The following is a 55516-nucleotide window of genomic DNA, read 5'->3' on the forward strand; positions in this document are numbered from 1 at the left end:
TTAAAAATTTTCTCTCTTGCAAGCAGGCAAAATCTATGAGTCTGAGGTTTCAACTCGCTTGATCAAGCTACATTGATTAGACACTCAATAAAAAATGACAGGAATATTACCTTTTATTTTAATTAATACAATTTTTTTATGTTTATTGATAAAAAACATAGCCATTTTAAGGCTTAACCATGTGGCTAACATAATGAATTTTATTGCTTTTTACTAAAAGGCTGAAATTGTATAATGAAAATACATGACGAGTGCATTACTTTAGTTTACACTGAGGCCTTGTAAGAAGATCTTACATATCTATCCATCGGACATTTGGAGACTAACATGACGTTTGTATTAAAGGACCTAAGTGAATTAAGAAAACATTTTGATGATACCGTTCAAATTATATTAAAACGTGAACATAAAGGAAAAATTGAAGATCTTACCAACCCTCAAAGAAAATTTGAACTTCAATTCCTCTCTTCAATACTTATTCAAGTAGAAGAACAAGCAAAAGAAAAAGAAAAAAAACCTACTGTAGTTGTAAATCTAACAAATGCTTTTTACGGTGCAATGTTAACAGTAATCCAAGACATCGAAAATAACCGAGGTATGATAGAATCATCTGGTTTACTTAGCGCTCGCCTAAAAGATGCAATAGGCATTAGTGATGATGTCAAAGCAGAAGACAAGCCTGACTTATATCAAATTTCCAAATTCTATACTGCAATAAACGCATTACTAAATCAGGTTTTCATAGGAAATGATTCACGTAATGGATTTGCAAAAAACCATATGTTAACTGCTGTCCCAACAGATAGCTTGGACAAGTTGATTCAAACTTCCTATAAACTTGAAAAAGAAGCCCAGAAAGCAATTGTTGCTTCTTTTACTACGGATGGAACACCTGTTGAACTCGGTAAATTCAAATCAAATAAAAGCTCCCCTGCTTCTGCAACCGATCGATTTGGTGGTTGGGATAAACTCAATGCAGCGCTTGATGAATTAATCAAAGATGAACTTGCTGATAAAAATGTTTCCAAGATTGAAAAGTTAAAATCACCAGAGCGTATTGCCCAGCTGCATTTTCTGAACGCAATAAGAGAAGCACTGAAAACTCAAGAAATCGATGAAGCTGAAAAAGTTGCAATTCTCGCTGGATCCATGCATTTGGTTCGTAAACAAATCGATAATGAGTATGCCTCTTCATACCTTTCAAGATCAGAAAAGTCTGTTATTTTCAAGGGATTAAATAAAATTCTTGCTGTAGATGAAGTAACCCCACAAGATGTTGAATCTTTGGTTACATCAGCAACTCAGTTTATGCAATTTATGACAGTAGCTCCGAAAAATAATGGCAAAAAAGCAATTCGTGATAGCCATATTTTCTCAGCAATTACAGACTTTAATTTAAAAGCTTCTTTTAATTTACTTATTGACATGATCTATGATTGCCGCATCGCATCATTGAGAAGTGTTGTCGATGAATTCAAAAAAGAAACCAAAAAAGAAACCAAAAAATCTGATAAAGAGTCTAAAGGTTACTTAGGCAGCTTCTCTTCTGCACTCAATAAAACCTTCTTTGGAGGCAAAGTCGCAGATGAAGAAGAGGAGGATGAAGAAGAAGATCTGGAACATACCTCGCCTGTGATTGGCAAAAATGGCTAGTTTTAATCTTTAAGCTTTTTTACCTTTATCCTAAAAATAAGGTGGCTAAATTATTTACATTTTACCACCTTATCTTCTTAATATTTTTGTAACCACCCCATAACAGATAAGCCATTTAGGCAAATTTTTTGTTACAATGTCATTTTTCCCTATTTGTTTGTACCTTGCACTAATGAAAATTAAATTAATTATTAAAGATATATCGTTTATTCTCATGGTTTTAATAGCGGCTCAAAACATCAGTTTTGCATTTGGACACCGCGTTTCTAAAGACAGCGCTAATAACGTTAGTAATATTTTAGATTCCGACAATCAATCTCAAGAGCCTCACGATATCAAAAAAGCGTCTCTTAAGCGATTATCTGTTACCCACAAAAAAACAGTATCCATCACCATTGATGATTTACCTTTTGTTGGTGAATATCGAAACTTTCATTTGAATATGATGATCGATACCATGACCAAGGAGCAAGTTCCTGCTACTGGATTTATTATTGCCAGTGAAGTACGCAAGAATAACTGGGAAATACTGCATAAATTTCGTGATGCTGGTTTTGGGTTAGGTAACCACACCCTTACCCATGCGAATTTAAATAAAATGGATACCAAAGAATACATTCAGGAAATTCGAGGTGCAGACAACATTTTACACCCTGTTTTAACGAAACCTAAATATTTTCGTTATCCTTATTTGGCGATGAGTTCCGGACAAAAAAAAGAAGACATACTCTGTTATCTTGCGCGAAAAAATTATCATGTTGCCCCTATTACAATAGACTCTAAAGATTTTGTCTTTAACCAACGTTTGCTATCCGTTCCTGAAATAAGCAGACGCAGCTATCTTGACGAGTTAAAACCTTTTTATCTTGATTTTATTTGGCAACAAACCCTACGTGCTGAGGAACACAATGAATTTCATCAAAATACCGAGCAAGCACAAATTTTATTAATTCATGCTAATTTACTTAATGCTTATGTTTTGCCAGATATCATCAATTTGTATAAAAATAATGGTTATGAATTTGTTAATTTAGAAGATGCATTAAAAACTTTTAAAAATCGAATTCAATGTAATAGGCCTCATGTTCTTGCGCAGAACAAAAAAAGACCTCAGCAATACAAGATTGCAAGCAATGCAGATATTGAGAAATTTATCGAATGGGATTAGAGTCTTTTGACATTTCATTTAATTCTGCCTTCTTCTAGCGCTTTATGCGCGATTCCGTGCATAAAGCGCGGAACGAAGGCTAATGAAGCAATTGTCAACAGTCCCTAGAAAAATGCCCAAAGGGCAAAGCGATCTAGTATTTCTGGTGTCAACAAGGATGCAAAAAACGAATCAAATACGAAGAAAAGGATTCACTTTAATTGAATTGATGATAGCCATATTTATTATGGCTATCCTGGCTGCAATAGCCTACCCATGCTATGTTCATTTCTTGCTAAAAGTACATCGGTCCGATGCTATGGCGACATTAGCCCAAACTCAAATCACTCTGGAACGATGTTATGCCCAAAATTTTTCATATAATGCCCCCTGTAATGCATTACCTTCATTTCCGCAAACATCGACTCAAGGTTTTTACAGTATTAGCTTGGCTCATTTAGGAACCACTACTTATACACTGAAAGCCACCCCCATAGGTAGTCAAACCAAAGATGCGACTTGTGCCAGTATGTATCTTGATCAATCAAACGCGAAGACAGCCATAGACTCATCAGGAGTCGCACAAACCATTTGTTGGAATCCCACATAAATTGAAATGTGTATTTATCTAAATTAAAACGTTATTCTTCCAAATCCATGCAATCTCAGTAAAAAATTTACTTTACAAACAAAAACCTATTCTCTACTATGCCGTTTAACGGATAGTCCAACTTAAAAATGAAATGGAAATTTTTTGCTTTTTCACAGGCATACTCTACCTCTATACGTTGAATCGCTCTATACCTCTAACTTGCTTACTCATCTTTTTCCTCAGTCCAAAGTATTCCCTGATTCTATTTTTTATTCTAGGTGTTTTACTGGCTTATCTGCATCAATCACTTGGTTTACCCAAAGGAATACCCAATATTGCCGTGATCCCCAAAGCAACAATTCAAGGAACAATTGCATCGATTCCTAACCATGATTTTTCCAAAACACAATTCTTATTTTCCCTGGAGCAATATGATAGTCATCCAGCCCAAGGATTAATCCAATTAGCTTGGTATAACAATGCCCCCGAATTACATGCAGGACAACGATGGCAGTTCACCGTAAAATTAAAAAAACCACGGAACTATCTTAACCCAGGAAGCGCCGATTATGTGGGTACACTCAATACACGACATATTCATTGGACTGGTTATATTCTCCCTCATAACAATCACTTATTATCAGAATCTCACTCACATTTTAGTTGGCTTCAAGTTCGTGAACGTCTAGGCAATAAACTCAGCCAATTAGCACCCGATCAATTCACAGCCGGGGTTGTTGAAGCACTAACTTTAAATTTGACAAACCATATTAGCCAACAAAACTGGGATTTATTTAGACGCACGGGCACTACCCATCTATTTGGGATTTCAGGAGAACATATTGCGTTGATATCAGGAATGATTTATTGGCTGATTCGTTGGCTATGGTCTAAAAGCGCCCTATGCTGTTTGTATATTCCAGCGCCCTATGTTGCCAGTGTCAGCGGACTCTTGGCCGCCTTATTTTATGCCTTTTTAGCAGGATTTGCTCCACCAGTACAAAGAGCGTTAATTGGCTGTTTCTTGTATACGTTCTATCGTCTGGGAAAACAACGTTTTTCCGCCTGGCAAATCTGGCGTTATGCCCTTTTTGGCGTTTTATGTATCGAACCACATGCCGTATTCATGCAAGGTTTTTATTTTTCTTTTCTAGCAGTAGCGTGTTTGCTTTTAACCCAACAACGTTGGAGACTAAAAGGATATAAAGGAAGTTTAGCCTTACAATTAAGCTGCTTAATTGGGCTCATGCCTTTAACCCTATACTGGTATTCTTATGGTTCAATTAATGGATTTATTGCGAATTTATTTGCTATTCCTCTCGTTGGCTTTTTGATTGTCCCCACGGCATTAGTAACGATGACACTCTGTTCATGGGGTATTGCCGGTTTCTTAATGAAACCCTTAGCGTTGCTAGTTGACCTGTTATTTAAAGGATTAAGCCTCATTGAACATTTAGAAATCATGAATATCAGCTGGTCTATTCATAGTATTGAACTGGTGATGGTCTTAATGGGTGCTTTGCTGATGTGGATTTTATTGCCAATTAAACCCTTTCAATGGATTGCACTACTTTGGATACTACTTCCATTTTTTCCATCCCATATTGTACTAGCACCAGGAGAAGCAGTAATTGACATTTTAGATGTTGGGCAAGGTTTGGCAGTTGCGATAAGAAGCCAACATCATGTCATGATCTATGATACCGGGGATCGATTTTTCCAAGGAAATGATCTTGGAAACATGGTAATTTTGCCTTATCTAAAAACCTTGGGAATAAAAAAAATTGATGCCGTCGTCATTAGTCATCCCGATAAAGATCACCGTGGTGGGCTTAACTCTCTTGAGAAAGGAATACACGTAGAACAACTATTAGTCAATGAGCCTCGTTACTATAATCATGGTGTATCATGTCATGATTATCCTCAGTGGAAGTGGGATGGCGTCCATTTTCGTTTCTTACCAATCACCGTTCATTTTAAAAATAAAAACAATAATTCGTGTATTCTGCAAGTAAGCACTAAAACCGGAACAGTTTTATTAACTGGTGACATTGAAAAAATAGCCGAAGATTATCTAATAACAACGTATGGAGAACAACTTGCATCCGATGTTTTAATTGTGCCTCATCATGGTAGTAAAACCTCTTCTTCTTATCGATTCTTGCTTGAAGTTGCACCACGCTATGCTATAGCGTCATTAGGCTTTGATAATCGTTTTCATTTTCCTCATGCTAAAACGTTGGCAAGCATGAACTCGTTGGATATTCTCTTTTATAGAACAGATCGCTGCGGCATGGTACGAATTAATTTACCTGCTCAGGGAAAAATAGAAAAACCTATTTGTTTTAGCGACCTCAATAATACCTAGTCCAATATCAAGAACCCGGAGACGTTAGGCTCTACCAGAGCTATAAATTGTTCTTAAATTCGATGCCTGAATTTCGGTCGCACTTTTTTTTAAAAAAGCTATAGTAACTAGTGAAACAACTGATTTGAGCAATTCATGTTAACTGATACAGCAAAAAAAGAATATTACCAGGCCTTACTTGCTAAAGACTCCAAATATGAAGGCCTATTTTATGTTGGAGTGAAATCGACTGGAATATTTTGTCGACCCACCTGCCCTGCAAAAAAACCAAAGTTTGAAAACTGTGAATTTTTTCAAACAGTTCAAGAGGCACTCCTTGCTTCATATAGACCCTGTATGCGCTGCCAGCCAATGTCTTATCCTAATCAGGCTTCTAATTTAATAAAAAAATTAGTTGCAGCGGTAGAAGCCAATCCTGAAAAGAGATGGAAAGACAGGGATTTTGCTGCATTAGGAGTTGATACATCAACGGCACGCAGGCAATTTAAAAAGCGCTTTGGCATGACTTTTGTTGCTTATGCACGCGCAAGAAGAATGGGTATAGCCATGAAACAAATTCGTGAGGGTACAATAGTGACTGAAACACAACTAAATATGGGATATGAATCCAGTAGCGGTTTTCGCGATGCTTTTTCTAAAATAATGGGAGCATCTCCTTCTCAATTAGCAAAACATCCTACTGTTTTAAAGGCCTCTTGGTTCGACTCCCCTCTTGGACCAATGCTTGCAGTAGCTGATGAACACGCTTTATACCTTTTGGAATTCGTAGATCGAAGAGGCTTGGAGCGTGAGGTAGACCGGCTAAGAAATAAAATGAAAGCAGCCATTATCCCAGGAGATACCTCACCAATTCGTTCAATTGAAAAAGAGCTCAAAGCATATTTTGCAGGAACTTTAAAAAAATTTAATACTCCCATACAGATGCTAGGCACCCCTTTTCAAAAAATGGCATGGCATGCTTTGACACTAATTCCTTATGGAGAAACGAGAAGTTATGCCGAACAAGCCCACGCGCTGGGGAAACCTACCGCATACAGAGCAGTTGCCAACGCTAATGGCGCAAACTCGCTTTCGATTATTATTCCCTGTCACCGAATTATTAACTCCAGTGGAAACATAGGAGGTTATGGTGGAGGAATTTCTCGTAAGAAATGGCTCATTGAGCATGAGCAGAAAAATAAATAAACGAATATAACCTCGCAATGTATGAGCCTTTGATACCACATATATAAGTTAATTTGAATATATAGCTATCAAAATGCTTTTTTATTTTCCAAAAAAAACAAGCATAATTTTTAGCCAAGTTAATTTCAGCATATCAAGGTGCAAAACATGCGAGACAAATTTGAATTATTTTATAAAATGCCTCCAGAAATCCAAAACAAAATAGTCCAAGATTTTTCAAACCATGATTTGGGAAGCCTTACCATGGTCTCTAAAACACATGGGACTTTATTTAAACCCCAGTTGGATATACGTCAATTCTTGCACGCAAAAATGCGATTTAGCTGCTCTACAGGTGTTATATAAAGGCAGAACAACGGAATTTAAAAATCTCAAATCGCGACTTGAGAAACAGAAGACTGCGGATAACCAATTCTGTTTTCAAGACTTATTAATCGGATTATGGGTTGATCAAAATGCCCGGCAGCAAAAGCTGCCGAGCACCTATATCGTGTACTTTCCTACCTCACACGTTCGATTTGATTCGAAATGCTTTCCTATAAAAAGCAGCCCTATTTCTTTAAACACTTGTAACTATTATTTACACTTTCTTAACCATTTACTCAGTCGTCTAAAGACACTATGGATTCCACCGAGCCATCACTAAGGGCACATAATGAACTTCTTTTTATTTCAAAAATCCGATATAAATTCAGCGGTAATAATAACGAATGCAAAATAAAAATCGGGTAAAGAGTACTACCAAGCGCATACATTATAAATGCTACATTGGAGCAAATAGCGATAAGACGTAATGTCAAAATCCTTTTAACATAGAAAGTCGCTAAAACCAGGCAACAGGCAACATAGCCAATAATTTCGATCGTTGATTCCATTTCAACTCCCAACTTACAATCCATTCCTATTCAACATACACCTAGTATGCATGACTCGCAAGTGGGCATGATATTGTAATTTAGATAAAACGAAGTGAAATTTGTTTAGCAAATAATCAAAAATGAATAATCTGGATTTCGCTTCGTTTTCTCTGGACTATAGAGGCAATGGAGTTGTAGATGAGGGGAGCGTCGGCATATAAATTCGTTCATTAATAAAAGTAATTGCTTCTCGTTCAAATGTTATTTTAATTGCAGAGAGCACTTCATCACGTACGGTGGCCAGATCGCTTTTTGACCAATACAATACTTTAAGTTCAACACCGCCTCTATCAATCATCTGCGATAATAAAATTTGGGTTTTGGGTGTTGGTAAAATATGACTGCACTCCTCACAAATCTTATGAAGTAATGATTTAATATGATTTACATCATGTACCGCATCAATTCGAAGTATTATCTCATCACGTTTTTGGGGATAAATACTTAAATTGGTAATTTCTGACTTAATTAACCCTTCGTTAGGAATGCGAATCAAACGATTATCATTGGTTTTGATTTTGGTTGATAACCAGTCAATTGTTTCTACCGTTCCCTTAATATCCTTAATGGAAATCACATCTCCTACTTTAAAAGGGCGCTCAAATAATAGAAATACCCCACTAATAAGATTTGATGCGGCCGTTTGCGAAGCGAAACTTAAAGCTACAGTAAATAGACCTGCTGTACCTAGCAATAAGGTTAGTTTAAACCCCAACTCATGCAATGCTGAAATCGAAAACAGCAAAAACAAACCGTAATAAATAACTCGACTGGATAACATTGCAAGGTGTTTTGAAAATCGATTTTCAATTATTTTTTCAACCCAATGGCTGATTTTTTTGGCCAAAAAATAACCAAAAATGAGTAGAAGTAGCGCAAAAGCAATATGTTCCCAATTTATATGCTTCAGATATTCTAATGTGTAATTCATAAGAGACTCATGTAAAATGCAGAAAACAATCAAAAATGGTATCAATATTCACCAATAGATACTATAGGCTTTTTATCAATCCGAAGAATATCTCATGAAACCCAAAACCATTGCATAATGGTTTTTTAAAATAAAAACCCACTCAATGTATGTGTGGGTTAAAAAATGAAATCACTATTTATGGTTTTAGTAACAAGACTCTTGTAACCAACAATGTCCATATCTATTACATACGCGAACAGTTTGACATGAGGGATAGTAATAATCGTTATAGTAAGGAACTCCAATAACAACTCCAGTACCCCAACCACCATAACCACCCCAGCCACCATAACCACCGTGCCAACCGCTATGATAGTAACCACCGTGCCAGCCCCCACCATGCCAGCCTCCGCCATGCCAGCCTCCACCGCCATGCCAACCCCCATGTGCGGAGCACGCTCCAGCAGTAAATAGGCCTAGAGCAAAAACTGCAATGCATATGATTTTACTCATACTATTTCTGCTCATGATCATTCCTCGATTCTAATATCCATAAGTTTAATTATAGCTCAAGCACGCCTTAATAATAGTTTCTCTGTCAATTTTTTGTTACTTAAAAAGTGAATTTGAAATATATCTAATCAAAAAAAACAATAAGTGTCTATTTTCTATTTAGGGTGATTAATGAAGTCGCAATAAAATAATCAAATTTGGTACTAATTTAAAGTTGTATTTAAAATGAAACATAAGTATCATTATTCTAATTTAGATCAGCAGATAGTGACATGACTGAGCTGAATAAAACACATATTGAAAAGCTCGTGACCCATTTTTACCAAAAAGTGCAAAAAGATGAGGTCCTTGGTCCTATCTTTAATGATGTGGCACAAGTTGATTGGGATGAACATATCCCCCTTCTGTGTCAATTTTGGAATAGTATCATGTTGAAAACCAATGAATATCACGGCAATGCTTATCAAAAACATGTCCTATTAAAAAAAATCGCCCATATTGAAGAAGCACATTTTGTCCGTTGGCTGGATTTATTTCAGAAAGAAGCGGAATATCATTTACCTGTGAAAATTGCAGAGGAAATAGTTCAAAAAGCCTCATTGATTGCAGAGTCTCTAAAATATGGAATGCTGTGTCGAGAAAAGAGAGTTAAAGAACATGCTTAAACCACTTACCCGTGATATTCTAGTAACCTTAATCATTAAGTTTAGCTTGTTGATTTTATTATGGATAATTTGCTTTAAAGACGTGGAAAAACCACATCTGAGCAATGAGCAGTGGCTGTTAGGAACGATTCAAGCAAAAGAATATTTTCCTTCTAAAGAAAAATAAACAAGGGAAATCCTTAGCATTTTCCAAGATAAACATTGGAATTTAAGGGTTTTATCAATACAGTACATGACATGAGAGGTGAGTAATGATTCCTGGTAGTGACCTGGTCGATCTTTCCCGTTTACAGTTTGCTCTAACTGCGCTTTATCATTTTCTTTTTGTCCCACTCACGTTGGGTTTGTCGTTACTTTTAGCTGTCATGGAAACAATCTATGTAATGACTGGCCGTGATATTTGGCGACAAATGGTCAAATATTGGGGCGTTCTCTTCGGTATTAATTTTGTTTTAGGTGTAGCTACCGGATTGACCATGGAGTTCCAGTTTGGAACAAATTGGGCCTACTATTCCCATTATGTTGGTGATGTTTTTGGTGCTCCACTGGCTATTGAAGGACTTATGGCTTTCTTTTTAGAGGCCACTTTTGTCGGCTTGTTCTTTTTCGGCTGGGATAGATTAAGTCGCGTGCAGCATATGTGTTGTACCTGGTTGCTCGCTTTAGGCACAAATCTTTCAGCATTATGGATTTTGATTGCCAATGGCTGGATGCAAAACCCTGTCGGGGCGGAATTTAATTTCCATACCATGCGCATGGAAGTCACTGATTTTGTTGCCGTGATGTTTAATCCGGTTGCCCAAGCCAAATTCGTTCATACTATTAGTGCTGGCTACGTTACTGGTTCAATCTTTGTCTTATCCATTAGCGCCTACTTTTTATTACGCGGCAGAAACATCAACTTTGCCAAACGGTCAATAACCGTGGCAGCAAGCTTTGGACTTGCATCTGCTTTAGCCGTAGTTGTATTGGGCGATGAAAGCGGTCATCTTGACAATGAAAATCAAAAAATGAAATTCGCAGCAATCGAAGCCATGTGGCATACGGAAAAAGCTCCTGCTGGCCTAACAGTTTTCGGCATTCCTAATGAAGAAACAATGACAACTGATTATGCCTTGAATATCCCTTATGTTTTGGGATTAATTGCAACACGTACGTTCACGCAACCATTACAAGGTATTGCTGAGTTAATCGATCAAGGAAAAGAACGCATCAAAGAAGGAATGCTTGCTTATGAAGCATTAACCCGATTACAAAAAAATCCTAATGACGAACAAGCAAAAGCAGATTTTACCGCTCACAATAAATATTTGGGTTACGGCCTGCTTTTGAAGAAATATACTGAGAAGGTAGTTGATGCAACTGAAGATCAAATTAACCAAGCAGCACATGATCTGAAACCTCGTGTCACTCCTTTATTTTTCTCGTTTCGTATTATGGTCGCTTGCGGATTCTTCTTCATTCTCTTATTTGCAATAGGCTTCTACTTGTCTATGAGACGTAAATTACATACTACCCGCTGGTATTTGCGCATGGCATTTTTCTCATTGCCATTACCTTGGATTGCTGCAGAGCTAGGTTGGGTCGTTGCAGAATATGGACGCCAACCTTGGGTAGTCCAGGATATCCTACCTACTGCTATGGGTACATCTACTTTAAGTACTACTCAAGTATTAACCTCAATAACGGGTTTTATCCTCTTTTATTCAGTTCTTGCCGTGGTTGAAATTTTCTTGATGGTTAAGTACATCCGTCTTGGCCCTGATAATATGGCTCACTAGGAGATTCATTATGCCTTTGGATTATGAAACATTACGAATTATATGGTGGATTCTACTCGGTTTATTACTGATTGGTTTTGCGATCATGGATGGTTTTGACCTGGGTGTTGCCATGTGGCTACCGTGGCTTGCAAAAACAGATACAGAACGGCGCATATTAATTAATAGCATTGGGCCGACTTGGGAAGGAAACCAAGTCTGGTTTATTCTGGGTGGAGGTGCAATCTTTGCTGCCTGGCCAGCCTTATATGCCCTCTCCTTCTCAGGTTTTTATTTGGCGATGCTGGTAGTATTGTTGGCTCTAATTTTGCGTCCTGTTGGATTTAAATACCGTTCAAAACTAACCAATCCTCAATGGCGCTCATTTTGGGATTATGCATTATTTGTCGGCGGCTTTGTACCTGCGCTGATATTTGGGGTTGCCGTTGGCAATGTATTACAAGGCGTTCCTTTTTATTTTGATGAATACTTACGACCATTCTATACTGGCAGCTTCTTTGGCCTATTAAATCCTTTTGCCCTATTGTGTGGATTACTGTCCGTGTTGATGCTCGCCATGCATGGTGCTTTTTTTCTTAACTTGAGGACAGAGGGTCATATACAACAACGAGCCCGAAGTGCAGCAAAGATATCTGCGCTACTTGCCTTATTACTTTTTATCAGTGCGGGAATTTGGCTTCATTACGGTATTGATGGCTATAGTCTAACGAGTAATTTAGCCCATGATGGCCCATCAAACCCCCATTACAAGACGGCTATTCGGCAAGCAGATGCTTGGTTTTCCAACTACCGTAGTCTGCCCATAACCTTATTTGCTCCGGGGATTGGAATTATTGCAGCCTTACTTGCGCTTATTGCTGCAAAACATATTAAAACTGCTTTTATTTGCAGTGCTCTTTCTGTTGCTGGGATTATCTCCACCGTGGGTGTTAGTATGTTTCCATTTATACTGCCCTCATCATCTAATCCTGAGCAAAGCTTGCTTGTATGGGATAGCTCTTCAAGCCAGTTAACTTTGTTTATTATGCTAGTAGCTACTGTTATTTTCTTACCTATAGTTTTGGCCTATACCGCCTGGGTTTATCGCGTATTAAGAGGAAAAATAACAGAACAAACAATTATTAAAAATCAAGATACGGCCTATTAGGAGGTTATTATGTGGTATTTTTCTTGGATTTTGGGTACTGGTCTGGCCTGCTGTTTTGCCATCTTAAATGCAATGTGGCTTGAACTCGATGACTCAAAGGATGAGCCCAAATAAACCTAAGCCATAACCCGAGAAATGATATTTCTCGGGTTTCTGCTATTCATGCAATAAGCTATAACCCCACCCAACGAATAAACTCATTGTGCGCATTTAAATTAACTGAAGGGCCGCCCTCAAAATAAACTGTAAAACTATTCGCAAGCTCATTTGTTCTGGATAAACCACCATTAATTTTGACCTCTTTGATTTTGCCTAAATTGACAATCTGCATTTGCGTTTCATAATAACCACCCCGCACTATTTTTAAAACAGGTATTACAAAATGAATGGCATTTATGCCGTCGTCTTGGCTTGCAGTACTATCCCTCGTGTTATTTTTAGCCAAATAATAAAGTTCTGATGCGTTCAGTGCAATGTACTCTGCATTATTGATCTGGCGTCGTAGCATCCGTGTCAATGGTGCTGTAGTATGAAATACACGTTCGTAAGTATCTGCGGAAATGACTGCAACAGGTTTACTTTCAGCATTCTTACTGCCTTTATAGCCACTACCCACGAATAAAATAGCATCACGATGTTCATCAGGAGCAGAGACCGGTACTTGGATTGTAGGATCATTCGTATGTTGAGCCGCGGTAGTTTTATCACAATTTAAAAATTTTGATTTGGCAAACCACGCATCGCTAGGATAATAAATGACCAATAAGGATTTATCCTTTATCGTATTAATAATTCCTTGGGAAGTCGCTAAAGGAAGCGCAGGACATCCCCAACTTCGTCCGGGTCGTCCATATCTTTTAATGAAACCTTCTTCTACATACCAACCAGAATGCATCACAACAGACCGACTTGATGCATTATCGTTAAAATTACGATCCAAACCATCCAAACGTAATGAAAGACCATCACGGCCATAATAAGCTTGTTGGGTTTGATAAACTCCAATACTGCTTGCTTTACTGTTAAATTTATTAGAAAAGAAATTAGTCAATAAAGCCCCAGATTTAATACCGTGCGAAACATAGGTATAAAACAATAATTTTCTTGCTTTTAAATCAAAAACCCAGAAACGCTTCTCATTGGAAGGTAAAGAGTAATCAATAATGGTTAAAATATTATTATGTTCCACATTATAATTTGTAGCACACTTGAGGGTAGTAAGTACTTTGTTAATCACAAGCGGATTTAAATTAGGCGCTTCATGTGCCAACAATGACTTAATATCATTTAAGTAAAGATCGTTAATTTGCTCGAGCCCCGGAAAAGGTGCTATTTCACTGATGAAACGAGCATCATCCTTCATAGTTCGAGCCTGAGGGAGCTCCAAAGGAAGTTGCGGAAAATAGCTTATGGTTGCTGCTAAAAATAATAGCAGAAGAGCGCTCATGATTTGTCCTTATTTTTATTTGTTCAAATCCTGTATTTTTAATATAGCTCAAATTTTTCATTGCAACTGATATTTTATGAAACGCCAAGTGATTTATTTTTAAGCAATTTGAATTCATTGAGGAGGTTGAGCGCTCACGCTCAACCTAAATCGATTACATGGTTTTTGCAGGGGTTTCTGAGGTATTTTCTTCATTGGGTTCATATCTGTAACAAATACTCGTTACTGCGTTGGTCATATGCAAAAAAGCATTTCCTAAGCTCACTGGAAGCGAATTTGAAGTGCAACCTGATGTAGCTCCTGCATAAACAGTACCCAAACTTGTAAAATTAAGAGCGGCATTTCCTATACTAGACAAAGCATTATCATTGCTACTAAAGGTAACTACATTAAGCGCAAGCATAGCTATCTCAAAACCATTTTCCCAAACCGTTTCCGGATTAGAAAATAGATTATAAGCAGCCATTGTTAGAGCAAGACCATTTGCAACTTGCATCGTTGCACGCCATCTATTTTCCTTATTAAAAAAACTTATCACGTTTATCCTCCTTAATGCAGTTAAATCTGATCGAACTTTAAACATTAAGTTTTTAAAAATCAAGCACTTTATGGGATTGTTTGCAAGAGTAACCTATGTGAAAGGCTCCAGCTATTGAAAGCAAAATGAAGAGTTATATCCACCAGATAAGGACTCCATTTTTTCTTCAATTTGGCGAGCTACTTTTAAATAATGATCCTGGTTTTGGCTATCAAACAGTTGATCCATAAGCTGCTGGCCTTCCTTGCTATTAATAAAGTCACGCTGTTCTGCTGTTATGACCTTGACGGTACAATTGTTCATTACCCAGTTGTATGAGTTAATTGGTGTGGATTTTTTAAAAAAATTCGCTTTAAATTGCATCTAATTTCTCTTAGAAAAAAACTAAGTGAGGCATAATAATTAGGGATGCTTAAAAAAGCGATATTTTACTTATCAATATTAAAATTAACCTCTAAATGCATTATTATTGTTTTGATTTGTACCTCTTATATCGATATATCAATTCTAAATAAGCTAAACCAGGTCTTCATGGCCTCTTCATAAAATGCACTTCAATTCAAGTAAACATCTTCGGCTATCTACAATACGAAGACAATGATAGATTGATCCTTTATTGTTTATGCATTATGTTTTGTCCTTTTTTAACATTACCGATACTTCATAATGACTCATTCTTCGACATCTGAACGATCTTATTTCAAAAAGTCTCTGCACTTGCTGTCTGATTATTTTTTAAATTCAAATGATAAATGGAAGGCATGGGCGTTATTTTTGGGTTGTGTTTTAAGTACATTAACAATGATTGGTCTTAGTTTTGTTTTAGGATGGTGGTGCTTTCCATATATTTTTGCCGCATTTATAGTTAAAGATACTGCTATTTTGTTAATGGGATTAGGGGCTGGTCTTTTAATTGCTGGTGCGATGGCTGGTTTTAATTATTTGACCAATTTTTTAAAAAATGAATTGTACATTAATTGGCGGTGCTGGTTAACTAAAAAAATAATCAATAAGTACTTGAATAACAATACAAATTATCTGGAAATTTCCCGAATTTATAATGACATTGATAACCCGGAACAACGTATTCAAGAAGACATAGATAAAGTTGTTGATTCATTTCTGAACTTATCTTTAGGGTTTATCGATAACCTTTCAAATCTGGTCATTTATACTGTACTTTTAAGTTTAGCAGGCGGCTCATTATCCATTATGCTTTTTGGGGGAACTATAATAATCCCAGGATTTTTAGTATTGGTGGCACTGGGAGTAGGTATTGGAACTTCGCTCATCGGTTATTTTATAAATAGGTCTTTGCGCGAATCAACTAATGAAGAGACAATTGCTCAATCCAATTTACGCTCTGATTTGCAACATATTAAAACGTTCTCTGAAGAAATCGCAATTGAACATGCGGAGAAATACTACCAAAACCGATTGGAGAAAGAGGTAGATGTATTAAATATAAAAACCAGAAAACGATTGTCCATTCAAAATGAAACCGCCTCATTTAATTTATTTAATGGGATACTCCAGGCAATTATCCCAGTCATCGCGGCAGCACCTTTATATTTCACTGATCTTATTACTTTGGATGTATTTTATTCTGCAGGATATTATTTTTCCATGATAACACGCTCTTTAAACTGGTTTATCAACTCTTTTGAAACGATTAATAAATTCCAAACGAGCTTAGGACGTATTGTAACGTTACAACAAACTTTGGATCAAAATAATGATGAATCCACCAAGAACATCATTCGCACTATAGGGCTTCAAAATAGAAACCTTATGGTACGAAATTTAGACCTTCACTTACACGGGAGTAATGAATTAGTCATTAAAGGTCTTAATTTACAATTTAAACCGGGAATTCATACTCTGATTCAAGCCCCTTCAGGAACAGGAAAAAGCAGTCTTTTTAAAGCAATAGCAGGAACATGGTTATCCGGCGAGGGAGAAATTCTTATCCCCAATAGCCTGGAATCTGTTTATTTTTTACCACAAAAGCCCACTCTTCCAAATGACACTCTGAGGGCGGTACTCGCTTACCCTGATGCAAACTGTTCTTATTCTGATAGTGAATTGATTTCAGCTTTAAAAGCCGTAAATCTGGAATCACTTGCAGACAAATTGGATGAGCAAATTGGTTTTAAATCATTAGGTGAGCAACAACGAATTGCCTTTGCACGTGTATTACTCAGAAAACCCGACTGGATATTCCTGGATGAGGCCACCGCTTCTTTAGATGAACATGTGGAGGAGCACGTATATTGTCGACTCAAGGAACTTCTGCCAAATACTACAATCATTAGTATCGCGCATCGCTCTACAGTGAGACATCATCATGATAATGTTTTATTTTTTAATGTGAACACTAAGAAAGAAGTCAAGGTTGAAGAAAAGCAAGCGGTATTAGGTGTCATATAGAATAACCACCAAGATCGTGTTCATTATTTTCGCGCGAAAGAGCCATAATTATATCCGGCAGCTAAATCCTGATACAGATTGACAATAGTAATTAATTGCTCCAGCTTGTGTTGGTTTACTTCAATAGCGAGTTGATCTAATTTGACTTTTTCTTCAATCAAAACAAGATGGCTGATAATTCCTCTTTGATATAAATTCTGATTTAATCGATAAGCATTCCTTAGTTCGCGCTCTGCCCTCATTACATCATTAAGTCGCTTTGTATACAGTTCATGCGCGGATAAATCATTTGTTACATCTCTAAGTACTTTGCGTAAGGTATCAGTGTAACGGTAATAGGACGCTTTATTTAAGCCTTTGGCTTTTTGTAATTGGCCTATAGCAGATGCCCTTAAAAAAGGGACTTCAAGAATGGCCTGATTAAAATGAATCGCCTGGCCTAATTGCCCCCCATTGGCAACTTTAGCTATTTCACCACGTGCCATAGCTAAATTGATGGTGGGCAAGAAATGAGAAAAAGCGATACCAATTCCCGAATTGGCGGCACATAACTCTTGTGTTGCTTGCATCATGTCAGGGCGATTTTCAATAATAGTTAAGGGAAGAGCACCAATAATCATTTGTTGGCTATTTAAGTCTCTAAAGTGCCGTTGCATCGGAAATCCCCCTGGATTTTCATTCAGTAAATAATGCAAAGCATTTTCGCTAACCACGATATTTTGTTGCACTATTCGTTCTTTAGCCTGGATTAATGAACGCTCTGTTTTGGCAAGTTCTAATTGAGTTCGTGCAAATAACCCACCTTGATACATCGCTTGAGTAATAGTAATTAATTGAGACAGATCATTCGCCAAAGAATGTAACAAACTTAATTGTTCCATTTGGCTTTGATAATTAAAGTAAGTGCTGGCAATCTGATTTATCACAGCCAGTCGAACGCCATAATACATTGCTTTTGTTGCTTTTAATTCATATTTGGCTCTCTGTTGTTCTTTAATCTGTTTAAAGATATTAATGGTATAAGATGGAACAACTGTAAGTAGAACGCCAGGAAAACCTAAATAAGGGAAGGAAGAATAACCTGCATTCCCCGTGGCTTCAGGAATCCAATTCAGTTGTACGCGCTTTAATTCACCTTGCGCTGCTTGAATATGAGCCATAGCGACTTTCACATCGTTATTATTGACCAGGCCTTTGTCAATTAGTGAATTTAAATTAGGGTCTTTAAATTGTTTCCACCATGGAAAACAAGGCAGGTTTTCATCGGAATTTATGAATTTAGAATCTTTGACAGTCCATTGATTAGGAGTAAGTAACGGCTTAGAGGTATGCTGAGTACAGGAATTCAACATGAAACCTAAAATCAGTAAGCCAATCATCCTAATCAATTTATTCTCCAATATATTTAATTCTTTGGCTTTGATTTATCCGAGTAAGTTGTTCCAGTATTGTCCGCGTTTCTATTTTTAGTACTTCATTCCTATGCGCTCCTAAAACAAATAGCCTTCGGATGTTATGATATGCTTGTTGGACTACAGAGCCAAAAGAGTCCAATTCATTTGCAAAATTCACATCTAAATCACGCTCATGTTTCGCTGCATCAACAAAAGCATATAAATCCAACATACTGGTGTTCAGTACAATACTTTCTTTTAAATAATGACTATCTCGTAATGGTTTTTGAGTTACTATATCAAAGAGTTTATTCAAATGAGTAATAATTCTTTTTTGTAAATCAATATAAAATTTTCTCGATAATTGGCTATTGTGAAATACCAATGTTTCAAATAGATAACAAAGTAAAAATGCGACAATTGTCGATAATAAATAGTCAAAAAAGAAATTAGGAACAGCATAATTATTTCTACCATAATAATCTGAGCCTAATGAAGTTAAAGTCACAGTGAAAATAGTAGGAAATGCATAACGTTTTCCTAAAGAAAAGTAAGCCATGAATACAATAAAAGGAATAATAATCAGGATAAAACGAAAATCAATTTGCCCTATAACCCATAAAATATAAGACAAAAGTAATCCAAACACCGCCCCCCAAAAACGATGGATCGTGCGTTGCAAACTTGCACCTCTATCAAATCCCGCGTAAATCATCATTACAGCAAAACCAATCCATCCAGCATGTGAATATCCTAAAAGACTTTGAATTGCCAATGCAGTTGAGAAAACGAGACAAATTTGTAATGCTCTTGTTTTTCGATAATCTACAATTTTAAACATAGATAATTCCAAGAAGATATAAGCTTATTTAAAATGCTCCACGGCGTTTGTACCAACTCACACGGTTGTTCTTTTTCAATCGCACGTTTAAAAATATGAAGCTTTTCTATAAATAAATTGATTTTTTCACGTTCCAATACGATAGTTTCTGACTCAATAACACAAACTATTAAATGCAATTGATTAATAAGTAAATTAATTTTCCAGATGGAGCGAAGAGGAAACGTTTTAGGTAGCATCGCGGCATAACGTACTAAATGGGTTGTGTGGCCTCTAACTGGATTAAAAATGATATTCTTACGTACAACCATTAAGGATAAATGCTCAATAATCTGGGAAATCAGTAATATCAAAGCCCTTAACCATAAGCGATAATAATAACTCCTGGGAAAAAAAGCTAATGCAGCAAAAACGATTGCCATTGCTATAAAGGTATTCAAACAATTATTTAAAATTGCATAAAAACTGGTATTTATATCTTTATACAGCAGAGAATAGGCTCCCAAACTTAAGGCAACCGGTGCAATTACAATCGTATGCAACCTGCTCTTAATAGCCACCATATACAAAAAGAAAGAATAGAAAAAAGCAAAAACAGGAAAAAAAGGTGTAATTGACAAAATATCAAAAAGAAAAGCGCTAATAACAGCCCACCAAATACAATAAAAAAGCAGCAAATTTTTTCTCTTTATCGTATCACCTACTACCTTCAGCAGCCATAGCTGTAATCGGAATGTAAAAATAATAAAAATAGGGATTAGGAATGGAAAAAATAAAATTAACTGCAAAAAGAATAAGCAAAACATAAGTAACTTTCACTCCATTAACGCGATGATTTCCATAGGGATCGTAGTCTTCAATGATGCGAATTAGTTTCGATATAAACATAAGCACTCGCACCAGGATGTAATGGATATTTAGGATCTGGATCAATAATCTCTATTTGAATTGGAAAGCGTTGTGGCTCCAATAACCATTGATTGTTGCTGCTAACCATTTGCTGTTGTGTTCGTGGATCCGTGATTTGTCGGTCTGCTGCCCATATCGTGTTGACTACCCTGCCATGGAAAATTTTATTGAAATAATACATCCGAAGCATGATATAAACTTTATCCCCAGGTCTTACTTTACGCAGATCAGTTTCATATAAATTGGCTTGTATCCACCATTTTGATGGTATCGATAAAGGAAAATAATGGTTTGTGTATTTTTACAGGTGTCCCTGGCCCAATATAAAGATTATCGACTACTCCATCTGTAGGTGCTCTGACAATAGTCAAATCAAGATTTACTTTAGCATTGTGCTTTTCTGCTTTGAGGGCTTTAATTAATTTTCTTTGTTGGATTATTTGCTGATCTTCAATCGCAATTTGCTTTTTAAGTGAATCCATTTTGTTTTGAATTGAATGTAAATCATAATCAAGCTTCCGTACTTCAAGTTTTGATAGAGCTTCGCGTACACTAGGTGCTTTTTTTAATTGATATTCAAATCGAGATTTTTCATACTCAAATTTGGCTGCATCCAATAATGTTTCTGTTTTTTGTGTTTGCCGCTCAATTACTTTTATACGCTCTAGCGCTTCTTCATATCTTGCTTTCGCCGAATCATAAGCTAAAAGGTATGGTTTCCGATAGACTTCGAATAAGGGTTGATCTTTTTTTACAGCACTTCCATTTTGAACATAGATTTTTGTAATAAAACCGGAAACATCTGCAGCAATTGGCGTAACATTAGTAACTACAAAGGCATGACTTGTAAAAGGAATTAAATAGGAAAGGATATGGTAAATACCAATTAAGATGCTCAATACAATTACAATAACGGGTAAATTAATCTCCTTTTTTGAGACTTTAAATATCCTTTTCATGAGTTCCTTTATTCATCGATTAATTTTGTTTTACTGAATATTTTATTATGACTAACCTACAATATATTGAATTTTTCTCAAAATTGTAAAAAATGAATCAGAGCTACAAGTGTAGCGAAATCTTTCTCCATCTTTCAACAGATTTAGTTGAGTTTAAGGATACTAAAGGGGCGTGTGGGATATTAATATTTCCTACAATACCATATGATAATAAGATTCAACTTGAGAAGTTGTCATGGAGAATCAAGAATGAACGAGAAACTTGATATTGCAACGGTCGAAGTTACCGTGGTACGAATTTACACTTTGGAACGAGCTGATAATGTCCCTATCATTCTAAATTACTTACAAAATGAGGCTAAAATTCGGGGAATTAGTGTTTTTCGTGCTATAAGTGGTTTTAGTGGGGAAACAGGCATCCATAACGATTCATTTTTGGATGTATCGTTCTCTCTACCGCTCATTATCGAGTTTTTTGATCATCCAGAAAAAATTACTGCGGCTTTAGAATTCTTAATTACTATAATAAAAAAAGAACATTTGATTTTCTTCCCCGCCCGAGCAAATGCCTAATATCATGTTTCCTATGGAATATTATTTATCTTAGGTTATGGGGATGAGCATCGATTATGTTTGGATATCTACAACAAATCGTTACCTAAAACAGATATCTCGTGCCCATGTTCTTTTCTGTTCTTTGGCTCTCTAAGTGGTTGCTGTTTTGCAGCAAATAAATTCGATAATTCCTTCATTAATAAACGTACTTCACGCTTGTTCGGCTGTTTGTGATTTTGTTTTTCTTGGCTTATCTCATATTCTTCAGCCTTAAATTGATTTTTTATATGAATTTTAACACGTGTATCCAGAGAGGATATACGGTCAATTTGACCTATTCCCTGATTTACAAGCTCTCGATACTCACCTACAAGTCCGTCGACTTTAATTTTCAAATTAGCAGCATCATCTATCATTTTTGCTGTCTCGGTTTTAAAACAAGTAAAGAACCGAGCTAGAAAATTGCTAATTTTCACAAAATAACCGTTATGAATTCTAATAAATTCACTCAAGAATTGACTCTTTTGTTGAACTTCATGGAGGAACATTGAATTTTCTTTTACTTTAGCAAGTAACTTATAACTGGCTTGTACCGCTTGCTTCATTTCATCATTTGCTTTTTGAAAAGCAGCGAGTAGTTCCAAATTTTCATTCGCGATGAACGATTTTAATCCTTCATCTTGATTAAAAAAACGATTATTTATAATAGCAATTTGCTGTTCTTTTTTCTTTAATTTGCTTTCTAAATCCAACAAACATAATTTTGTCATCTCTTTAAATTCTGTCTTGCACAAACTATCCAAGGTAGCGGGAAGAGAGGTTTCAATCATGTTTTGCAATTTTTGTGGGGTGGCTGTTCGATAAACCAATTTTATTGGTGTAGCCGCCCAACTGACACCTTGCATCACTTCTGAAGACAGATCGGGAGATTCGTCCATATCTTTTAATTGTTTTATGTTTTCAATTAATTTTTGTTTTCGATGTTCCTCTGAGTTTTCTAAAAGTACGTTCAATGACTGTTCTTTTTTTTCAATAAACTCTAAAAAATATTGTCTTCCAGTGATTTTCAGATCATTTTCTTCCGCAGCTACAAGAAGTGCCCTCACTACCTCTATTTTTTCTTCAAGTTCTGCTTTTTTACTTCTAAGTTCGATCAAGTTAAAAATACCTGCAGAAACTTTTTCCATATCTGCTTCAAGTGCAGAAAGACTCTCAAGAATGTTTCGTCCTGAAGTTTGTAATTTAGGGCTTGTTGGAGCAAATCGCATAAAGTCATATGGGGCATTTTTTCTTTGCAGTTTTGCATTAATTACAGGGTTAACGCCGATAACCTTAAGATATCGTTTGGCAAAGAGCTCTTTCGCGGGTTTTAAAGGATCGGGAGCGATACTTTGAGCTGCATTTAATAATTGTTCTGGCTGTGTTAATTGCGCCATTCGCTCTTCTATTTTTAGCAAAAAAAGATCTATCTTGGGCTTGATTTTGTTAAGATCTATAACTACAAAAAGCACTTTCGCCGCCCAACTACTTTCTATTTCGGCAATTGCGAGTTTAATGATGTGGAATAACATACCTGCAGAAAGAAGAAACGTTTTATATTGATTCTTATCCGTAAAAGGAACACTGTTTAAAGCGAATAATTTTTCAATATTTCCAATTAAAGCGAAGATATTTTCCTTAGTATTCGTTTTCCAATTCTCATATAAGGTGGATATGATTTCACTGGACTGAGTCAGCAAAGCTTTTTCTTTTGCAGCTGTTTCTGGTAGTTGTGCAATTGCTTCATCGATAAATAGCTTGACAAAAACCGCGATTCCCCATGAGCGTTTACCATATTGATCAAATTCCTTATATTTTGTCTGCACACTTGCTTTGATGGCGTCAAGATTATCTACTGAGTTCACGTAATCAAATATAAGCAACGCTGATTCCAGGATATTCTGCTCAGCATCCGATTTGCTCCCACGCCATTCTTTAAAACGTTCAATTTTACTCAGCATAGTCACTCAATGAGTTAATTAATCAATTACTGAAAATTCATTCTACAAAAACACAGATCAAAATAAAACCATGATATCTATCAATTATTCAAATAATAAATCTCCAAAATGAGTACAAAGAAAAAAATGCAAGTTTATTTAAAATCAGCTATCCTAAATTCATATACTTATGGAGAAAAAAATGCCATCAAAAAAAGGAATCTATCTCTTTGCCCTAATTGGCTTACTCCTTGGTTTTACTCTTGACGGATTAATCCGCAATGAAATTACAAAAGTATTCAATTATGCCTTGATCGGCCTTTTTGCCCTTTTATATGCACTGGCATATAATGAAAAAAACTGCTTCCGTTTAATTACAAGTAGCTTCATTGTCGCTCTTTTTTTATCTTTACCCCTGCTCCCCTTGGAAGCGCACTTTACATCGATACATCTTGAACACTGGTTTACATTTCTTTGCGCCTTCCCACTCTTTGCCTATGTGGGGCATTCGTTCCACTATGCGTACCATCATGATAATACATGGCGTATCAGTTATAACAGTTTATTTGCTGCTGTATGGAATACCATTCCCCTGCTTTTTGTGGCTTCTTTGTTTTCAGCTTTAGCCAATCTGCTGATTCTATTAGGCGCCTTTATTTTCTACACGGTAGGTAATGATTTCTTATGGAATTTATATTCTGAAAATTTACATTTTCAATTGATTTCCCACACCACTTTGTTTTTTATAGGATTAGGAGTTGGCCAGCAAAATATCAAAATTATCTATAACTTACGCTTTTTACTGTTAAGAATGATGTACTACCTACTCCCTTTCTTAGCATTGATTAGTACTGTGTATTTTATTCTTTATTTGAGCCACTCCATAGGTGGTGGTGAAGAATACATCAATCCATTATTTATTTTAATACCACTCACTGCTTTGGGAATTATATTTTTTAATGCCTACTTCCAAGATGGGAGTATAGAGTCAGGGGCTCCATCCTGGCTTAAATTGTTATTACGTATTTATCGTGTGATTTTGTTCCTTTTAGTTTTAATGATGACTTATAAAGTTTTCCAATCTTATTCGGTGGACGTTAATGTGGTCATTTGCATCATCACTGGAATCTTATTCAGCTTAACTTATGCGATTACAGCCTGGTTTCCTGAAACTATGGAACAAAAATGGGTACGGATAGGCAACATTAGTTCTGCATTGTACTTCATAATTATTCTCTTTTTGCTCAACATTCCATATATGCCTATAGTCTTTCAGGTAGGTGCTCAACCCAGTCTAATAACAATAATCGCTCCGTAGAAAAAGAACCTCGCATGGATGAAACCTTATTCGCTTATCTGCCATTTTATTGCACATCAGGAATGGGCCTGATATTTCCAAATCGAGAATTTTCCTCAACCATCTGATTGACAAAGGTATTCCCATAACCAATCCAACACCCTTTTTTAATTGTCGTTCCTGGACCAATAGTTGTAGCCATGCCTATAAAGACATTATCTTCAATGATTACAGGAGCTAGAAAAAGTAAGTTACCTACGTCGGAGTGACAGCTAATTGAAACCTGGCTCCCAAGAGTGACATTTTTTCCTATGGTAATTAATGGACAATCAACAAAATCTATATCAAAAGAATTTACAATTTGAAAGGAAACTTTGGCTCCCAGCGCACGCCAATAAAAAAACTTGGTAATGTTAAATGTTTGCAATAAAGGGGTCAAACCAACCACTTTAGCAGAACGAGCCAAAGCAAAATGACAAAACCAAGCAACAGTCATTCGATTCATTTCTCGTTTATAACGGCCGGGCTTTAAACGAGGTAAACACAATCTAATTGCTGCAATAATAGCGATAAAAGAAGCAAATAATATAAAGGGGGCTAAAGGAAGAACCAACCAGGTGTATTCATAACCATGATAAATAAATAAGCCCGTTAAACTAAAAGCGGCAACAGCGGGCATCAAACTAAATAAGAGTGATACTATATCAATAATGATGAGCATCGATGATGTCAATTCAGTCTTTACTGGGGTCTTTTTTGACTTGGTTTTATTCTTCTCAGTCATAATATGATGTTCCTCTTTGATAACAGCCTGGTCGAAGGCGAAACGATAACAAAACTATTGAGCGCTATGCGGAACCAATGTAATTCATTTTTCAGTAATTACTTGCTGAGAAATGAGCTTTGGTTTGGTCTGAGCATGACTATCTTCTAATAATTCATCTTTTGGCAGTTGGAATAAAACCATAGGCAGCACCTCTTTAGTAATCACACCATGAGCATACGGTTCATTAATTTGCATTAAACGTTCATGCATTTTTGTTACTATGGGATCCCCTATTTGAGTTGCATCATCAGTAACTAAAACAATTCTATTCCCTAAGCTATTACGGGCAAAATACCAGTGAGATTCCATTTCAAATGAAATATCGTGCAACATTTCCTGCAATTCTTGACTCGTAATAGAACAGCTTTCTAATTTCAGCATTTGTGTTTTATAACAAAATTCAAGTCTTGGTGCTTTATTTAAAAAGCCGGTACATTTGACTACATCCTTTAACCGATAGCGAACAAAGCCCATCGCTGTTGTTAAAAATACCTCATAATTTTTGCCCTGTTCTAATTCCCAGGATTGCAAAAGATTTTCCTTTTCAATACTTTTACCCTCCTCAATAAACTCGGTAATATGGGCGCCAGGATGCAAAAATCCACCGGGCTGATTGTCTATCGGAACAGTAAGCCATCCCTCCGTAGCTGAAAAAGTGCCATCAACAATATCAACTCCTGATCCTAATAATTTTTTCAATTGTTGTGCAGGATATTCACAAAGAGCAGAAATCCAGCAGCCAACTACACTCAATGACGGCCAAAACTCCTTGAATGATCTTGGCTCTTGCTGTGCTAATTGACGCAAATACTCCCGTCGTTTCCTCGTAATTTGAATCGGTGGCAAAAATTCCGGAACTGCTTTATCACCTAATAAATAGGGTAAAAAGTGCCTAAAATTTTTAAGACAACGCTCAAAAAGAGCATCAATCACCATGGGAGTTACCGCAAATATTGCGCTAAGATCGGAGGCTAAAGCATACAAAGCAGACCATTGTATATAGACTTCTGTATTATCAAATAATTCATCAGGCAGAGCATAAAAACGCTTAATAAAAGAAGGTAAATTACGATAATTAAAATTGCTAATCCAACCCGAAGGAACGCCAGCTGGAGATGTTCGATGAGCATCTACTGCCGCCAGATAAAGTATTTTTTCTTGAAATAACCCAGGAAAATGCTGAGTCAGAGTATAAATATATGGCGGCATCGTACGTTGAAACTGGGTTTGGAACGAAGTAGTAATTGGGAAAAATTTTCGAACACCTGCTGTTCCTGATGTCTCTGACCAAAAAATCAATTTCTCCCCATTAAAGGGCTGAATAAGACTATATTGTGCAGCCAAGAGGTCTTCTTCATAATCTTCATACGTTGTGATTGGAAAATCACTCAGGTTTAAAGTATGGATACTTTTTAATGCAGCACTCCAATAAGAAGACCTTTTTAATAAAGGTATAATCTCTTGATTCCACAACTTTTCACGTGAACGCTGAGGATATTTCGTATCCTCAATAAAAGCCTGATATTTTTTTCGAGTAATTGCTGCGATTAATAATCTTTTCCAATTCATTCTTATTGCTGACCTAAATGAATACAATACACAATAATAACTGCAAAAGCTAAAGTTAGCGAGGCACTTTAATCCGGTATTTTTATTGGGACCACAGAGAACATTTTATTTTGTTCATCAAACAAGGCTAAATGCTCCGCCATAGACTCTTGCAATCTATTATCAACATTTGAGTGCGTATTTAATCTATTAAGAATGAGTTGAATTGCCAAATTGATCCACTCAACTCCTCCTAGTTCCTGAGCCATTAATTTCTGATTGTAATGCCAAAAATGAATACAAGAACTTGCTGCAAAAATCCAACAATACTGCTCTGCCAGACGAAAAGCAGTCAAACTGCGCGGATCAAATTGTTTTTGCTCTTGCAAGTCAATTACATTCTGATCCAATCGTTTGAGTTCAATACGAACCGCATTAATTAATGAGCTGATTTGCGGTGATTCTAATGTGGATAAACCAGCCAAAATATCGTCTTCAGTATGGGTAAAAAGACCTAAACGATCCATAGACAATTTTGGACAAATGCAGTTGAGATTGAAAATATCCTCCAAGTGTTGTGACTGATTTGGAGAACTTCCCCTCATTCCTGCTTGTGGCAATAAACTACCAGCAATCACGGATAAATTAACTTGACTACTCCCATCAAATAAACCGACTACCGGGATATCACGTCTGATTTTTTGAAACATAGCCCACTCTGTTGTGCGTAAATAAGCGCGAGCTCCCATCACTATACTACACTGTTCGACAATTTCTTCGGTTATTTTGGGAATAAGGAATTTAATGATGGCAGACCAAAATGATAATTTCTCAGGCATCACAGAGCAAGCCCGGGCTACTGCTAATGCCGTACAATCGGCAATAAGTAACTGCGTAAAAAGCTCACCAAGGCGTTGTTTTACTACAGGAATTTGATATGCGGTTTTGCCATATAATTGCCTTTGCTGACTAAAAGAAAGTGCTAATCGCAAAGCAGTATCTGCTGCACCCACAGAAAAAGAAGCACATAAAGTTCGGGAAACCTGTAAGGTTTTATAGATGATTTCCAATCCGCGTTTTTCATCCCCAACCAATGCATCTTGCGGCAAAAAAACGTTCTCCAAAGAAAACCCACTGATGTCTAATCCTCTAACTCCAAGTGTAGGAAGTTTGGGCGTTGGCATAAATCCAGATTGAATTATCGATTTATCCAGGAAAAAAACCGAGAAGCCTAATGGCCCTCCTTGAGAATGAGTACGAGAAAGAAGCGTCACACTGTGTCCTAAGGTAGCAAAATTAATACACCACTTTCTACCGGATAATTCCCATCCATTCTTACAAGGATGAGCAAATACTTCATTTGCCATAATATCAGAACCATGCGCCTCCTCAGTCAAGGCACAGGCAGTGATTTCCCCTCGCCGAAGAGATGCGGCCAAATTTTTTTTCTGATTTTCGCTTCCTGCGATCCACAGAGGTAATGCACCCAAAAATGGAAGACCCAAAGCGATGCCAATAGTTACATCTCGTCTGCATATTGATTTCGCTAGAAAATATCCGACGTCGAGTGAAACAAATTTCCCTCCAAGGCTTTGAGGGATTAGATATTCCATATATCCCCACTGCTGGATCAATCTAATTTGTGACCAGGCAAGTTCTTCTTGCTCATCATATTGCAAGCTGTCTTGAAAATTGAGAGGCGTCTCCTGCTTTGCAGGATTTCCCAAGTAGGCTTCAAATGAATTTATTAATTGCTGTAAATCAAGGCAAGTCATAATGATCCTTACTTAATTGCAATGGTGCTTCTCTAAGAAAACCTCCCTCACCCCTACCCCCCATTGGGGAGAAGGGGCCGCAGGATGGATGAGGGGTAAGTTTTCTTCCACCTCGAACACTCATTAAGAAAACGTCTACACAATAGAATGTCGTGCCATTGGCAAATGGTCCATCTTGCGATATACATATTCCAAATGTTGGCTTAATCTCCCACGTATTTGCTGAGGAGTAATAATTTCGTCGATTAATCCAGACACAAAAGCATCTTCTAAAGAAGGATCAAGATGCCGCATGTCAGTAACACAATGCTTCGTCTCAGTAGACACTTGTCCATCAGTATTTTGAACCCTTTTCGTAGTCTCTTTACTCATTACACCAAGAGTTGCTGTCTCCAAAGACAAGACCAGATCTCCTTGTTGAGATGCAGTTTGCATCATCAGAAATGCTGCAGCTCCATAGCATTTACGCACAATCACACTCATTCTAGGAACTCGAGTTTGCATCGCAGCACATAGCCTCGCTCCGTGTTGTAACAATCCCTTTTGTTCTTCGCGTTTTCCAGGCATAAATCCGGGAACATCAATTAAAGTAAGCACTGGAATCCGATAGGCATCACATATCCGAATAAATTTAGCTGCTTTTTGCGCTGCATCTGAATCAATTGCACCACTAAAACGAGTACTCTGATTAGCAACGATACCTACTACATACCCATGAATACGTACAAAAGCACAAATCATGGCTTGTCCATAGGCGCTTTTGTATTGCCATATTTCAGAATTATCGACAATTGCCTGAATCAATTCGAGCATATTAAATGGCACTCGCGGATCAGCTGGAATATTGGGTAAAGCATGAACAGGCTCTTGCACCGAATGGATAGGAGGACATTCTCCACCATGTGATGGAAAAATGTTGAGCATGGCTTTTACATGATTTATTTGCGCACTGATACTGTCATCGACAAAATCAGCAATACCTGTAGTACCTGCATGCATTGCTGTACCACCTAATTCACTCATACTGACTTTTTCGCCTATAGCTTGCTGAACTACCATCGGACTCGTTACCATTAGGTAACTGCGATGCTTGTTGAAAAAAAGCAGGTCCATTAGTACTGCAGAATAAGCGGGTGCCCCGAGAGTTGGAGCAACAAGCACCGCAAATTGTGGAATCACACCGGATAAGTTGATGTTACGTGCGATAATTTGTGTATATTCATCACCACTTAATAAATTTTCTTCTAAAGAAATTCCCGGAGAGGCTAAAAAAGCAATAATCGGGATACGTAAATCTTTGGCCCTATCCATAAGACGCACAATTTTTTTTGCGCCCTGGCTCGTAATATACCCTCGGTTAACTGAATTATCATGGGCATATATTGCAACGGGACGGTGGTTTATTTTAGCCAACCCCGTAATCACTTCAGCACCAAATTGTAAATGGGTTTGATTATTAGGAATATAATCAGCAAGTAATGGAAGAAAACTATGTTCGTCAATAAGATTTTCTATCCATTTCATCGTGGTTTTACCAACGGACGACGAGGACATATCATGCTCAGTTAAAATAAATTTTATATAAAATATACACTTCGTAATTACAAGGGTCAATTTTTCCTAAAAAACAGCTATAATTTAGGCACATTGACTTCCTATAATTTATAGTACGCGCTAAAAAAAGCAAACTAAAGAACATAATAAAAGGTTATTTATGGAAATTTTGCATCCTAACATTCGTTTTGATATTACAGCCGCATCTCGCGTCCTTCCTGACTCCCCCTCTATTACCAATCTGGAAATTTTACAAAACTTTCCAAGAACCTCAGAGCATTCTTTAGCTTTTTTAGAGAAATTTGCTGAAAAAATTGGCGAGGAGTTTGGTTTTTATTCCCGTTATTGGTGTCATAAACCTTGGGAATCTTTAGATAAGTCTCGAGAATTGACATCTGAATCCTTAGCGACTGAGGCGGTACAAAAATTGTTTGCGAACTATACCCCCTCAAAAATACATGCCTTTTTACTGGGCTCTACTACCAATAAACGATTTACAGGCTCTCAAGCTGCTGCAGTTCTTGGGAACTTAGGAATAGATGCCCCTGCTTATGATTTAAAAACTGGCTGTTCAACTTCTCTATCTACGCTTCATCTTGCCTACGCCTTAATGGCCTTAGGGTACCCTAATGTGATGGTGAGTTGTGCTGAAACCTTATCTAAAGTAATCGATCCTGAAAATGAAAAAACATGGATAGGATTAGGTGATGGTGCAGCCGCCTTGCTCATGGAAAAAAAAGAAACTGGTGCATTCACCGTTGAGAAAACCTTTTTTTCTACGGAAGGAAAATATGTAGAAGCATTTACCACCCATGGTGTTTTTCCCCCCTCCAAAGAACAAATCGATACTGTAGGCTATCACTTAATTGGTGATGAGTCGCTAATGAAAGAACTCGCTTATACTAAATACAAGCAGATGCTAGCCCATTTATTACCTACAGAAGAGGATAGAAACGCTATTACCTGGATTATCCCTCATCAAGTAAATCGCAAATTAATTACCGAACTGCTCCAAGAAAACCAAATGATGAACAAAGCAATTATTTGGGACTCCGATACGATTGGTAATATTGGTGGTGCATCCATTCTCTATTCTCTGGCTAGAGCAATTGAAGAAAATATTTTTGATCGATCTGGAAAAATACTTATGATGAGTGTCGGAGGTGGCCTCTCCTATGCAGGACAAGTTCTCCGATTTCACCAGTCATAAGGGCCGATGATGAATAAAGAGATTTTTAGCTGTGAATCACTAGTTGATGCAATTCGATCCAGAGCTCTTCATACCCCAGAGAAAATAAGCTGCACTTTTCTAAACAGAAACTTAGAAGAAAAAATGACTTTTTTTGAATTGGATGAACGGGCAAGAGCCATTGCAGCACAATTACAAGCCCAAGGAGTAAAACCTGGAGATAGAATCTTATTATTATTTTCTCCAGGACTACCCTTGATTCAGGCTTTTTTTGGTTGTCTTTACGCGGGATGTATTGCTGTACCCATTTATCCTCCTGCCCAAGCAAAATTATTGGATAAAGCACATCGCATCATTCATAATGCACAACCAGTATGTGTGCTTATGACAGCCGATCATTTGGTTAAATTTGCCACACTGGATTGTAAAGGAAAACCACATCTTGATGAAGTGCCATGCTTTGCTATAGACAGCATGGAATTACCAATGAGTTTTTTTTGGCACCCCCCCCTTATTCGCGGACAAGACATTGCATTTCTGCAGTACACATCAGGATCAACGATGCATCCTAAAGGGGTCATGGTCACCCACTGCAATTTATTGGATAATATTCACAAAATATATGCTGCATTTCAGTTAAATGAGGAAACTATTTCATTCAGTTGGCTTCCGCCCCATCATGATATGGGGTTAATAGGTTATATTTTAACTCCGATTTATGCGGGGGTACCTACCTATCTGATGTCTCCATTTTCTTTTTTACAAAATCCTCTTTCCTGGTTACAAAACATTAGTAAATATCGAGCGACCATAAGCGGTAGCCCTAATTTCGCTTACGATTATTGTGTAAAACGCATTAAGGAAGAAAAAAAACAGGGGCTCGATTTAAGCTGCTGGCAAATTGCATCGAATGGGGCCGAACCCATTCGAAAAGAAACATTAGAACATTTTTATCATGCATTTAAAGATTATGGATTTCACAAAGAAGCCTTCTATCCTTGTTATGGTTTGGCTGAAGCAACCTTGTTAGTTACAGGAAATACCCCAGGCACTCCCTATCGTACACTCACTTTGGCTAAAGAACAGTATCAGGATCATCGTGTCCATTTTGCTACAGAAGAAAGCCCTCATAGCCATAGTTTAATTAGTTGCGGCCGCTTTATGCAAACAGTAAAAATTGTAGATCCGGAAACACTCGCCCTCTGCAGTAATGACCAAATTGGTGAAATTTGGGTGCACAGTGCCAGCGTAGCCCAGGGATACTGGCAACAAAATGAAGAAACACAACATACGTTTCACGGTAAAATTTCTGGTGATGTAAGTAATCAATTGTATTTAAGAACTGGCGATTTAGGGTTTGTACATGAAGAGGAATTATATGTGACGGGTCGGATTAAAGATTTGATTATCCTTTATGGTAAAAATCATTACCCGCAAGATATCGAGTACTCTATTCTCCATGCCCCAGTACATCACTCTCTGGGCAAATGTGCTGCGTTTGTTATTCAAAGAGAACAAGAATATGAACTGACCGTCATGTGTGAGGTAAAAAACCGTTTTATGTCGCCTGAGGAGCAAGATAATTTATTCAATACAGTGTTTGAACTGATCTATCAGACACATCAACTCGAAATTCATAATATTATTCTTATTCCACTCAAAGCGATGCCGCATACAACCAGTGGGAAAATTCGTCGAAATTTCTGTCGCAAACATTTATTAGACAAAACATTACCTATAATCGCTACCTGGCGATTAAATAAGGTGGAGGGTTAAGATCATGCAATTTCTATCTCAAGAATCTCCAAATAGAATTGCATTAAGCTTCGAGGATCAGAAATTTAGTTTTGCTGAACTAGAAACCGCTATCCAAAAAATGTCGCCCCAGTTGAAAAAACTACCGCCAGGAATATTGGTTTTACACGCCATACCCCAGTCTTCATTTGTGATTCAATTGTTAGCTGCTTTAAACATCGGAAAACCTGTTGCACTCTTTGCTCCTCAAGAATTGGGGCAGGAAAAACGCCATCTTTTAGGTACGAATATGACGGTGTGTGAGCAGGGTAAGCTCATCGACATCCAGGAAAACAATCATATCAAACATCACCCGGAACTTGCTTTAGTACTATTTACCTCCGGTAGTACAGGACAAATGAAAGCGGTACAACTGTCTCTAAAAAATATTACAGCAAATTGCAAGGCAGTGATTAATGCACTTGAATTTTCCAGAATAGACGATCAATTATTATTTTTACCCCTGTCATACTCTTTTGGCCTCCTTGGTCAATTACTTCCTGGATTAATCGCTGGAATAAAAACACAACTGATTACGCAATTTACGGATATTAAAACACTATTAGAGACGCATGCTGTTCCTCAAATGTGGAGCGGTGTTCCCTCTCATTGGGTCGCGATTCATAAAATGGCGAGTCTTTTTCCGGAAAGTGCAGCAAAAATAAAAGCGATCGTCTCCGCTGGAGCACCCTTGAGCATTACATTGCGTCATCGTTTGATACAGACCTTCCCCAATGCAATAATTTATAATAATTATGGTTTAACAGAAGCGGCCCCACGAGTATTGACTTATTCCAACAAAGATCCATTATTTCTTGAGGATTTTGCTGGCTATCCAGTAGGTGATTGGCAGATACGTTTGTCAGAAGAAAATGAGTTGCTCATTAAAGGGAGCCAGCTCATGTTGGGCTACTTGGGAGAGGAAAAACAAACTCGAATGCACAATGGTTGGTTTTTTACTGGGGATTTAGCAGAAAAACTACCCTCCGGGTTGGTGGCAATTAAAGGACGCCTGGATCATATCGTCAATATAGGCGGTGAGAAAGTCAATTTAATTGATATAGAACATAAAATTTGCCAAATTGAAGGAATTAAGGAAGTCATTGTTATCCCTTTAGATGATGAATTATATGGTGTCCGTTTACTTGCATGTTTGGAACAAGACAATTTCAGCGCCACAACCACAGAACACATGCTTTCCGAACAATTAAAACAACATTTTTTACCCAAAAAACTTCCAATTACGGTGCATTTATTGAAAAAATTGCCACGTAACCAACACGGCAAGCTTGATAGAAAAGCGCTACTTTTAAGTCAGAAGGAAAAAATCCATGCTCACTGAACGAATTCGCAATACATTAGTAAAGATTGGACTAGGAAATCTTCCTAAAGATTCATCTGCCTCATTGGAACAAGGAGGCTTAGATAGCCTAATGTTAGCCTTACTCATCATCGAGTTGGAACGAGAATTCAAAATTAAGATTCCGGTTATCCCCTTAATAAAAGAACACTATGAATCAATAGACAGTATAGAAAAACATTTAGTTGAGCTGGGGGCAAAATGAATATTTTGATCACAGGCGGCTCATCGGATATCGCTCAAGCTATAGCTAAACGACGGTTGCAATTAGGTGATAAAATCATCATCACCAGCTCAAGTAAGGAAAGTCTAAACAAAACATTAGAGCATTATAAACAACAAGACATGCAGGTCAGAGGCTTGGTATATAATTTTTCCAATCCAGAAGCCAGTAAGGATGAACTGCAAAATTTGCTGCAGGAGCCTTTAGATGGGATCATTCTTAATGCGTTTACGCGTGTCAGCCAACTACGTAAATTGCATGCATTATCCTATCCTGCATTACGCACCTACATCGATGAAAATTTGCATGGTAATATTTGGTTAATTCATCAATTATTACCCGCTTTATTGGCCAATAAATTTGGGCGATTAATTCTAATTTCCAGCCTTTCTGCAATTACTGGTACCAGCCGCTATGGTGCTTATTGTGCGACCAAAGCCGCACTCGAAGGATTGTTTTTAAATCTTGCCGTAGATTACAGCGCCAATAATATTTTATCCAATGTTGTGCGTGTCGGTTTAATTAAGACCTCAAGAACCGAGCAATTTTGGAAAAGACCTGCCTATCAAGAAAAGATGGCACAAATTATTCCTCAAGGAACGATGGGAGAAGCAGCACAAATTGCAGAGGCAACAGATCCTCTATTGTCCAGAACCTCATTTATAACAGGTTCTGTGATTACAGTAAGTGGAGGTTTACCACTCATGCGTTCTGAAGGAATATTATCATCATGAATTTATTACGCGCTGAAAAAAATATATACATAAAAGGACCATTTACAGCATTACCCGAGAAGGTTATGAGTAATCAAGAAGTACTTAAATGGATGAATAGCACACAAAGTCCAACATTGGTTAGCTTCTCGACAGGAATTAGAAATAGACGTTGGGCCAATGAAGATCAGGCATGTAGTGATTTGGCGGTCCTGGCAGCAGAACAATTATTCACCGCGAAGCCTGGAGAAAAAGATAAAATCAACCAAATTATTTTGGCAACCATATCAGGAGATTACCTTGCTCCGCCGACCAGCCCCCTGGTGCAGCACCGACTTGGATTACCCAATACAGGTGCTTTTGATATTGGGGCAGCCTGTGCAGGTTTTGTAGTTGGTTTGCATACAAGTGCTGCCATTACTCAGGCAACCATGGGCTCCATCTTATTAATAGCCAGTGAAATCCGTTCTAAATTTTTAAATAAAAATAATTTTGCTACAAGTGTTCTTTTTGGCGATGGAGCAGCTGCTTGTATCGTATCCACAGATAAGGAAAATGCAGAGTTTCGTTTTCTTGCCTCTGCTTTATTTGCTGATGGAGAAGTCAGCGATACGGTATCCACTCCTGCAGGAGGTTCACGGTTGCCCGCAGCGAATTGCACGAACCCCGAATTGTTTTACATCACAATTAAAGAAAATACTGCACTATTTATTAAAGCGGTGCATGGTATGGTTGATGGCGCAGAAGAGTTCCTGAAGGCATTAAACCTTACTACTGCAGATATTCAATGGTTGGTTCCCCATCAAGGAAATAAAAATTTAGTTTTATCTGTTGCTAAACAATTAGGTTTTCCCGAAGACCGTATCGTCAAGACCGTAGAAGAAACAGGTAATACTTCGGGTTCAAGTGTAGGCATTGCTCTGGATTATCTCCGCGAACATGCACACATCAAAGTAAAAGATAAGGTATTATTAGTTGCAGCAGGTGGAGGTGGTATTGCTGCTTGTGCTCTTTTAGAAGTTATCTAATGTAATTTACATTGTAGCCTGGGTGCAACGCAGCAAAACCCGGGTTATGACTTCGCCTTTACCCTACCCTTTAAAAGTCTAGCTTCGAATCAAACCAGAATTCGGCCAGTGGTGTTCCTTTATAATGCGCCAAATGAAAATTAAAAAACTCTTTTGCTGCCTTTTTTTTCTTGTTTTGTAATAAGCAAAGCAAATAAGTCTGCGCAATGATTTCTGACTGAGCGTCACTGCCTCCGATTTCTGTGCGTCTGGAGATACAAGGAGCCATCCAATGATAAGCAGATTGAAAGTCATTATTCACAAACGCATGAATCCCTTTACTTAAAGGCAGAATAACGGAAAGCCAAAGCGATTGGTTATAGCCATTAGACAGGTTTTTAGCATATGTTTCAATCGATATTAGAGATTTATGAATTGCATCTTCCTGACCTAAACGAGCAAGACAATATACGTAATGAACTGTATTAAAACCGGTGTAATGTGTAAAAGGATTTTCATCAAGATAATTTGCAATAACTTTAAATTGCTCGATCTGCGGCAATCCTGCAATATCCAGACGCCATAATAGTGAAATAGCATCTATTTGCTCGGTAACAATTTCCGGAGAGATACCAAAAATAACAGGATATAAGTTCATTACCTTATCTACTTGTCGTAATGCAAGGTAAAATAATGCCAAATGCCAACTGTTATGTCCGCGAAGAAGTGTTGAGATCTGCTCCCAGCTCCCTCGAAACGTTTCTAAAGCCGCTATCCCTTTCGCACTATTCTTTGTGTTGAGATAGATATGAGCCAGGGTATGGTGCGCCCAAGGTGTGAGTGGTTCGATGGTCAAAGCCTTTTCCGCCAAACGTTGCGCGTCCGATATATGGCCAGATAATTCCGCTGCAAAAGAATGCATGGCTAAAAAATGGGATTCATCTTGATTATGTGGTGCTATCTGCTCACAAAATTTCAAATAGTGATGACCGTTGTAAGCTTGTCCCGAACAATAAAATAACCATTCAGCAAACTTTGCTGCTAAAGTATCGCGCGGATATAAAGCCGTTAAAGCCGCTAAAATAGTTAAAGCAGTTTCATACTCCAAATTCATCCAGGCTTTAACGGCTTGATACGTTAGATTTTCTCTTAAATTAACTGAATACAATAATTTTTCAGCTTGCGCTAAATGTGCTTTTGCTAGAGATGTAGCTGCATCAGTTTGGCCATAAAGATAGAACGCTGCAGTATAAACCTGAAGGAGCAAATTATCGGGATTATTTTTGACCGCATCTAAAATAAAATGAGGGTCCTTGCCCGCTCCCAAAATTTGTTGATGGAAATGATTGATGCTTTCTATAACTTGCAATGATTGAGTCGTTACGGATAAACCACGATTTGTTTCCATATTATTCCCGACGAAGATCAGCTCCCTTTTTTTATTATATATCTCTTTAAGGTAAATAAGATCAAACATAATTTATTGCGTCAATAAAAGTCATCAGATAATCTATCCGCCCAAAATTCAGAATGGAAGAATTATGAAAAATCAAAAAGAATTGTTCGAGTTTTTGTGTCAGTTAATTGATATTCAAATTAAAAAATACGTTGCTTTGCCCAAAATAGGAATAGGTCCAGATGCGCGTCTTAATGGACAACTTGTTTTTCAAGAAGTAAATGAGTTGCTCGAATTTGCAGATCAACTAATGGATGAAATGGAACATGTAAGCAACGGTAAAGCTGTTTCTCTCGAACTCTTTTCTTCAATATTCGAACAAATTAAATTTTATCTTGAACAAGAACATCTCAGAGGATATGCAGGTTGGCTTCTTGATGAAAACAACATCCATACCCCACTGATGGCACGAGTAAATGAGCAAATCAAACAATTAAAAAAGATCGCTGACTCAGCAAATATTGCATATTCTTCTTCCTCAAAACCTATAACAGAAACACAGCGACAAACGGAATATGATAGTGTTGCAATTGCCTTTTATATTCTAGACCTCGCTATAAAATTAGCTGAAAATCCTTCGATAGAATTGGAAGAAAAAAGTTTAAAACATGCTCTCCCAATACTAAAACGTAATGCGAGTACCCGATATTGCAAAGAGGAGTTTGCACAACCTATCCGTGAGTTGCATCAAAAATGTGGTGAGTTTTTACAACAATCCGAAGATCAAAAAAGCAATACATTACTGGATAAAGCGGATGCTTGCATCTATGAAAAAAAACACCGAGAACAATGGAGCAATTTACTTAAACGTTATCAAGAAATTGAGCCAAACTTCTAAATTATTCGCCCCTGAACATGAGTGGTATAAAATTGGTAAATTAACTGAAGAAAAAGCAAAACCAAAATCAGCATATTCTACTCAGAATTTTACATTGTTTAACGGGATGGCCCTTGGCATAGTAGTTGTTGGCATGCTACTTATCTATTTTATGAAGCAGCAGGATAATGAAAATCCCCTAAATTCAATTTTGAATCCCTAAATGAAACCTGAGTCAAGGGACAACGGCACCCCTATTGCTATTTTTCTGTCATTCCCGCGAAGGCGGGAATCGATACTTAAATTAGCGTTGCACCTCTCTCTCGAAAACGGGTCCCCATCTTAGCCGGAACGACGGCTTTTCCCTTAACATAATGGCAGTGAGTATAACCCAGTTAGTAAGACATCATCAGAGAAAATAAAATGGTCACATCCATAAGAATGGAAATACAAATATAAAACAGATTACGCCTGAGTAAACTCAAATAAATCTTTATAAGTATGAAAATTCATCGCATCTTCTTCAGTCACAGTTAAATTATATTCTTCACTAAGAATGGCCAGTAACTCTACTATTTTCAATGAGTCTAAATGCAAGTCTTCTATTAATGCAGTATCATCATGAATTTCTTCTGCTTTAGCGCCTGATAATTTGGATATAATATTTTTTAATTCTGTTTCAGTAATTTTCATAAACAATACCTCTTAATGCTCTTGTGAAGCCAGATAATACCATGAAGCAAAAGAACCTAAGCCTAAAATAAGTAAAATTATCGCTAATGAGAATTGGCCATACCATTCACCCAGAGCGATAATCCCGCTGGACAACGCAGCACTTAAGTCTTGCATGCATGCATATAAGGCACCGACTGTTCCCGCCATATGAGGAAATGGGTGAAAAGCCCCGGCAAACGCATTGATAAAAGTAAATCCCACTCCCATGCTAAACAACGACACAGGGATCATTATGGAAAGCACGTTCTGCAATCCTATGAGTGACAAAAATAACATGGTAAATCCACCTATTATCATAAAGACAATTCCGATAAACACCATGTAGGATACGCCTTTTTTCATCACCATTTGACTGTTAATTATTCCGCTCACACAAATTGCACCGGCAATAAAAATTGTCAATTGGCCAAACTCTATAGGGCTAAGCCCTAATGTATCCTGAAAAAGAAACGGTGCGATCGCGAGATAACCTATCAAACCAGCGGAAGCAAGACAGGCACATAACGCATAACCTAAAAAAACTTTGGATTTTAATAAGGCAAAATAATTGTCGCGCATTACTCTTAATTTAGTTGCATCAGGATTAAGGTTTTTATTTGTTTCAGGAAGAGTACATAAAGCTAAAATCCATATAACAAAACCAAATACCAACAAAAATAAAAAATTAATACGCCATCCAAAATGTTCCTGGATGTAGCCTCCGAGAACTGGAGAGGCAACCATAATAAAAACACTCACAATACCTACATAAGAACCAATTTTGGATAAGACTCTATCGGTAAAGAGATCACGAACTAGAGAACGGCCTACAGAACCACAACATCCTATACCAAATCCCTGAATAAAACGGCCAATAATCAAGACCAAAACTGAAGGCGCAAGAAAACAACATAAGCTGCCTAAAATACTGAGACCAACACCAAACATAAGCGGGGGTTTACGACCAATTTTATCGGATAAAGGCCCATAAAACACATGAGAAATGCTCAAGCCAAGCATGAAAAGTGATAACGTTAATTGAATAGAGGCTTCACTGCTGTTAAAAATCTTGGTAATTGCAGGTAATGAAGGAATATACTGATCAGTAGTCATCTGCATCAATATCATGAGCATTAAAACAACAAAAACCAGTAAAGGATGTAACGAAACTTGCTGAACATCATTTTTTTTCTGCATCAAAAAACCCTTTTTAACCTTCTTAATTAATGGCACCTACCCGAATGAGGCCCATAGTATAACAAAATCACACCATGCATAGGCCCAAAATAATCAAGCAACAAATATAGCCAATAAACCATGTGAGTGATCTTAACGAAGCCATATCCATTAAATAAAAATAACAATAAATAACTCGGGAGATAATGTAAATAATCGCCAAAATTTGAATTGTTATACCGATATGATTTGTCACCATTGCGGTTAATGTAGCAGTCGCAAATACGAGTAACGATTCAAAACTGTTTTGATGGGCGGCAACAGCTCGTGCTCCCATTCCCTGTAATCTCGCCTGTTGAGTTCTTGGATAATGATTATCGTATTTCCCTTCTTTTTGCATAAAATTGGCTACAACAATCTTGAGAAGATAAGGCAATAATATCGCAATGAACAAACAAAGAATTAAGGTAGTCATAAAGTAGTGTTTCCTAACAATATTCGTTTCACATTAAAATCAAAAAATTGTAGCCTGGGTATCGCAAAGCGAAACTCGCTAGCATAGCCTAGCGTTATTTGTGAGTAATTTATAAAAACGAACCATAATAACGAGAATATTTACCCAGTACAATGACTCGGGTTTTCCTATTCGATAAGGAAAATAGTACTTTCTACCAATTAATTTCTTCTGTTATGATAAATTTATCGAGTAGTTATCATTTAAAGGATTAGTACTATGGTTCAAGATGAGTCCAAAAAAAAATCTAAAGGACATATTGTTTTATCGTCACATCCATCCGGGCATACTGCTGCACCATTAAAAATTAAATGGGGCGCTGAAAACCCTAAAGAACGAGGTCCGGTAATAGCCTCCCTCACTAATATAAAAAATCGTAATGCGGTTGGCACCCACTCTGGATCCTATTCAGTTTATCGAGCACTTGCCGTCGCTGCTGGAGTATTGGACCCAGAACATGTACCTGATCTTACGGATACGACGCCTCCAGTTACCATAGGCCCTCATCCTCAATGGAGTGACAGTCAGAAGATCATCTCTCTTGATCCTTGGGGACATCTAGTAGCCAATGTTTTCGCTGAAGAAATTCAAGCAGGATATGACATTCGCCCTACTATAGCAGTTACCAAAGCGCATATTAATATTCCTGAATTGCATACGGCTATTCAAAGAGGTCGCCTCAAGCCCGATGGAAAAATATTAAAAGAATCAGGAGATGTAGCAGTTACTAAAGTGGCGTTAGAACCAGTTTGGTATCTACCCGGAATCGCCGAACGCTTTAAAATCTCAGAATCACATTTGCGTCGAACCTTATTTGAGCAAACAGCAGGAATGTTCCCTGAACTGGTAACACGCTCCGACTTCGATGTATTTCTTCCTCCGATAGGCGGGATGACTGCCTATTTTTTTGGTGATGTAACCACCATCCACGATCCCCAAATTGAGCTTACATGTCGTATTCATGATGAATGCAATGGCTCTGATGTGTTTGGTTCAGATATTTGTACCTGCAGACCCTATTTGGTACATGGAATCGAATTGTCTATTGAGTCGGCACAAAAAGGCGGGGCTGGTTTGATTGTATATAATCGAAAAGAAGGAAGAGCTCTCGGTGAGGTAACCAAATTTTTAGTTTATAACGCTCGCAAAAGACAAAAAGGTGGCGATACGGCTGCTAAATACTTTGAAAGAACAGAGTGTGTTGCGGGAGTTCAAGACATGCGTTTTCAAGAATTAATGTCAGATGTCTTGCATTGGCTTGGTATTACCAAAATCCATCGTTTCGTCTCCATGTCCAATATGAAATATGATGCATTACTCAAATCTGGAATTCAGGTTGTAGAACGAGTAACCATTCCCGATGAACTCGTTCCTCCTGACGCACAAGTAGAAATGAATGCCAAACGTGCGGCCGGTTATTATTCACCCGATCGAATCGTAGACATTAATGAATTAGCAAGAACTAAAGGACGTGACCTTAATGAGTAATGAACAAGAAACTGCCCAAGTGTTAGCCACATTAAAGGATCCTCGGACTATACGTGTGCGCTCACAAGCTATTTTAGAACGAGTTAAACAAGATAAGTCAGCTTATTTCTCCCTAGATCCGGAAAAAATGACCAGCACTGCTTCTTTTGTTATTGAAGTCATTCAGGATAATTATCCAAATCTTGATATTCCTTATCACAGTCGTTGGCGTCATTTTGAAGCCGGAGGTATTGATCGAATTAAAAAAATGCAGGCACAATTGAATACCTTTTCTGCAGCGGAACAGGGAAAAATCCTTTATGAACTGGTTATCATCAGTGTATTTCTAGATGCCGGTGCCGGGCAATATTGGCACTACAAGGAGCCTGAGACAGGGGCAGAATATTCCCGATCAGAAGGTCTTGCCTTAGCAAGTTTATCTCTTTATCAAAAAGGTGTTTTCAGTGCCATCCCAACTGAACCGTTGAGAGTAGATGCCGAGCGTTTATTGACTTTTAATGAAGATGAGTTACGTCATGGATTCCAAGTAACTACCGAGAATCCACTAGATGGCCTTTCCGGGAGAGTTGCTCTGCTCAATCGACTTGGCGCATTAATACAACACGATGAACATCATTTTGGAAAAGAAAACCGCTTAGGTAACTTTTATACTTATATAAGCTCCTTGGCAGCAAATAACAGACTTACAGCACCGCAGATTTTTCATGAAGTACTCAATACATTTAATGAAATATGGCCAGCCAGACTTTCATTTCATGGAGTTCCTCTTGGAGATGTGTGGCAATATAATGCTCTAAAAACAAATGATCCTGGATCGGAATACATTCCCTTTCATAAATTATCCCAGTGGCTTACATACTCCTTGATTGAGCCATTAGAACAAGCGGGAATTACAGTAACTCATTTAGAAGAACTCACGGGTTTACCAGAGTATCGAAATGGTGGTTTACTCATCGATTGTGGTGTACTGAAAATTAAAAATAAGGAAGCTCTGGAAAAAGCCCTGCCACCTGATGCAGAAATGATTGTGGAGTGGCGTGCATTGACCATTACACTCTTGGATGAATTAGCTGCATTGATCAGAAAAAAATTGCAAAAAAATGCCATTGAACTCCCTTTGGCTAAAATTTTGCAAGGAGGCACCTGGGAGGCCGGACGACGAATTGCGAAACAAAAACGCCCCCAAGGCACCCCACCTGTCCAGATTATTAGTGATGGTACCGTTTTTTAAATTAAGACAATTTTCGCTTGGATATATTGCAGCCAAAGTGAAGGCGCATGCCGTAGCCCGGTTTCCTAGTAAAGATGTCCCGGGTTCCGCGTCGCTACCAAGCTACAATTTTTCACCTAAAACCGCAGTTTGGAGTTAAAATGAACAATCAACATGTTGTTGTAGTGAACCACCCATTAATTCAGCATAAATTAACAATTATGCGCCGAAAAGATACCAGTACTGTCAAATTTCGTAATTTGATGCATGAAATTAGCATGTTACTCGCTTATGAAATCACTCGTGATTTAGAAATCGAATATGAAGAAATCGAAACACCCCTAGCCATGATGCAATCACCTGTTTTAAAAGGTAAAAAATTGGTTTTTGTTTCAATTTTGCGAGCAGGTAATGGTTTAGTCGATGGCATGTTGCAACTTGTACCTACAGCACGAATTGGTCACATCGGTTTGTATCGTGATCCTAAAACACTAGAAGCTATTGAATATTATATTAAACTTCCAGAGCATACTCGAGATCGCGATGTCATTGTAGTTGATCCTATGTTAGCAACTGGAAATTCAGCAATTGCCGCAGTTAAGGAAATTAAAGCCATCAGTCCCAAATCAATTAAATTTCTCTGTCTGCTTGCCTCGCCAGAAGGAATTGCAGCATTTCATGAAGAACATCCAGAAATTCCCATTTACACGGCCGCAATAGATCAACAACTCAATGAAAAAGGATATATTATTCCAGGATTAGGGGATGCCGGGGATCGACTTTATGGTACCAAATTGGAATATTAGTCCCTAAAACCAAGTAAATATTTATGGAACATTCTGTCAACATAAGAGGCCATTGTTGAAATTTTGGCTTCGAAGTGTTAATATTGAACACCGTGCTCGGTATTACATAAAGGATGTTTTAATGTCATCAAATGAAACTGCAGGAATACTTTCACCTTTAGCTACAAGTAAAAAGTATTCATGGACAAAACAGGATACCGTCTGGATGCTAAGTCTTTACGGTACCGCTGTAGGTGCTGGAACTCTGTTCCTTCCAATTGATGCCGGACTTAATGGGATCTGGCCCTTAATAATAATGACCATACTTGCCTTTCCCATGACTTACTTCTCACATCGTGCACTATGTCGTTTTGTTTTATCAGGCTCTTCTACTCAAAATGACATTACCGAGGTGGTTGAAGAGCACTTCGGTACTTTTGCAGGAAGAATACTGACTGGTTTGTATTTTTTTGCGATTTATCCCATTTTATTAATGTATAGTGTGGCTATTACCAATACCACTGAAAGTTTTCTTGTGAATCAGTTAGGTATATCTGCTCCTCCAAGAGCACTTTTAGCCATAATACTAATTCTTGCTCTTATGGCGATTGTCCGCTTCGGTCAGGAAATAATTGTCAAATCAATGTCCGTAATGGTTTATCCTTTTGCAACTATATTATTATTTTTGTCTATTTATTTGATTCCCAACTGGAATAACGCCATTTTACAACAAGACAACTCGTTACATGCCAACGGTGGTCATGGATTGTTAATGACTCTATGGCTAGTCATTCCAGTCATGGTATTTTCCTTTAATCATTCGCCAATTATTTCATCTTTCGCAGTGAATCAAAAAAAACAACATGGTATTGATGCAGATAGCCATAGTACCGCGATCATGCGCTATAGCCATTTGCTTATGGTTTTTTCAGTGATGTTCTTTGTATTTAGTTGTGTTTTTAGCCTCTCACCGCAGGATCTTTTACAAGCGAAACAACAAAACATTTCGATTTTATCTTATCTTGCAAATCATTTTAAAACGCCGCTGATTGCGACCATCGCTCCTATTATTGCCTTTATTGCAATTTCCAAATCGTTTCTTGGTCATTATTTAGGGGCTAAAGAAGGTCTTAGCAGTATTATTGTCAATTTGCTCAAACCAACTGGAAAAAAAATAAGCTCATGCAAGTTGCAACGCATCATAGAAATTTTTATGGTACTGACCTGCTGGATTGTAGCTACAATCAATCCCAACATCTTAAAAATGATAGAAACTTTGGGTGGACCAGTTATTGCTATGCTGCTCTTTATTATGCCTATGTATGCAACTGCCAAAATTCCAGCAATGGAAAAATATCGTACACATGTTGCAAGCAATGCATTTACAACAATCATGGGCATCATCTCTATTTCAGCCATAGTATATGGCTTGCTATAAAATGGTTCGTAGTCTGCGTGCAACTTAATAGAACAAAGGCTACGTTGCGCACAGCTCCTATTTTCATTCCTACGAAAATATGAAACAATTTATATCAATCTCATTCAATACCATTTTCGATGCACGTTGAATTTCACCACGTACCTATAGAAAACATTCAGGCGGGACAATATCAGCCTAGACAAGATTTTAATGACATCGCATTAAAAGAACTCGCCCAATCGATTGTCTCCCAGGGTTTGATTGAACCCTTAATCGTAAGATCAATAGCAAAACAACGTTATGAAATTATTGCTGGAGAGAGGCGATGGCGTGCTGCAAAAATAGCTGGCTTGCAAACAGTGCCTTGCCTAATAGGAAATTATAGTGACAAACAAGCATGCGCTCTCACTCTAATTGAAAATATCCAACGAGAAGATTTAAATTTGATTGAAGAAGCAAGCGCTTATCGGCGATTGATTGATGAATTTAATTATCACCAAGATGAAATAGCTACTTTAGTTGGAAAGTCACGTAGTCATATTGCCAATATTATTCGTCTACTTGGTTTAAGTGAAAAAATAAAAAATTTAATTAGGGATAAAACGTTATCTTTGGGGCATGCGCGAGTCCTTGTAGGGCTAAGTCCTGCGCAACAAGAATATTTAGCCCAGCAAACTATAGAGCAACAATGGTCAGTGAGGCAGTTAGAACATGCGGTTAAAACGCAAAAAAACAAAGAATCTTCTCCTCTCCAAAATGCTAAAAAAGATCGAGACATTGAGCGATTGCAAACGGTATTGGCAGAGCAAGTGGGCGCACCTGTACAAATAATAAACGACAATGGTGATGGAGGATGGTTACAAGTTAAATTTTTTGATAATGACACCCTTGCAGGACTTTTGGAGCGATTGGGCTTGAGATATGATTAGACCATGTTTATCAACCCTCGCATCAGCATATGGCAAAGCAAAAGGAACGACCTCGATGAAAAGGATCTTAACTGGCACGTTTTTATTGGCATTATCAGCACTATCACATGGTGCCAGTATCCAAAGCGAAGTAGATAAGTTAATTAACCGCATTAATCCGAATGTTAACCTCGGAATTGTCGTTCTTGACCTAACCTCTGGTCAAACTCTATATCGCCGCAATGCAGAACGGTTGTATATCCCTGCAAGTAACATGAAACTTTTTTCGGAAGCAGCCGCTTTAATGGTGCTTGGGCCAGATTATCGTTTTAAAAATCAATTAAATGTGAGTGCTGGTAACGTACAACAGGGCGTGCTCCAAGGAAACGTTTATGTGCAACTAAGCGGAGACCCTTCATTTAGCCGCAATGATTTAAACACGCTACTTTCTTCCTTGAAAGAATGGAATATCAATACCATCCAGGGTAATGTATACATCGATAGCAGTTTTGCTGGAGTCGATCCCTATCCACCAGGTTGGCTAACAACGGATTTATCCTACAGCTATGGTGCCCCCAATGCCCCAGTTATGGTTGATTCTAATCGTTTGACTGTTACCGTAAACCCTGGTGCTCAGGCTGGAGATCCTGCAATCGTTGAAGCAGACGATGGTGGTGGCGCCATCACATTAAATAACCTGGCTACAACTAAAGCCAACGCCAAAGGGTGTGGTGTAGGTTTTAGTTTAGATCAAAACAATCATTTAACTGTTCGAGGTTGCGTTGGAGTAGGACAGTGGGCAGTACAACAACGTTTGGCTATAAAAAACCCTTTAATGTATGCTCAAGCGATGATCAAAAACCAATTGATAAAAGCCAATATCCAACTCAATGGTCAAGTACAATTAGGTAAAACTCCAGCGGGTTCTTTATTAATTGCGACCCAATACTCTAAACCTGTATCGCAATTGATGGCAGATACGTTAAAACCCTCTGATAATCTCTACGCAGACAGCCTTTATTTACATGCTGCTGAAAAACTCAAGGGAGCTCCCGTCAACTGGCGAAGTGCTGAGCCCTTGATCAAAAACTTTTTACAATCACAAACAGGAATCGATTTTTCTAATGCGATTTTTACTGATGGGTCAGGCCTGTCACGCTACAGCTTGGTAACCCCTGAGCAAACCATATCACTATTAAAATTTTTATATCAACGTTTTCCATTATCTTATGAATATATAGCCGCACTACCTATTTCCGGACGTGATGGAACCTTGCAAAAAAGATTCCGTATTCCAATACAACAAGGTTTTGTGCGTGCTAAAACCGGTACTATGACCGGGATAAACAGTCTTTCAGGATATTTATATACGGCCAATGGCCATACATTGGCTTTCGCAATGTATGTCAACAGACAACCAGGAAAAGCCTCTGGACCCGGACGCCCAGTACTGGATGCAATTATTACTTATTTTCTACAGAAAAACCCAGAAAGCAGTCGTTTAAGTCGAGTTTTCTCACCCCATCAACGCATTAGTTTCCAATTGAATCCTACTCAAGCTGAAAAACAAAAAGTACATCAAGCTCGATGGAGACGTTTGGAGTCTGCAATACGAACTGCGCTGAGTGGACAATCTGTTAACATAATATATCGAGGCAATGAGCTTATCGTACATGATAACCAAGCGGATCCTGGAAAAGTATGGTCATCATTGCAATCCGTAGTAAAAAAATATCCTTTTGCAGTAATGCTGTCCTCCAAGACGCTACCGATTAATCCTTCTGGAAGCCCTGCCCTACTCTGGATACAGGCACCCGATACATCCAATCAAACCCAAAGAATATGGAGTATTCGCGAAGCAGCCTAGGAATACGTCATTGCCACAGGCAACGAAACTTGGAAAGAGTACAAAATTTCTGAGTTTCGTTACCCTCACCCAACATAAATGATTTAATATACCCCATATCCCTGAATAAATTACAATGGAGACTCAATTGAACGCACTAGTTCAAATTATTCTACTGTTTTTTTGTTTCTTTCATTCTGTATACGCTGCACCCACCTTTTTAACCCTTAGTGATATTCATTACGGCAGTAATAATCTATCTCGTGACGGAGAAGATACTGGCACAGAATTCTTGAAAATTACTATGAGGGAATATGCAAAACTGAGCAATAAAGTAGATTTCATTCTTTGCTTGGGTGATTTACCCACTCATTCTTTATTTAATACAACTAAAAAGGGAGAGTTTGAAAAAACTGTATTTGACGAATTATATAAAAACGATAAGAAACTGAAACCTATTTTTTATATTGCAGGCAACAATGATTCGTTACTTGGCAATTACCAACCTTTCGAATCAAATGGCGTATCCCCGTTAAATTTTGCTACGGATTGGGATGGAGCTTGTGCTCATTGTAAAGGCTTAATTATTGATGACAGTCACATGTATCAAGATGGATATTATTCCAGTTATGTAATACCCGGGAACAAAAATATTATTTTGATTGCCTTAAATGCAACTCAATGGACAAAAACTCCTATCCTTTCACAGTATCCTAATCAGGAACATGATGCGTTAATCCAACTTTCTTGGCTGAATCAACAATTAAAAAATCATCATGCCAAACAATTGTTAATTGCCATGCATGAACCACCCGGAAACTCATATCGCGGAGAACCCATTTGGCATAAACCCTACATGCAGGAATTTATAAAAATATTAAACAACAACAAAAAATCATATGGAGAAATTACCCTGATCACATCCCACACCCACATGGATGAGCTCAGAAAAATCCATCTAAAGGGCGGCAGTAATATATATGCTTATTCTACCCCGTCTATCAGCCGCATCCATCATAATTACCCAAGTATGAAAATATTTAGCATGAGCAATAATCTAAAAATAAAAAATTTTACTACTTATTATACAAGTGACCTAATCAGTTGGAAAAACGAGCAATATCAGGCGCTAAACTCCCCTGGTGCTATTTTTCCACATTGTCACCAAACACTATCTCAATGTCTCAATAAGTTAAATACCGAACAAGTATGCAATTATTTAGATAATGGTTTGTTTTATGGAGTAAAAAGTCCGAAGGTACCCAATCATGAATGCAATAAAATATATAAAGTTTCCTAATTGACAAATTCATAAATCAACTCTAAGTTTAACCCGTGATCATTAAAGGACTAAATTATGAAAGCACTTTATACAGCAACAGCACGTACGCACGGTGGCCGAAATGGTCATATAGAAACCTCAGACGGATTACTAAGACTGGATCTCGCCAAACCCAAGGAATTAGGAGGCCAAGGCGGTGGCACAAATCCAGAAGAATTATTTGCTGCAGGTTATGGCGCATGCTTTGAAAGTGCCTTGCGCCATGTTGCCAGTTTACAGAAAATTTCTCTGCAAGATGTCTCAATTCTTTCTCAGGTCTCTTTGTACCCCACACCAGAAAAAGGATACAAGCTTGGAGTTGAAATGCATACTCACATTACAGGTTTAAACCAAAAAGAGGCAGAAGAATTAGTAGCTAAAGCTCATGAAATTTGTCCTTATTCTAATGCAATTCGTGGCAATATTGATGTGGAATTTAAGATCAGCACAGAATAAAGCATCATGCCTGGATGAAGCAAAGCTTAACAGCGATTTAAGATTATACAAGTCCTAAAACCCGGGTTTCGTTGTGCGTGCCCGGGCCAAAATTTATAGTTTAATCATATTGCAGGATGCTTATGACACTAGAGATCTTGCCAAGGGCAACCAACCCGCATGCGATATAGCATGACCTCCACTATCATGCAAAGATTGGGCTTGTCATAAATGCTATGCCGTTGCATGATCTCCCTCAGCTTTGACCAAAGCTCGTCATTGAGCATAAATCGAAACATTGCAAAGTCATTCTATACTAGCTATCAGAACCGTTATATTATGAGTTTGGAAATTTTATATTGGTTGGTTGGACGGTTCCTGATAATATAAACTTATTTGTTAAAAATTCTCTATGAAAAACAAACAATTTGATCTTATCGTACTCGGTGGGGGCAGTGGCGGTATCGCGAGTGCGGTGCGAGCCGCCAAATATGGTGCCAAGGTAGCTGTAGTAGAACCAAGCTATTTGGGTGGTACCTGTGTCAATTTAGGTTGTGTCCCCAAAAAAATTATGTTCAATGCGTCCATGATTAATGAAATGATACATCATGCACCTGAATATGGTTTTACTCTTACAACAACATCTCTTGATTGGAACAGTCTGGTTAATAAACGTAATGCCTATATAAAACGACTCAGGGAAAACTATGCAAAACGTTTTACCCAATTTAACATCACTTTAATTCAGGGTGCTGGTGCTTTTCATGACGCACACTCAATCCAGGTAAATGACGTGCTGTACCAGGCACATCATATCATCATTGCGACAGGCGGCAAACCATCTCTACCAATGATTCATGGAATTCAACATGCAATCGATTCGGATGGTTTCTTTGCCTTGACCAAACAACCTGAAAAAGTAGCAATCATTGGTAGTGGGTACATCGGAGTGGAGCTGGCAGGAGTATTAAACAATCTAGGAAGTGAAACACATCTCTTAATGAGAGGCACACGACCTTTATCCCGATTTGATCATGTCCTAGGTGATACCTTGATGGAAGTCATGCAACAACAAGGTATTCATCTCCACACAAATCATAAAGCAAAAGAAATAAACTTACATAGTGATGGCAGAAAATCTATAGTATGTGCCAGCGGTTCAATTATTCAGGATATAGACGTCATTATTGCCGCTGTAGGAAGAAAACCCCGAACGTCTGGGTTGAACCTGGAGAAAGTAAAAGTTGCCATTGATGAGCAAGGTTTGGTTTTGGTCGATGCTTTTCAAAACACCAGTACTCAAGGGATCTATGCCTTAGGTGATGTAACCAATGCACCAGCTCTTACTCCTGTAGCAATAGCTGCAGGCCGTCGTTTAGCAGATCGTTTGTTTGGAAAACAACCCGAAGCGTGTCTAAATTATGAGAATATAAGCACTGTAATCTTTAGTCACCCCCCAATAGGAACAGTTGGTCTCAGTGAACAGGAGGCTATTGAACAATACGGTAAAGAGCAAATTAAAATCTATCAAACTCGTTTTAATCCAATGTTTGAAGCATTCGCTGAAGAAAAAACACCTACCGTGATGAAATTAGTTACCCTGGGCAAAGAAGAAAAAATTATTGGTTTGCATGTTATTGGAATGGCCGCTGATGAAATGCTGCAAGGCTTTGGTGTGGCAATAAAGATGGGTGCCTGTAAAAAAGATTTTGATAATACAGTTGCTATTCACCCTACAAGTGCAGAAGAATTTGTAACGATGGTTTAATAATATGAATGATGCTATTCGCAGTTTTCAAGGTAAATCGCCTTCATTAGGCCAAAGAGTATACATCGATCCTAAATCAGTAGTCATTGGCGATGTATCCCTGGGTGACGATGTATCCGTTTGGCCCATGGCTGTTTTACGTGGGGATGTGAACTCGATTAAAATAGGCAAAGCATGCAGTATTCAAGATGGGGCTATTTTGCATGTTACCCATGATGGCCCCTATACATCAGGGGGACAGCCATTAATTTTAGGCCAGGGAATTACAATTGGACATCAAGCAGTATTACATGGTTGTATTATTGATGATTTTTGTCTCATTGGTATGGGAGCATTAATTTTGGATGCTGTACACATATCCCATCATGTAATGGTCGGAGCAGGATCTTTAGTCGCTCCTGGAAAGGTACTGGAAAGTGGTTACCTATATCTTGGAAATCCAGCTAAAGCAATTAGAAAATTAACCGATCAAGAACTTGAGATGTTAGAGTATTCAGCACAACATTATGTGCGTCTCAAGGATAAGCATTTGGCATCATTATAGTATTGTAACTTGATAATGCAAAATGGACTCCTTAATCAGTTTATTATACTCAGAGGTGTTATATAAATTTTCACACATAATTTAGGAAAATAGTCAGATCTATTCATTGATATTCGTCCTATCTTCCTAAAATTAATAGCGCGGTTTAATTCAAATTCATGGAGTAGGAGGCGTCGGTGGCATAGGGTGTTCAGATACTACTTGCTTTGGTTGATTCATGAGGCCATGTGTACTAAGCAATATTCCATTATTCACTTTTGTTGACTCTTTTAAATCGATAGCCTGCTCAGCTTGTTCCAGTTCTTGTTCCATTTTTTGTATAAGAAACTGCAAGCGAGCATTTTGCTCCGCCAATTCTGATTGTATTGACTTAACATCTGCAATTCCATTTTCTAGAGCAATGAGTCGTTCTTTAATTTTCATTTATATTCCCTACAAATCATTTTTAATTATTAAACTATTCATGGACTTAGTATCCTATCTAAAGGCCGGTGAATAATAACAATTAATTAACCATAACTCGAGTTACTCCAGAAATTTTCATGACTAAATTTTCTGTATATGCACTTGAGGGGGTTTGAAAACCAATTGGAGCATTTCCTGATAGAACATTTTGGATAATCATTACTGTAGATAAAGCAGTCAGTGTATAACCATTTGGCGTAGTCATTAAAGCTGCAATTTTTTCTCCTGAATCATTAACTACTTCGCCATAAATTTTTACAACTGAATTCGTTCTTTGTTCCTCAGTAGGCCCAGCAGGCAACTGATTGATTTTATGTGTTATATACTTTTTAATTAGAGGCCAACTTAAAAGCCATTTAAATGAATTAATAACGTTTTTAAATTTCATTACTTTTCTTGGTAAAGCCATATAAGTTTCAATATGTGGGATTTGTGTAGACCACCATGCTGACGCCAAATCTCCCCATGAAATCGTGGCACATAACAAATTCTTTGTAGTACCAAAATCAAAAGAATGGGTCTTCCAGCTAAAAGAAACTTTTTTTAAAGCACCATTATCTCGAATTAGAGTTCCTTCAGGAATATCTTCTATCATTGTTTTAGCAGTGCCATGAGAGATACTTAAACCTGAATTTTCATTAAATGTTGCGATAGCAAGTAATAGTCGGCTTGCGTCAGGCAAACAACATTTCAAATAAGCAGCCAAACAATCACTAGGAACCACATCAAATCCAGAACCAGGAAGCAACATAATCCCTTCCATGAGTGCACGTTCATTCATTGCCATGAGCCCTTCTATTACCATGACCTCGCCAGTAATATCCAAATAATGTGTTTTTACTGCAAGACAAGCCAAGGCCATGTTTTTATAGGTATACTTGAATGGACCAGCACAATGAATTACTGCAATGAGATCGCGCAGCGCTTTTTTAGTTTGTTCCAGATCATTCACATCAAATACTCTGTATTCCAAATTCAAAGCATTGGCTTGTACCTTTAATTTTTCTTCATCTCTACCTGCTAATATCGGCTTTAATCCTTGCTGTACACTTAATTGAGCGATCAAGTTACCGGTATATCCATAAGAGCCATAAATTAGGAAATTTTTCTTTGTCATAAGATGCCTGAATATATTTTTATCCAGTGTATCTCGAGAATTGTCATTTATCGAGGTCCAAGTATCTGAAAAACTAATAGAGAATAAAAAATTTTGGAAACGAATTAAGTAGTTAGAGTTAAATCGCTAGAAATCATAGCAAATTGGTTGAAATAGCGAATTAGATGATAAAAAAGCAGAATTCGGAAGAATATTTAATAAGTCATAATTAAAAAAAAAGCGACCGTAAAGCCGCTTTTCAAGAATAAAACCCTGGCGATGACCTACTTTCACATGAGGAGACCTCACACTATCATTGGCGCGGGCTCGTTTC

Annotated in this window: 56 protein-coding genes and 1 pseudogene; 32 read left to right on the plus strand and 25 right to left on the minus strand. The window is 37.7% G+C overall.

Annotated elements, in window-relative coordinates:
* The first annotated feature begins 327 nt into the window (after positions 1–327).
* The 6 genes from DGG96_RS13585 (at position 328) to DGG96_RS13610 (ending at position 7290) form a co-directional block, all read left to right on the plus strand.
* On the plus strand, positions 328–1653 hold the full coding sequence (locus DGG96_RS13585) for a hypothetical protein (protein WP_110143193.1): 1326 nt from the start codon (positions 328–330) through the stop codon (positions 1651–1653).
* 172 nt (positions 1654–1825) lie between these two features.
* Positions 1826–2821, plus strand: a complete 996-nt coding sequence (locus tag DGG96_RS13590) for a polysaccharide deacetylase family protein (protein WP_110143242.1) — start codon at positions 1826–1828, stop codon at positions 2819–2821.
* Between the two features lie 157 nt (positions 2822–2978).
* Complete coding sequence (locus DGG96_RS13595) at positions 2979–3410, plus strand: type IV pilin protein (RefSeq protein WP_110143194.1); 432 nt, start codon at positions 2979–2981, stop codon at positions 3408–3410.
* Positions 3411–3543: 133 nt separating this feature from the next.
* Positions 3544–5760 carry a DNA internalization-related competence protein ComEC/Rec2 gene (locus DGG96_RS13600; RefSeq protein WP_110143195.1) on the plus strand — a complete coding sequence of 739 codons (2217 nt, stop codon included), beginning with the start codon at positions 3544–3546 and terminating at the stop codon, positions 5758–5760.
* Positions 5761–5895: 135 nt separating this feature from the next.
* The gene (locus DGG96_RS13605; RefSeq protein WP_110143196.1) at positions 5896–6945 is read left to right on the plus strand and encodes a bifunctional transcriptional activator/DNA repair enzyme AdaA; all 1050 of its coding nucleotides are present in this window, start codon (positions 5896–5898) and stop codon (positions 6943–6945) included.
* 147 nt (positions 6946–7092) lie between these two features.
* A complete protein-coding gene (locus DGG96_RS13610) occupies positions 7093–7290 on the plus strand; it encodes a hypothetical protein (protein WP_110143197.1) in 198 nt (65 codons plus the stop codon).
* A 257-nt stretch (positions 7291–7547) separates the two neighbouring features.
* Here DGG96_RS13610 and DGG96_RS13615 read toward each other — a convergent pair whose 3' ends face one another.
* The 3 genes from DGG96_RS13615 to DGG96_RS13625 form a co-directional block, all read right to left on the minus strand.
* Positions 7548–7820, minus strand: a complete 273-nt coding sequence (locus DGG96_RS13615) for a hypothetical protein (protein ID WP_110143243.1) — start codon at positions 7818–7820, stop codon at positions 7548–7550.
* Positions 7821–7977: 157 nt separating this feature from the next.
* Complete coding sequence (locus DGG96_RS13620) at positions 7978–8793, minus strand: mechanosensitive ion channel family protein (RefSeq protein ID WP_110143198.1); 816 nt, start codon at positions 8791–8793, stop codon at positions 7978–7980.
* Between the two features lie 186 nt (positions 8794–8979).
* Positions 8980–9303 (minus strand): hypothetical protein, encoded by a 324-nt coding sequence (locus DGG96_RS13625; RefSeq protein WP_110143199.1) that lies wholly within the window; start codon positions 9301–9303, stop codon positions 8980–8982.
* A gap of 257 nt (positions 9304–9560) precedes the next feature.
* On the opposite strand from DGG96_RS13625, the gene DGG96_RS13630 reads away from it, so the two are divergent.
* From DGG96_RS13630 to cydX, 5 genes are all read left to right on the plus strand, one after another.
* On the plus strand, positions 9561–9953 hold the full coding sequence (locus DGG96_RS13630; RefSeq protein WP_110143200.1) for a group III truncated hemoglobin: 393 nt from the start codon (positions 9561–9563) through the stop codon (positions 9951–9953).
* Positions 9946–10119 (plus strand): cytochrome oxidase putative small subunit CydP, encoded by a 174-nt coding sequence (gene cydP / locus DGG96_RS20875; protein WP_165831616.1) that lies wholly within the window; start codon positions 9946–9948, stop codon positions 10117–10119. Before DGG96_RS13630 ends, cydP begins: the two co-directional genes overlap by 8 nt.
* An 85-nt stretch (positions 10120–10204) precedes the next feature.
* The gene (locus DGG96_RS13635; RefSeq protein ID WP_110143201.1) at positions 10205–11734 is read left to right on the plus strand and encodes a cytochrome ubiquinol oxidase subunit I; all 1530 of its coding nucleotides are present in this window, start codon (positions 10205–10207) and stop codon (positions 11732–11734) included.
* Between the two features lie 10 nt (positions 11735–11744).
* Positions 11745–12881 carry a cytochrome d ubiquinol oxidase subunit II gene (cydB, locus tag DGG96_RS13640; RefSeq protein ID WP_110143202.1) on the plus strand — a complete coding sequence of 379 codons (1137 nt, stop codon included), beginning with the start codon at positions 11745–11747 and terminating at the stop codon, positions 12879–12881.
* A 9-nt stretch (positions 12882–12890) separates the two neighbouring features.
* Positions 12891–12995: a cytochrome bd-I oxidase subunit CydX gene (cydX, locus tag DGG96_RS13645; protein WP_110143203.1), complete on the plus strand. Its 105-nt coding sequence runs from the start codon at positions 12891–12893 to the stop codon at positions 12993–12995.
* Between the two features lie 58 nt (positions 12996–13053).
* Here cydX and DGG96_RS13650 read toward each other — a convergent pair whose 3' ends face one another.
* From DGG96_RS13650 to DGG96_RS13660, 3 genes are all read right to left on the minus strand, one after another.
* Positions 13054–14328 (minus strand): murein L,D-transpeptidase catalytic domain family protein, encoded by a 1275-nt coding sequence (locus DGG96_RS13650; protein WP_110143204.1) that lies wholly within the window; start codon positions 14326–14328, stop codon positions 13054–13056.
* 154 nt (positions 14329–14482) lie between these two features.
* Positions 14483–14866 carry a hypothetical protein gene (locus tag DGG96_RS13655; RefSeq protein WP_110143205.1) on the minus strand — a complete coding sequence of 128 codons (384 nt, stop codon included), beginning with the start codon at positions 14864–14866 and terminating at the stop codon, positions 14483–14485.
* Between the two features lie 111 nt (positions 14867–14977).
* Positions 14978–15229, minus strand: a complete 252-nt coding sequence (locus DGG96_RS13660; protein WP_110143206.1) for a hypothetical protein — start codon at positions 15227–15229, stop codon at positions 14978–14980.
* 303 nt (positions 15230–15532) lie between these two features.
* On the opposite strand from DGG96_RS13660, the gene DGG96_RS13665 reads away from it, so the two are divergent.
* Entirely contained in the window at positions 15533–17296 is a 1764-nt protein-coding gene (locus DGG96_RS13665) for an ABC transporter ATP-binding protein/permease (RefSeq protein WP_110143207.1), read from the plus strand.
* Positions 17297–17319: 23 nt separating this feature from the next.
* Here DGG96_RS13665 and DGG96_RS13670 read toward each other — a convergent pair whose 3' ends face one another.
* From DGG96_RS13670 to DGG96_RS13685, 6 genes are read right to left on the minus strand one after another with little or no spacing between them, the layout of a single operon-like run.
* On the minus strand, positions 17320–18675 hold the full coding sequence (locus tag DGG96_RS13670) for a TolC family protein (RefSeq protein ID WP_233590481.1): 1356 nt from the start codon (positions 18673–18675) through the stop codon (positions 17320–17322).
* A 10-nt stretch (positions 18676–18685) separates the two neighbouring features.
* Entirely contained in the window at positions 18686–19531 is an 846-nt protein-coding gene (locus DGG96_RS13675; RefSeq protein ID WP_110143209.1) for an FUSC family protein, read from the minus strand.
* A complete protein-coding gene (locus DGG96_RS13680; RefSeq protein ID WP_240610455.1) occupies positions 19516–20208 on the minus strand; it encodes a hypothetical protein in 693 nt (230 codons plus the stop codon). The genes DGG96_RS13675 and DGG96_RS13680 overlap by 16 nt, the downstream gene beginning before the upstream one ends.
* Before the next feature lie 19 nt (positions 20209–20227).
* A complete protein-coding gene (locus DGG96_RS21190; RefSeq protein ID WP_240610456.1) occupies positions 20228–20419 on the minus strand; it encodes a hypothetical protein in 192 nt (63 codons plus the stop codon).
* Positions 20388–20711 carry a hypothetical protein gene (locus tag DGG96_RS21195; RefSeq protein WP_476737564.1) on the minus strand — a complete coding sequence of 108 codons (324 nt, stop codon included), beginning with the start codon at positions 20709–20711 and terminating at the stop codon, positions 20388–20390. Before DGG96_RS21195 ends, DGG96_RS21190 begins: the two co-directional genes overlap by 32 nt.
* Positions 20674–21399: an HlyD family secretion protein gene (locus DGG96_RS13685; RefSeq protein ID WP_240610458.1), complete on the minus strand. Its 726-nt coding sequence runs from the start codon at positions 21397–21399 to the stop codon at positions 20674–20676. Before DGG96_RS13685 ends, DGG96_RS21195 begins: the two co-directional genes overlap by 38 nt.
* Positions 21400–21648: 249 nt before the next feature.
* Between DGG96_RS13685 and DGG96_RS13690 the strand changes: the two genes are divergently transcribed.
* Entirely contained in the window at positions 21649–21972 is a 324-nt protein-coding gene (locus DGG96_RS13690) for a DUF190 domain-containing protein (RefSeq protein ID WP_110143210.1), read from the plus strand.
* Between the two features lie 68 nt (positions 21973–22040).
* On the opposite strand, the gene DGG96_RS13695 is transcribed toward DGG96_RS13690, so the two are convergent.
* Positions 22041–23954: a hypothetical protein gene (locus tag DGG96_RS13695; protein ID WP_199739190.1), complete on the minus strand. Its 1914-nt coding sequence runs from the start codon at positions 23952–23954 to the stop codon at positions 22041–22043.
* Between the two features lie 181 nt (positions 23955–24135).
* On the opposite strand from DGG96_RS13695, the gene DGG96_RS13700 reads away from it, so the two are divergent.
* Entirely contained in the window at positions 24136–25251 is a 1116-nt protein-coding gene (locus DGG96_RS13700) for a hypothetical protein (RefSeq protein WP_110143211.1), read from the plus strand.
* Between the two features lie 46 nt (positions 25252–25297).
* On the opposite strand, the gene DGG96_RS13705 is transcribed toward DGG96_RS13700, so the two are convergent.
* The 4 genes from DGG96_RS13705 to DGG96_RS13720 all read right to left on the minus strand — a co-directional run bounded on the left by DGG96_RS13705 (position 25298) and on the right by DGG96_RS13720 (position 30933).
* Complete coding sequence (locus DGG96_RS13705) at positions 25298–26014, minus strand: DapH/DapD/GlmU-related protein (RefSeq protein WP_110143212.1); 717 nt, start codon at positions 26012–26014, stop codon at positions 25298–25300.
* 84 nt (positions 26015–26098) lie between these two features.
* The gene (locus tag DGG96_RS13710; RefSeq protein WP_110143213.1) at positions 26099–27625 is read right to left on the minus strand and encodes a GH3 family acyl-acid amido synthetase; all 1527 of its coding nucleotides are present in this window, start codon (positions 27623–27625) and stop codon (positions 26099–26101) included.
* A 68-nt stretch (positions 27626–27693) separates the two neighbouring features.
* On the minus strand, positions 27694–29379 hold the full coding sequence (locus DGG96_RS13715; RefSeq protein WP_199739191.1) for an acyl-CoA dehydrogenase family protein: 1686 nt from the start codon (positions 29377–29379) through the stop codon (positions 27694–27696).
* Positions 29380–29514: 135 nt separating this feature from the next.
* On the minus strand, positions 29515–30933 hold the full coding sequence (locus DGG96_RS13720; RefSeq protein WP_110143215.1) for a carboxyl transferase domain-containing protein: 1419 nt from the start codon (positions 30931–30933) through the stop codon (positions 29515–29517).
* 160 nt (positions 30934–31093) lie between these two features.
* Here DGG96_RS13720 and DGG96_RS13725 point away from each other — a divergent pair, with 160 nt between their 5' ends.
* The 6 genes from DGG96_RS13725 to DGG96_RS13750 are packed head-to-tail and all read left to right on the plus strand — an operon-like array spanning position 31094 to position 37240.
* Positions 31094–32143 carry a 3-oxoacyl-ACP synthase III family protein gene (locus DGG96_RS13725; RefSeq protein WP_110143216.1) on the plus strand — a complete coding sequence of 350 codons (1050 nt, stop codon included), beginning with the start codon at positions 31094–31096 and terminating at the stop codon, positions 32141–32143.
* Between the two features lie 9 nt (positions 32144–32152).
* Positions 32153–33898, plus strand: coding sequence for a fatty acyl-AMP ligase (locus tag DGG96_RS13730; protein ID WP_110143217.1), 1746 nt, complete (start codon positions 32153–32155; stop codon positions 33896–33898).
* Positions 33899–33902: 4 nt separating this feature from the next.
* Positions 33903–35258, plus strand: coding sequence for a class I adenylate-forming enzyme family protein (locus DGG96_RS13735; protein ID WP_110143218.1), 1356 nt, complete (start codon positions 33903–33905; stop codon positions 35256–35258).
* Complete coding sequence (locus tag DGG96_RS13740; protein ID WP_110143219.1) at positions 35248–35481, plus strand: acyl carrier protein; 234 nt, start codon at positions 35248–35250, stop codon at positions 35479–35481. Before DGG96_RS13735 ends, DGG96_RS13740 begins: the two co-directional genes overlap by 11 nt.
* Positions 35478–36233, plus strand: a complete 756-nt coding sequence (locus tag DGG96_RS13745; RefSeq protein WP_110143220.1) for an SDR family NAD(P)-dependent oxidoreductase — start codon at positions 35478–35480, stop codon at positions 36231–36233. The genes DGG96_RS13740 and DGG96_RS13745 overlap by 4 nt, the downstream gene beginning before the upstream one ends.
* Entirely contained in the window at positions 36230–37240 is a 1011-nt protein-coding gene (locus DGG96_RS13750) for a 3-oxoacyl-ACP synthase III family protein (protein ID WP_110143221.1), read from the plus strand. Before DGG96_RS13745 ends, DGG96_RS13750 begins: the two co-directional genes overlap by 4 nt.
* A gap of 70 nt (positions 37241–37310) precedes the next feature.
* Here the strand turns inward: DGG96_RS13750 and DGG96_RS13755 are convergent, their stop codons facing one another.
* Positions 37311–38627: a tetratricopeptide repeat protein gene (locus DGG96_RS13755; RefSeq protein ID WP_110143222.1), complete on the minus strand. Its 1317-nt coding sequence runs from the start codon at positions 38625–38627 to the stop codon at positions 37311–37313.
* A gap of 133 nt (positions 38628–38760) precedes the next feature.
* Between DGG96_RS13755 and DGG96_RS13760 the strand changes: the two genes are divergently transcribed.
* Positions 38761–39513, plus strand: a complete 753-nt coding sequence (locus DGG96_RS13760) for a hypothetical protein (protein ID WP_110143223.1) — start codon at positions 38761–38763, stop codon at positions 39511–39513.
* Complete coding sequence (locus tag DGG96_RS21200) at positions 39497–39715, plus strand: hypothetical protein (RefSeq protein ID WP_110143224.1); 219 nt, start codon at positions 39497–39499, stop codon at positions 39713–39715. Before DGG96_RS13760 ends, DGG96_RS21200 begins: the two co-directional genes overlap by 17 nt.
* 242 nt (positions 39716–39957) lie before the next feature.
* On the opposite strand, the gene DGG96_RS13770 is transcribed toward DGG96_RS21200, so the two are convergent.
* From DGG96_RS13770 to DGG96_RS13780, 3 genes are all read right to left on the minus strand, one after another.
* Entirely contained in the window at positions 39958–40185 is a 228-nt protein-coding gene (locus DGG96_RS13770) for an acyl carrier protein (protein ID WP_058467171.1), read from the minus strand.
* Positions 40186–40197: 12 nt separating this feature from the next.
* Positions 40198–41403, minus strand: a complete 1206-nt coding sequence (locus tag DGG96_RS13775) for a multidrug effflux MFS transporter (protein ID WP_110143225.1) — start codon at positions 41401–41403, stop codon at positions 40198–40200.
* A 67-nt stretch (positions 41404–41470) separates the two neighbouring features.
* Positions 41471–41857: an MAPEG family protein gene (locus DGG96_RS13780; protein ID WP_110143226.1), complete on the minus strand. Its 387-nt coding sequence runs from the start codon at positions 41855–41857 to the stop codon at positions 41471–41473.
* Positions 41858–42115: 258 nt separating this feature from the next.
* Here DGG96_RS13780 and DGG96_RS13785 point away from each other — a divergent pair, with 258 nt between their 5' ends.
* The 8 genes from DGG96_RS13785 to DGG96_RS13820 all read left to right on the plus strand — a co-directional run bounded on the left by DGG96_RS13785 (position 42116) and on the right by DGG96_RS13820 (position 51330).
* Positions 42116–43384, plus strand: a complete 1269-nt coding sequence (locus DGG96_RS13785; protein ID WP_110143227.1) for a GTP cyclohydrolase II — start codon at positions 42116–42118, stop codon at positions 43382–43384.
* Positions 43377–44615 carry a URC4/urg3 family protein gene (locus DGG96_RS13790; RefSeq protein ID WP_110143228.1) on the plus strand — a complete coding sequence of 413 codons (1239 nt, stop codon included), beginning with the start codon at positions 43377–43379 and terminating at the stop codon, positions 44613–44615. The genes DGG96_RS13785 and DGG96_RS13790 overlap by 8 nt, the downstream gene beginning before the upstream one ends.
* A 140-nt stretch (positions 44616–44755) precedes the next feature.
* Entirely contained in the window at positions 44756–45400 is a 645-nt protein-coding gene (upp, locus tag DGG96_RS13795; protein ID WP_110143229.1) for a uracil phosphoribosyltransferase, read from the plus strand.
* Between the two features lie 121 nt (positions 45401–45521).
* Positions 45522–46817, plus strand: coding sequence for a serine/threonine transporter (locus DGG96_RS13800; RefSeq protein ID WP_110143230.1), 1296 nt, complete (start codon positions 45522–45524; stop codon positions 46815–46817).
* Between the two features lie 119 nt (positions 46818–46936).
* A complete protein-coding gene (locus DGG96_RS13805) occupies positions 46937–47728 on the plus strand; it encodes a ParB/RepB/Spo0J family partition protein (RefSeq protein ID WP_110143231.1) in 792 nt (263 codons plus the stop codon).
* 55 nt (positions 47729–47783) lie between these two features.
* Positions 47784–49574 carry a D-alanyl-D-alanine carboxypeptidase/D-alanyl-D-alanine endopeptidase gene (gene dacB / locus DGG96_RS13810; RefSeq protein WP_110143244.1) on the plus strand — a complete coding sequence of 597 codons (1791 nt, stop codon included), beginning with the start codon at positions 47784–47786 and terminating at the stop codon, positions 49572–49574.
* A 127-nt stretch (positions 49575–49701) separates the two neighbouring features.
* Positions 49702–50853, plus strand: a complete 1152-nt coding sequence (locus DGG96_RS13815; protein ID WP_110143245.1) for a metallophosphoesterase — start codon at positions 49702–49704, stop codon at positions 50851–50853.
* A gap of 57 nt (positions 50854–50910) precedes the next feature.
* A complete protein-coding gene (locus DGG96_RS13820; protein WP_110143232.1) occupies positions 50911–51330 on the plus strand; it encodes an organic hydroperoxide resistance protein in 420 nt (139 codons plus the stop codon).
* Between the two features lie 131 nt (positions 51331–51461).
* On the opposite strand, the pseudogene DGG96_RS21060 reads toward DGG96_RS13820, so the two are convergent.
* Positions 51462–51608, minus strand: a pseudogene (locus tag DGG96_RS21060) (IS5/IS1182 family transposase); the annotation flags it as partial.
* 113 nt (positions 51609–51721) lie between these two features.
* Here DGG96_RS21060 and gorA point away from each other — a divergent pair.
* Together gorA and DGG96_RS13835 are read left to right on the plus strand one after the other, a co-directional pair.
* Positions 51722–53077, plus strand: a complete 1356-nt coding sequence (gorA, locus tag DGG96_RS13830; protein WP_110143233.1) for a glutathione-disulfide reductase — start codon at positions 51722–51724, stop codon at positions 53075–53077.
* Positions 53078–53081: 4 nt separating this feature from the next.
* Positions 53082–53621 (plus strand): gamma carbonic anhydrase family protein, encoded by a 540-nt coding sequence (locus DGG96_RS13835; RefSeq protein ID WP_110143234.1) that lies wholly within the window; start codon positions 53082–53084, stop codon positions 53619–53621.
* Between the two features lie 156 nt (positions 53622–53777).
* Here DGG96_RS13835 and DGG96_RS13840 read toward each other — a convergent pair whose 3' ends face one another.
* From DGG96_RS13840 to DGG96_RS21065, 3 genes are all read right to left on the minus strand, one after another.
* On the minus strand, positions 53778–54044 hold the full coding sequence (locus tag DGG96_RS13840) for a hypothetical protein (protein ID WP_110143235.1): 267 nt from the start codon (positions 54042–54044) through the stop codon (positions 53778–53780).
* 82 nt (positions 54045–54126) lie between these two features.
* A complete protein-coding gene (locus DGG96_RS13845; protein ID WP_110143236.1) occupies positions 54127–55203 on the minus strand; it encodes a saccharopine dehydrogenase family protein in 1077 nt (358 codons plus the stop codon).
* Positions 55204–55329: 126 nt separating this feature from the next.
* On the minus strand, positions 55330–55516 hold a 187-nt coding region (locus DGG96_RS21065), incomplete at its 5' end, for a hypothetical protein (protein WP_205872620.1).

This window comes from Legionella qingyii (assembly GCF_003184185.1).

Excerpts from the sequence above, each read along its gene's own strand:
- DGG96_RS13685 (WP_240610458.1), bottom strand. The coding sequence starts at position 21,399 with ATGAAAAGGATATTTAAAGTCTCAAAAAAGGAGATTAATTTACCCGTT.
- DGG96_RS13710 (WP_110143213.1), bottom strand. The coding sequence starts at position 27,625 with ATGAATTGGAAAAGATTATTAATCGCAGCAATTACTCGAAAAAAATAT.
- DGG96_RS13705 (WP_110143212.1), bottom strand. The coding sequence starts at position 26,014 with ATGACTGAGAAGAATAAAACCAAGTCAAAAAAGACCCCAGTAAAGACT.
- DGG96_RS13755 (WP_110143222.1), bottom strand. The coding sequence starts at position 38,627 with ATGGAAACAAATCGTGGTTTATCCGTAACGACTCAATCATTGCAAGTT.
- DGG96_RS13805 (WP_110143231.1), top strand. The coding sequence starts at position 46,937 with ATGCACGTTGAATTTCACCACGTACCTATAGAAAACATTCAGGCGGGA.
- DGG96_RS13630 (WP_110143200.1), top strand. The coding sequence starts at position 9,561 with ATGACTGAGCTGAATAAAACACATATTGAAAAGCTCGTGACCCATTTT.
- DGG96_RS13620 (WP_110143198.1), bottom strand. The coding sequence starts at position 8,793 with ATGAATTACACATTAGAATATCTGAAGCATATAAATTGGGAACATATT.
- DGG96_RS13775 (WP_110143225.1), bottom strand. The coding sequence starts at position 41,403 with ATGCAGAAAAAAAATGATGTTCAGCAAGTTTCGTTACATCCTTTACTG.
- DGG96_RS13670 (WP_233590481.1), bottom strand. The coding sequence starts at position 18,675 with ATGATTGGCTTACTGATTTTAGGTTTCATGTTGAATTCCTGTACTCAG.
- DGG96_RS13600 (WP_110143195.1), top strand. The coding sequence starts at position 3,544 with ATGGAAATTTTTTGCTTTTTCACAGGCATACTCTACCTCTATACGTTG.
- DGG96_RS13590 (WP_110143242.1), top strand. The coding sequence starts at position 1,826 with ATGAAAATTAAATTAATTATTAAAGATATATCGTTTATTCTCATGGTT.
- DGG96_RS13740 (WP_110143219.1), top strand. The coding sequence starts at position 35,248 with ATGCTCACTGAACGAATTCGCAATACATTAGTAAAGATTGGACTAGGA.
- DGG96_RS13760 (WP_110143223.1), top strand. The coding sequence starts at position 38,761 with ATGAAAAATCAAAAAGAATTGTTCGAGTTTTTGTGTCAGTTAATTGAT.
- DGG96_RS13790 (WP_110143228.1), top strand. The coding sequence starts at position 43,377 with ATGAGTAATGAACAAGAAACTGCCCAAGTGTTAGCCACATTAAAGGAT.
- DGG96_RS13840 (WP_110143235.1), bottom strand. The coding sequence starts at position 54,044 with ATGAAAATTAAAGAACGACTCATTGCTCTAGAAAATGGAATTGCAGAT.
- DGG96_RS13725 (WP_110143216.1), top strand. The coding sequence starts at position 31,094 with ATGGAAATTTTGCATCCTAACATTCGTTTTGATATTACAGCCGCATCT.
- cydP (WP_165831616.1), top strand. The coding sequence starts at position 9,946 with ATGCTTAAACCACTTACCCGTGATATTCTAGTAACCTTAATCATTAAG.
- DGG96_RS13625 (WP_110143199.1), bottom strand. The coding sequence starts at position 9,303 with ATGAGCAGAAATAGTATGAGTAAAATCATATGCATTGCAGTTTTTGCT.
- DGG96_RS13845 (WP_110143236.1), bottom strand. The coding sequence starts at position 55,203 with ATGACAAAGAAAAATTTCCTAATTTATGGCTCTTATGGATATACCGGT.
- DGG96_RS13735 (WP_110143218.1), top strand. The coding sequence starts at position 33,903 with ATGCAATTTCTATCTCAAGAATCTCCAAATAGAATTGCATTAAGCTTC.
- DGG96_RS13800 (WP_110143230.1), top strand. The coding sequence starts at position 45,522 with ATGTCATCAAATGAAACTGCAGGAATACTTTCACCTTTAGCTACAAGT.
- DGG96_RS13780 (WP_110143226.1), bottom strand. The coding sequence starts at position 41,857 with ATGACTACCTTAATTCTTTGTTTGTTCATTGCGATATTATTGCCTTAT.
- DGG96_RS13820 (WP_110143232.1), top strand. The coding sequence starts at position 50,911 with ATGAAAGCACTTTATACAGCAACAGCACGTACGCACGGTGGCCGAAAT.
- DGG96_RS13700 (WP_110143211.1), top strand. The coding sequence starts at position 24,136 with ATGCCATCAAAAAAAGGAATCTATCTCTTTGCCCTAATTGGCTTACTC.
- DGG96_RS13585 (WP_110143193.1), top strand. The coding sequence starts at position 328 with ATGACGTTTGTATTAAAGGACCTAAGTGAATTAAGAAAACATTTTGAT.
- DGG96_RS13715 (WP_199739191.1), bottom strand. The coding sequence starts at position 29,379 with ATGACTTGCCTTGATTTACAGCAATTAATAAATTCATTTGAAGCCTAC.
- DGG96_RS13835 (WP_110143234.1), top strand. The coding sequence starts at position 53,082 with ATGAATGATGCTATTCGCAGTTTTCAAGGTAAATCGCCTTCATTAGGC.
- DGG96_RS13650 (WP_110143204.1), bottom strand. The coding sequence starts at position 14,328 with ATGAGCGCTCTTCTGCTATTATTTTTAGCAGCAACCATAAGCTATTTT.
- DGG96_RS13695 (WP_199739190.1), bottom strand. The coding sequence starts at position 23,954 with ATGCTGAGTAAAATTGAACGTTTTAAAGAATGGCGTGGGAGCAAATCG.
- DGG96_RS13720 (WP_110143215.1), bottom strand. The coding sequence starts at position 30,933 with ATGTCCTCGTCGTCCGTTGGTAAAACCACGATGAAATGGATAGAAAAT.
- upp (WP_110143229.1), top strand. The coding sequence starts at position 44,756 with ATGAACAATCAACATGTTGTTGTAGTGAACCACCCATTAATTCAGCAT.
- DGG96_RS21190 (WP_240610456.1), bottom strand. The coding sequence starts at position 20,419 with ATGTTTATATCGAAACTAATTCGCATCATTGAAGACTACGATCCCTAT.
- DGG96_RS13605 (WP_110143196.1), top strand. The coding sequence starts at position 5,896 with ATGTTAACTGATACAGCAAAAAAAGAATATTACCAGGCCTTACTTGCT.
- gorA (WP_110143233.1), top strand. The coding sequence starts at position 51,722 with ATGAAAAACAAACAATTTGATCTTATCGTACTCGGTGGGGGCAGTGGC.
- DGG96_RS13730 (WP_110143217.1), top strand. The coding sequence starts at position 32,153 with ATGAATAAAGAGATTTTTAGCTGTGAATCACTAGTTGATGCAATTCGA.
- DGG96_RS13675 (WP_110143209.1), bottom strand. The coding sequence starts at position 19,531 with ATGTTTAAAATTGTAGATTATCGAAAAACAAGAGCATTACAAATTTGT.
- DGG96_RS13770 (WP_058467171.1), bottom strand. The coding sequence starts at position 40,185 with ATGAAAATTACTGAAACAGAATTAAAAAATATTATATCCAAATTATCA.
- DGG96_RS13595 (WP_110143194.1), top strand. The coding sequence starts at position 2,979 with ATGCAAAAAACGAATCAAATACGAAGAAAAGGATTCACTTTAATTGAA.
- DGG96_RS13660 (WP_110143206.1), bottom strand. The coding sequence starts at position 15,229 with ATGCAATTTAAAGCGAATTTTTTTAAAAAATCCACACCAATTAACTCA.
- DGG96_RS13610 (WP_110143197.1), top strand. The coding sequence starts at position 7,093 with ATGCGAGACAAATTTGAATTATTTTATAAAATGCCTCCAGAAATCCAA.
- DGG96_RS13665 (WP_110143207.1), top strand. The coding sequence starts at position 15,533 with ATGACTCATTCTTCGACATCTGAACGATCTTATTTCAAAAAGTCTCTG.
- dacB (WP_110143244.1), top strand. The coding sequence starts at position 47,784 with ATGAAAAGGATCTTAACTGGCACGTTTTTATTGGCATTATCAGCACTA.
- DGG96_RS13745 (WP_110143220.1), top strand. The coding sequence starts at position 35,478 with ATGAATATTTTGATCACAGGCGGCTCATCGGATATCGCTCAAGCTATA.
- DGG96_RS13615 (WP_110143243.1), bottom strand. The coding sequence starts at position 7,820 with ATGGAATCAACGATCGAAATTATTGGCTATGTTGCCTGTTGCCTGGTT.
- DGG96_RS13785 (WP_110143227.1), top strand. The coding sequence starts at position 42,116 with ATGGTTCAAGATGAGTCCAAAAAAAAATCTAAAGGACATATTGTTTTA.
- DGG96_RS13690 (WP_110143210.1), top strand. The coding sequence starts at position 21,649 with ATGAACGAGAAACTTGATATTGCAACGGTCGAAGTTACCGTGGTACGA.
- cydX (WP_110143203.1), top strand. The coding sequence starts at position 12,891 with ATGTGGTATTTTTCTTGGATTTTGGGTACTGGTCTGGCCTGCTGTTTT.
- DGG96_RS13750 (WP_110143221.1), top strand. The coding sequence starts at position 36,230 with ATGAATTTATTACGCGCTGAAAAAAATATATACATAAAAGGACCATTT.
- DGG96_RS13635 (WP_110143201.1), top strand. The coding sequence starts at position 10,205 with ATGATTCCTGGTAGTGACCTGGTCGATCTTTCCCGTTTACAGTTTGCT.
- cydB (WP_110143202.1), top strand. The coding sequence starts at position 11,745 with ATGCCTTTGGATTATGAAACATTACGAATTATATGGTGGATTCTACTC.